The sequence below is a fragment of the Haloferax sp. Q22 genome (genome assembly GCF_001482285.1).
Classification (GTDB): domain Archaea; phylum Halobacteriota; class Halobacteria; order Halobacteriales; family Haloferacaceae; genus Haloferax.
The window spans coordinates 1-41,468 of the sequence record NZ_LOEP01000020.1 but is presented as its reverse complement, the minus strand read 5'-3'; the positions used below and the strand labels follow the sequence as shown (position 1 = coordinate 41,468).

Sequence of the window (41,468 nt, the reverse complement as noted above, 5' to 3'; positions counted from 1 at the left end):
AAGGATCATCTTGCAGGGTCGCTGAGCTCATTCCACCTCAGCATTCACCCTGCTCTTTGGTGTGCTAATCGTTCTATGACACCCTCAGAACAGGGCTGCGACTGGCAGGGAATCCTACGACGACCTGACCCCTCTTGGAAGGAATCCACTCACCGAAGAAGCATTCCGTACGCAAGATTCGGAGGCAGTCGGTGAGTCGACAGCCGACGTTGGACTCGATTATTCACCGCCACGGTGGGAGCCGCCACAGTGGGACGCCGATCGCTTTGGCATGGACGATTTCGATCTGGGGTTCGACGAGTCCAAGGAATCAGCGTTCGAGGCTGGTGAACAGGCAGAATCCAGTTTTGGAGCGTTCGATTGGGAGGGTAGTGTATCGATTGAGGATCCGGCAGTGGAACCAGGGTTCGGTGAGGAGATGTTCGGGCTGGATGGATTCGCGGAATCACACGAAGGAGTGGTAGGTCTGCCCCGCTTGAATACCAGAAATAATTCGAGCCCCTTGTTTCCTGATGGGGAAGGCTTCTTTTCAGATGGAGATCTCGAGGAGGACTGGTCGTTGTTTTAGACCGCTTGACCAGTCGCCTCTTTCCGTCGTCGATAGTAGAAACACCAATTATTTTATCAATCGTCCAGAATAGGCTGTTCTGAGAGATCATTGTCCCCGTCATGCACTTTTCAAGCCCTATACTGTCTGAATTCGACCGAAACAGGCTAGCCCTCTACGAGTCGAAGCAGACCATCCCCAACTGCTGGAATTTGTCGTGGCCGAGTACGATCAAGATGTGATGGTGATTATTTCGAATTCAAGGGTTTCACCACCTCGTCAAGCACAATTATTCCAGATAACTGTGTCTTGAAGTTCGTCGGGAGCATTTTCACCGGCAGAGAACTGCCCGACGGGCTTTTTGCCAAATCTAAGCCCGTTTCATCACTCTCTGCACCTCCAGAATCATCCAAAGGAAGGCTAGGGTACACCGGTGCAAACGCCGCTGGCTCTCTCCGGCCGAGGGGCCATCAAACGACGACTTCCTCTAGCCGGTATATCAGAATTCACTCACTGGATGAGAGTGCGATCCGCGGTGGAGTTTGTCGCCCCCGAGAGGGACGAGGGGGCTGTCGTAGGCACCCACTCAACAACCATGTCATCCGAACACGAGCAACAGCAATCACGACTCCCTAGCGAGCACACTGAGCAACCGAGCGAAGAACCGTGGGCAGATCTCGAACTGACTCTCCCTCACGGCAGAAGTCCAACTGGCATCGTCTCATTTGTCGAGTGCGCACTCGTCGAACTCACTCACGAAGACGTCGGAGCCGAGTTCGTCTCGACGAGTGTAGCGGGCATGAAGCGGACACAGTTCATCGCCGTCGACGACGTCGGCGAGCGATTCCAGAAGCGGTATTTCGACGAGCGTCTCGGCTGGCACGAAACGACAGTCTGCCGTGAAGCGACTCGTGAGGAGTTGGTCAACCGACTCTCACGGTCGTCCTTGGATCGAACCAGTGAGATGCCGAACACTGACCCAGATACGTTCCGCGTGAAGCCCGTTCATCAGTTCTGAGTCCCCACGATTTAACCAACACAGAACCGCAGTCTTCCGCAGTGTTGGTTAACGATATGGCAGCGAGTAGTTTGTCCGCGCCTGAGAGGCCGAGGCGCGTCAATACGCGCCGACGTGATTCCCATGCCCGGTACAGACGCACTCGACGATGCATCAGCCGACCACGAACGGTTTGAAGCGGAACTCGTTGCACAGGATCAAGATGCCGCCCGCGTCTCAGTAGCGGATATTGACGAGAGGAGAGCCCATTCTCTGGTCAATGACCTCGTCGACGACGACGTCGTCACCCCCATCCCCGACGAACGGGTCCTCGTCCACGAGCCAAGCGACGAGGCATTCGACTCGATACTCCAACTCGCAGTCTTCCATCGAGGCTGGACCGCCGCTCGCGACACCGACGAGGGAGGAAAGTGATGCAACAGACACTTGCTGGCTGTGCCTTCTGCGATGCGGTTCCCGGTACAGACGTGGGGAAGGCACATACCTGGGGAAAAGACGAACGAGTCACACACCCGATCTGCGTCGACTGCGCGATCCAGTCGAGTCTCGATCCCGACGAGCGTGACCATTACGCCTGCGACGGGTGCGGGCTCGTCGTCGATGCGCTTGCAGCCCTCACCCGGTTCCGTGTCGAGCTCGGCCACCTGGAAGGTCCACTACAGCTGTGTGCGAGATGTAGTCCCCATGGGCCCGCAACGTACTGGACGCGTGACCTCGAGGGACACCTCGTCACACCGCCGGCAGAGTGACCCAAAACACTCTTTACTGATTCGCTGTAAACTGTAATCAAGAACGGCCCATGTCACGCACCTCAAATCGCGCCGACGGCGACATCGTCCGTGACTTCCTCTCGGTCGCGGACTTGCTGGAGGAGCCACAGCTAGCTCAGCTGTACGCGTATCTCGCCCAGGAGGGGGAGGCGACCGTCCAGGATGTGATGGAGGACCTCAACCTCGCCCAGGGAACGGCCTACAGCTACGTGAACCGGCTCGTCGATACCGGCGTCGTCGAAGTTACACAGGACGAGCAGCCCCGGCAGTACGCCGCCCGCGCAATCGACCTGACCGTGACGACGACTGCCGGCGACCACGAGTACACGATCACGCCGGCGCTCATCGACGCGGTCGGCCGCCGGGAGACGAACGCAGATATCGACACCTACATCGACCGTCACGGCGTCGCCGAACTCGCGACAGCGCTCACCTATGCGGTCGCCCGCGAACGCGGCGAGGTGACCCACCGACTGATGGCGGAGGACCTCGACATATCCCCGCTGGCCGCGGAGATGATTCTGCAAGCACTCCGGCCCGTCGTCCACGAGCACTACGATATCGAGGAGGCTGGCGCAGGGCTCGGTGAGTTGGACATCGACGACGGCACTGACGACACGTGAGCCGGCTCCACATCGCCGACACCGGCCTGTTCGTCGCGATGGGCCAGCCCTCGAACAGTCGCTACCGGGCTGTTCGGCGATTCGCCCGCCGAAACGACGTCACCTTCGTCCTCCCCGAACGGGTGTACGAGGAGCTGACCGTCGACGACCCCGACATCGAAGCCCCGCCTGTCGACGACGCAATCGACGAGGGGTGGGCGACGGTTGCAGCGCCGCTCGAGTTCTCCGAGCCGATCGTCTCGCGAGCCATGGACGGAGTCCAGCGGTACATCGCGAACGCCGACGACCGGCCCGCCGACGACGTCGAGCGAGCGGACGCCGCACTCGCGGCCCTGGCTGCCCAGCAGCTAAGTGCAGGGGTGGTGACTGAGGTCTACATCTACACGACGGATATCGCGGCAGGCGAGGGGGCCGAAACTGTGCTCGCGAGCGAGGGTTACGGGGACTCGGTGACGTTCGTGAACGGGTTCCGGTTCATCGAAGACCTGGTTTCGAATCGTAGCTGAGGGATAGAACAGAAGAAGACGCGTCTTACGAGATTTGTGACCGCTCAACATCCCCGTATGAGCGATCAAACCTCGCCCTCATAGCGTCACCTCGTACTCGTCAGCGAGTTCCTGGAAGTCCTCCCACTCGGGAAGTCGGGACGTCCGCTGGGCACCGCTGGTGTCGAGATACGTGTAGAGGTCGTCGACGACGTCGTCGACGCCGTACTTGATGGCTTGGGACCGGAGTTCGTCGCGATCGATGTCGACGTGACTGAGCAGGAGCAGGCAGTATGACTGCGTTCGTGGGCCGGAATCAATCACGAGCATATGGCAGCACAACATCTCCGGGGAGAGATCGCCTGTCGTCTCCGAATAGAGGTAGTACCGACGGTCACGTGCCAACAGCGGGAGGCCGTATCGCTGAAACTGGTCTGGGCCTGTCGGAATGAAGTGTTCGTCGGCGATCTCAGTCGTCGTCTGTACAAGGAACTCATCAAGCGATTCCCACAGAATCGAGTACGTGTCGGTCTGTGCTTCGACAGTCTGGCGGTGGACGTGATGGGCAAGCTCACGAGCGAATACGCTCAGCGGTTCGAAGCCATCGTTCAGTGCGTACGCCCCGTCGTCGGTTTGGTAGACGAGTCCGCGATGCTGAAGCGGGGCAAGTGTACGGTGGACGGTGCTTCGGTGGACGTCGGCGCGGCGTGCGAGTTCGGTCGCGATCCGCGGGGTATCGAGGAAGTAGCACACACGGAGAGCAGACCCTGACAACAGCTCCGGCCAGTCGATGTGTGAATACTGTTGCGTGAGGCCCGTGAGTAACTCGAGGGCCTTTGCGTCCGACAGTCGAATCCGCTTTGTTTTCCCCTGTCGACGTGTCTCGACGAGGCCAGCCGTTTCGAGCCGCTCGACGAGTTCTGACGTGTAGCTGAGACTCCGATCGAGATTCGTTGCAAGGTCAGAGACCGTTTGCTCACCATGGAGGGCAGTAAGGGCGCGAACCTCACCTTCTGTGAGCATACTGTTGCATACTAGCGAACCAATATATAAATTACTTCGGGGTTTTGCAACACAGACCCGGTTCTGTCGAGACGTAGGCATAACGGATGAAAGCCCTCGGCCGCTCGGCATCCCGCGATCACCGAACCGAGATTGGCACAGAACACCTTGTGGTAGATTTTAAGTTTCTGATATTCGACTGTTCACAGAACAGCGATGCCTGATACATATTTGGTCCACTCGAATCGGCAGAACGAGCCGGATGTCGACTTCTCTCGATTGTTCAATGAGCTCGGTGTCGTGGCCACATATGGGCCTGAAGAATACGGTGAACAACTCCGTTCGCTTGACGCTGGTGACCACATTCTCTTGTACGATCAGCCCTCCGGACAGTACATTGCTGCAGGGACGGTCACCGAACCATGGGACGAGTCAGCGATCACAGATCCCGACCGGAAGGTCGTCCCCAGCGATGAAAGCACGGAGTATCACGTCTCGGTTGACTGGGAGCGATGGTACAATCCGACCGAAGGCTATGATAGAGGGACGGTCAATCGCGCTTTAGACTATCCCACGAGTTACGCACCGCCCCGCACAGTGAGTTCAGCAGATGGCCCGGACGACGACGATCTTGACCGGGTGTACACTGCCATCGTTCAGAACGAGATTCTGGGTCCGTCACTGACTGCTGAGCAACGAGCGATTCTTGAGCAGTGGCGAGATGTCGTGCAAACGATACCATCAGGTGCTGAATTTGACCTAGAAGGACACAACCGGACGGATGTGATCCCCAAACGCGCAGACAAGTTCATTGCAAACCCCACGCCTGAGCGTTTCAAAGCGATGTGGAATCAGATGCATTCCGCCATCCAGGGAGGGCAAGCGACCCAGATTCTGAATAAGTGGAGTGGATCTATCGATGATCTCGCGAGTCTTATCGAGGAGATACGCAATGCCGACCAGTACAACGATAAATGGGAGGATTCTCTAGGCGGAAGGACGACCGTCCGAGAACTCTTCGGCTCTCTCCACATTGACGACCACCCAATACTGAACGCTGCATCGACGAACGGGCTTACGTTCTTCGGCTATGAGGATCCCCGTTCGTACGCCGAAGGGGAGCAGTATTTCACCGAATTCCTCGCAACGTACGAACGGATCGTCGGCTACGCGACGAGGGACGCAGACCACGGTGTTACCGTCCCGATTCGATTTGAAGTTGACCAGCTGTTCAATATCATCGATAAAGTCGATGATCAGAGTATCGAAGACGAACCGTCTGATGCAGCAATTGAACTGTATGAGAGAATTCTCGACATAAAACAGCGACCAACAGATGGAGAGTCGTCGGTCTACTGGGTGACGCAGACGAACCGTGACGAGATTGAGAACGAATATCTCGAGGCGTCTGTCGACGATGTCTGGCACCACGACCTCACCGTACTCGATGTCGGTGACACGATGATTCACTATCACCGCCCGGAGATCATCGGATATTCAACCGTCACCTCAGAAGTATCTGAAATCGAACAAAACGGAGAGAGCCGCTATCGTGTCGACGTTGACTTCGAACAGTTCGACGAACCGCAGTCGATCGACGAGGTACGCGACTACTTGATGCGTGACGACGTCCGCGGCGAGAAATACTACCCCCTCGACAGCAACGGCAAGGTCACGCAGACCTATCTAAGTCGTTTGACCGACGCTGCAGCTGAGCATCTCCTTGGGGGCATGACTGGTCCGGACTACTACTGGATTACGGCGAACCCCGATATCTGGTCAGTCGACAGTATCGCACACGGTGGTGAGATATTTTACACTGCCACCAACTCGAACGGGAACAAGCGGCGTATCGTCGGCGCATTCGAATCCGTATCGCCGGGCGACCGGGTCGTCTTCTACGAGTCGAATCCTGTGAAGGCCATCGTTGCCGAAGGCACGATCGTCGAGGGATTGCACGAAGAGACGAAAGAGGAGTATGGCGGGGCAATCGATGGAATCACGATTCAGTACGATCGGCGAGTGGAACCGATTACATGGGAGCAGCTCACCGACCTTCCTGACCTCGAAGAAGCCTCTCCGATCCGAAATCGGGCCCAAGGGAGCCTGTTCGAACTCTCTCCGCACGAGTACGAGACTATCTTAGCACTTGAGGAGTTGGCACCCATCGACCGACCGGATTCGTCGACCCGATACTTCTGGGTGAACGAGGAAATGTTCCGCCATGAAGATGGTGCCACTGCATTCTATGCGACGATTGGTCCCTCCGGATCTCCACGGCTAAATCTCGAGGCGTACAAGCTCGCCCGACCGGGTGACAAGGTGCTCCTCTATCAGGTGGCGCCGACCAGGGCGATCGTCGCACAAGCCCACGTCTCCGAAGGCCTCCACGAAGAGTACTCAGAAGAGCACGGCAGAGAGATCGAAGGCATTACGATCGAATGGGACTCGGCCCTCGATGGGGCAACATGGGAGCAAGTCGTTGACGACCGTCAACTGGCAAAAAGCGAGATTATCCAGAGTAAAAACAATTCGATAATCACGGAACTCACCGAAGCGGAGTACGATCGAATCCTCGAACTCGGGACACAGGTCACGTTCGACGATCACACCGACGATATAGCGGCGCTCTCAGAGGGCGTTACTGTCGACTCGGGGCCACTGTACTTCCCCGAGCAGGAGTGGGATACCATCGAGTCGCGCGTTCAGCGCGCTCTTGAGAGCGGGAATCACGTCCTGTTCTTCGGTCCACCGGGGACAGGGAAGACGAAGCTAGCACGGCAGGTGTGTGAGGCGACCGTCGGCGAGAGTGACTACGAGATAGTGACTGCGTCCGCTGACTGGTCGACGTTCGACACCGTCGGTGGTTATCAGACGACCGCTGAGAACACGCTCGAATTCCAGCCCGGTGTCGTGCTCGATCGCTTCCAGGCCGATACTGATGGGACACCTGCAAACGAGTGGCTGATCATCGACGAACTCAATCGCGCGGACATCGACAAGGCGTTCGGCTCGCTATTCTCCGCGCTCACTGGCGAGAGTGTCACCCTTCCATTCGACGGCTCCAATGGCGACCCGATTGAGATCCTTGACTCTTCGAGGACAGACACGACCGTCCGTCCGAGTCGATTCTACATCCCGGACGATTGGCGAATGCTCGCAACGATGAACACGCTCGATAAGACGTCGCTGTATGAGATGAGCTATGCATTCATGCGACGCTGGGCATTTATCCCTATTGGGATTCCCACCCTCCCAACACCCGAGGAGGAAACTGCCGACGGTGAGTCGAAGCTTGCACAGCTCGTCGGGGAATACGTCGCTGTCTGGTCGGCTGGTGGGGACGTGCCCGAAGCTGAGCAACACTTTGAGCCGGTCGGTCGGCTCTGGTATGCCGTCAACAAACAACGTGCGATCGGACCGGCCATCATCGAGGATATCTATACGTACGTCGCTTCGACGCCGACAGTCGAGGATGCGGATTACGTCTCACCCATCATCATGTACGTGTTCCCCCAGTTGGAAGGGCTGCGACGGGGCGAACTCGAAGATGTCCTCGACGAGCTCGACGCGATCGTGGCCGATGACCAGAACGAACTCTGGCCGACTGCCAGCGATTTCTTCCAGGTCGACCTGGAGTCAGGGAGTGAGTAGGATGCCGAAAACATCGAGTCAGGCGCTCCTCGCGGACATTGCTAATGACTTCCACACGTACCTTAGGAAAGGCGTTCGATTCGACCGCGTCATCGACACTGCCCACCCGGACCTCGACGTCGATGATATTGAGACACTGCTACGGATTCACTTCGTCCTCACGGACACTGGTGACACCGACGAGGCCGTCGGTGTACTCGACTTCATGCGGACGTTAGAGGACCGTATCCGACAGATGAAAACGACCGTCTCAGCGACCTCGGTTGAACAGCGAGGTGAGATTCGTGGCCGGATCGACTGGCCGGGAACGACAAAGCGACGGGCACGAGCTGGCCGCTTCGACGAACCACTTTTCGTCTGCCGGCAGTCCGAAGAACGCTACGACGTCGACGAGAACCTCGTCCTGAAGCGACTACTGCGAATCGTCCACGAGATCGTCCATACCGACTTGCAACCGGCTGTCGAGAATCCAGATGGCTACGAGTGGCTGTCAGAGTGGGTCAAACCAACTGATGCCGCGATCCGGAGTCCGGAGTCCGCAGCGGCCAAGCTCAACCGAATCTATGAACGGAATATCTACCTCCAGCGTATCGAAGAAGCCGATAAGGACGTGACCGACCGGACAATCGAATCGGTGAAGCGGTCCCGGTCGGCGTTCTACCGTGATGCCGCCATCCTCTTGGATCGCTATCGCCGCCTGATGAACCAAGAACTCGACAGTGACGAGGCTCACGACATCTTGTCTCATACGGTCATCGCACCGGAGGAAACGGAGACCCTCTTTGAACTCTACTGGATCTTCCGTATCCTCGACGCATATGATGCCGTCGAGTACAGAGTACTGACGCACTGGCGTAACGATCCCTCGACTGTCGCGACGTGGGAACAAGACGGGTCGCGGTTTGTGATCTCGCATGACGCGACTGGTGAGTCCCTTACGTTTCGAGAGTCGTTAGATCCAGATGCGGCGGAGCCGGATGGGTATCTCTTCCGGCTGAACCAAGTACTTACGCGGTGGAAGTCGCTCTCGCAAGACCTTCTCGATTACAGCGGGAGCGATGCACTCTGGGGTGGTCGCCCAGATATCCTGCTCGAACGCTATGATCGGGACGAGACGGGTGAGTTCGAACTTGCACATGTGTTCGTCGGCGAGGTGAAGTACACACAAAATATCGGCTACGTTGCGACAGGACTGCGTGAATTACTGGAGTATATGGCGTTCGTCAAGCGCTCTCAGACGGGGGCATACGTCGAAGCTCCGGAAGACGTGCTTGACTCTGTCTCGGTGCGTGGACTCCTGTTTACAGACGATTTGGGTCAGGAGGCACAGTCACCGGATGAGATCAAGATTATCCAGTACTCTGACTCGGTCGGTCAAGTACTGTAATTCACTTTGAGATCGGGCACGACGATACTGGCTCTCTGTCTATGCAGCTGGAACATCCCGTATTAACCAACACAAATAGCTAATATGGAATAATGTTGGTTAATCTGGGGAACAGTTCACAAGTCGGAGTTATTGGCGAATGAACGTCTATCTGCGCCAGAAGGCTTGAGACCTATCTCGAGGCACCGACGAAAGAATGACCAACTGAATCTGGACTGGGGCCGGCGTCCCATACGATCTCTGAGAACCCCTTTCGCGTGTCGGCCAACAGTGTTTGTTTCGGGACGACCGCCGGCTGGCCTCTGGAGAAATTGGAACGTTGACCGAGAGTATCATCTCCGAAAGCCCTCGGCCGCTCGGCATCCCGCGACCCACGCTGCGCTCCTCGTGCCTGCGGTGCTTGCGGGGCCGGGGGACGACCGAGACGGCCTCGCCCTTTCTGAGTCCGCCAGGATGTCGGCTGGGTTACTGAGCGTCGAGAGTGGTTGAACGGTGGTTCTCTATGGCCCGCCCCGCTCGCCGCTGCCGCCCTCCGCGTCGCTCGCGACCGACCATTCCGGGCATGCGGGCGCTCTCCGCACCGCCCGCGTCCGTTCCGGGCTAAAATGAATCTGGTCTCGACGCCAGCGGGTAACCGCGGGGGGTTGCGCGGCGTGGCTGCTCACCCCCCACGCTTACTCCGCTGGACGCTCGCTCCGGGCGGGTCGGCGCGCGGTGCTGGGTGGGTGGCCTCCCTATGGCGCGCTCTCGCTCGCGCCCCAGGGGGCGCTCGCGAAGGCGCGAGCGAGAGCGCGCAGATGGTTCTGTCGGTCGGTGTCGTCGAAGAACCGCGATGTAGTAGCATCGCGGTGTCGGGCGCTGAGCGCCTTCAGGAGCTGAACTCCAATGTCGAGTAAGAACGTCTTTGGTAATGAGGTTTCGGTCGATGAACAGGCATTCGAAAAAGCGGACAAATCGGCGGTTGACGAAGATGGCTTCGAGGTCGTCGATGAGACGCCTGAGTTCCAGGCGACGGTGCAGATGGAGGTGCAGGCAAAAGTCGATGCGAACCACCCGGACGGGATGGTCGACACCAGTGACGAGCGGATCTACGGTGCGACCCTCGAACAGGAAGAGCGCATTCGTGCGCGAGAGGCTGAGCTGGAGCGAATCAGTGCCCAAGCAGAGCTGGGGACGCAGGAAGGTCGGGAGAAGCGGACGCGAGACATCGCGGCGAAGCGGAGCGCTGAGCGGCGTGCTAAGTTCCAGAAGCGGGCGGCGAGCGTGAACCCGATGGCTGACCCGGAACGAGGTGATCCTCGTGCAGAACTCACGCAGGAGCAGTTGGCGGCGGTGAACAAGCAGTCGATGCGGCTGGCAAAGAAACTGGATGGCTGGTCGCGAGCGGCGATTGGTCGGCGGCTGGGTGAAGCCGTCGTCGGTGGGAAAGACCTGATGAGCGCGGTTGTCGGGGTGTTTGAGGAGTTGCAGACGGCGCCGGGGCAGGTGGTTCCCATCGGAAAGCTCGAGGACGTCAATCGCAAAGAGGTGAGCATCGAAGGTACTGTGACCCAGCTGTGGGAAAGCGACTCGCCGGCAATTCAGCAAGTTGGACTCATCGAGGACGAAAGCGGGCGAACGAAGGTGACTGTCTGGGAGAAATCGAATCAACCTTGGATCGAGGAGGGTGAGACGGTTCGCATTCACGGAGCGGCGAAGAACTGGTACAATGGACGCGTCTCCGTGGCTCTGACTGGGTGGAGCACCGTTCACTTCCCTGAGCGCGGTCGGTGGTGGGAATAGCCGGTCGTCGCGGTCTTCTTTTTTTGCTCCGTGCCGGACCGACCCAGGCCCCACCTCCCCACCCTCCGCTCCGTGCTCGCTGCGCTGCGCGCGCAGCCACGACCTCGCTTCGGAAGCCAACCGGTACCCGATCGTCTGCTGACCAACCAGGCCGAGGTTTATGCTCCCACCGGAACCTCTGCATCATATGATCGGAGCGGGTATGACATGACACAGGACAAGCGACCGACGGAGCGAATGCTGGACGAGATCGACGACGGGAACTACGTTATCCCGCACTTCCAGCGTGGCTTCGAGTGGGACCCAGGGATGGTCTCTGACCTCTTCGCCTCCGTCCTCGACGAGTACTACACTGGGACACTGCTCCTCTGGGATTTGGAATACTACAACGGGAGCGGCGAGATGTGGGACGTCGTCGAGGGCGTCCCGGAAGACCGGCTTGCCGACAGCCCGAACTACGCCATTCTCGACGGCCAACAGCGGCTCTCGTCGATCTACTACGCTCTTCACTCACCGGCGATGACCTTCCCCAGCCGGAAGTCGTACTACTACTTCTTCCTCGATATGGACGCGTGTCTTCGGGAAGAGTACGACGGGGCCGTCGAGTACGAGTACCGACTCAATCCTCGTGACACGGCAGATTTCAAGAAGCGGCTTCCCGACCTGCTGCCCGAGCAGGGCCTGTTCCCGCTCTGCCTACTCCGGGACGCCGAGTTCCGGAACTCGGAAACCTTCGAGGAATGTCTCACGGAGTACCACGACCGGCGGAGCGAGCCAAGACACCCGGTCAACGAGATGAGTCAGATGAACCTCTACCGGGAGTTCAACGGTATCTTCGATCGTATTCTGAACTACCGCTTCTCCGTCGAAATCCTCGACACGGCAAAGCTAGAGGAAGTTTGCGAAATTTTCACACGGATCAACAAGAAGGGCATGACGCTGTCGACATTCGACCTGATGAACGCATTCCTCTACCCGGAGGGCATCGCCCTCCGCAAGGAGTGGGACGAGCTCACGGGCCATGACCAGCTGAAGGCCGTCGACAACTCGATGAGCACGAACGTGCTGAAGACCATTGCGCTGCGCCAGCGCGAGTATTGCTCCTCGAAGTACATTTATCAGCTCATCCCCGGCACCGAAGTCGAACGTCGGGACACCCCAGGAGACAGTCGCGTTGAGGTGCCCGTAGAGACCGTCGGCGAGTTCCGTCAGTTGTGGGACACCGCAATCGAGTACAGCGAGGCCGCCCGCCAGCGAATCATCAATACCGGCACGCACGACTTCGGCGCCATCAAGAACGGATTCATTCCGAACACTACCATCCTGTCAGTACTGGCCGCGCTCCTCTGGGAGTACGACGAACGGTTCACCGAGACGCTCGAGGAACCGGCGTTCAACGATCGCCTCGTCCGATGGTACTGGTCGGCGGCCCTCTCACGGGACTACAGTGGCTCCTCTGATACCATCATGTCGCAGGACTACCGCGAAATGCGCGCCTGGTTCGCGGACGACAGCGATTTGCCCGAACGTATCCGAACGGTGGACGAGGACTTTGTCTCGAACGCCCTCGACCTCCAGAGCGTCACGCAGGGTGGCCGATATAAGGCCATTCTCGGGCTGTTTGGCCTCAACAACCCCAAGGACTTCCACACAGGCCGGCGGCTGGGGACGTACAATGCGTCGCAGATAGACGACCACCACATCTTCCCGAAGAACGTGGAGGGGCTGTCGCTCCCGGGCGAGCGCAAGCACTCGATTCTCAATCGGGCGCTCATCCTCGACGAGACCAATCGTACGGAGATCAGTAACCGAAAACCGAGCGACTACCTCCGCGACATCGAGGCGACAGCGGACGAGTCGGTCGAAGAACGGCTCGCCGAGCACCTCATCCCTGCGGATGGCGTGGATGCACTCTGGAACGACGATTTCGATAGTTTCATCCAGGCGCGAGAGCGGGCGGTGCTGGACGAAGTACGGAGACGGCTCGGCATCTCGGAGACCTGACGGAGTACGCAACTAACCAGCGCTCAGTACGAAGCCAGGGACTGTTACAGGCCGGTCGCCGAAGCTCCCCAATTGGTTCAGCAGACATCCACACACCGCCATGTCCGCGGCTGTTTATTTCCCCCTGAGAGGGGTGCGGGGTGCAGACAAGATACCTCGCGAACTACCAATGGCGACGAGAGACATCTACCAGAACGGATTCGACGAGGACGTACCAAACGACGGAACCACGCCGTGTCCCGAGTGTAAGGGCGAAGTGAGGATGAACAGCGTTGAAACCATCTGTGAGGACTGTGGACTCGTTATTGACGAACAACGAATCGACCGCGGTCCGGAATGGAGAACTCACGATCAGGACCAGCGAAAGCGAACGGGCGCTCCACTGACTGCGGCGCGTCACGACCGAGGGTTGTCGACGGAGATCGGTCGCAGGAAAGATGCGAACGGGAACGAACTCAATGGACGAAAGCGCCAGCGACTGTCCCGAATGCGCCGGGAACAGAATCGTGGTCGGTTCCAGTCGAAAGCCGAGCGAAACCTCGCACACGGGCTGGGTGAAGTACGAAGAATCGCCAGTGCCCTCGAGTTTACAGATTCGGTCCGTGACCAGGCGTGTCAGCTATTCCGGAGCGCTCAGAACGAAGACCTGCTTCGAGGCCGATCAATCGAGGCAATTGCGGCAGCAAGCGTCCACGGGGCCTGTCGCTGTAACGGCCACACACGGTTACTCGACGACATCGTCGACACAGCACGCGTCGAACAATCGAGAGTCGCGAATGCGTACAAGACGCTGAATACAGAACTTGGGCTCCCGACCCAGCCGGTTCGCCCGAGTGAATTCATCCCCCGTCTCGCGTCAGATCTTGGCATTTCAGACGCCATCCGGCGTCGAGCAGTGGCACTCTCGAAGCACCACCAAGAAACCACTATTTCAAACGGGTGTCGTCCGAGTGGTGTCGCGGCGGCCTGCATATACAAAGCTGCACAGGAACACGGAAGGTCACTCACACAGCAGAGAGTTGCGGATGCTGCAGGGATGTCAGCTGTAACAGTTCGTGCGAGAAGAGACGAACTCAACGCGGCGTGAGCCGGCTTGCAACGGCATCAACTTCATACGCTGAGAGATGAGTTACTCAACCATGACGCTCACAGAGACGGTCGATTATCTCGCCGAGGAGTTAGATCTGGAACGGAGTCAACACGTCCGACAGGTCGGAAAGGCAGTCGCAAGACTACGTGATTAACAACACTGGCCCTGCCTTCCCAGTAACTCAACACAGCACCCATTCGCATATATTTGAAGAATCCAAAGATATATTGAGAGTAGCCGCCTACAGATAGGTATGACCGAGTTCGATCCGGCCCCCACGTCCGACGATACTCAGCGCCGGTGGCAGACGGGGACAGACACGTTTGGTCGCGTCTACGACGTTGTCCTCGGCGTTACCTCTCCAACTGCCTACACCGATATCGCTGAGCTTGCGGACTGCTCTCCGAATGCCGCGAAAAAGCACCTCGATCGCTTGGCTGAGATGGGCATCGCTCGAGCCGAGAGAGACAGCCGCCCGGCGACATACGAACGTAACGAGGGGTATCTCGAATGGCAGGACGCCAGTCGAATCGCAACCGAGCTCTCTATCGAAGCGATCATCGACCGCGTGGAGGCGCTTGAAGCCCAGCGAACGGAATACGAAGCGCAGTTCGAGACGACAGACCCAACGGCTGTCAACGTGTTTGATCACGATAGTCACGAAACCATCCACGATCGGATGACCGCCATCAGCGAGTGGCAGGGCGTGATTCGGGATATCAGGCTGTACGAACTTGCTCGCCAGCTCTCCCAGAACGACGGGCATCTGATTCCGGCCTAAATGAGCCAGCCACCGGAGGATTCGGACCCCCACTCGACAGGCCCACCGGATCGACAAACACTGCGTCTGCTGGAGCGACACCTGTCGTCGGATTCGCTCATCGCCGAGACTGCGTTCGACCCGGATTCATACGAACCTCGACTGCTTCGTGGACTGCTCGACGCTGGACGATATCCTGACACAGTAACAGCAGCCCGTCTCGATATCCGATGGTTCACGACTGGTGATTTCTCAGTCCACTACGTCGAAGAGCACGAGGACGGGAAACGCTGGGAATGTCGCTGGGACCGGCACCCGAACGCGCACAACACACGGTTGCACTTCCACAAGCCACCGTCTGCTACCGAAATTACCGACCTCGAACTCCCGTCGCTCCATCCACTCGAAGTATACTCCACCATCCTCAGGGCGATAGAGCAACGCATAGAGACACTATGGTCGTCATAGTGATTTCGTGAAGAAGGGGAGCATGAGTTCAAATACCATTACGAGGGAAGCCATTCACAAGAGATGACGAACCACTACTCTGATTTTGAGGAACTACGACCACTTGGTGAAGCGACTCGCGTTCCCGACGACGAGCTTTCTGGACGAGGGAACGCTGGGCGATCAGAGGGACAGCGAAGAGAGGGGCCGGATTCGTATCCAGATCGAACGAAATCGACACGGAGCGAATGTTCCTCGTGCAGTTCGTCGATTCCTGCGAACCGTACCAAGTGTCGGTTCTGCCTCTCAAACCATCTCGATGGAGCTAGCGACGATAGTCGCGCCCCGGATACTGAATGGACACTACTCCACGTCGTCCATCTGCTCGTCGAGGCGTCGACGTTCTACGCCGCCGTCGCGAAGGGTGCTGCTGCAGCCACGCTCCTCCCGAAGGCTGACAGAGATCCAGTAGTTGACGACTGCCAGCTGCTCTACGACCTCAATGCAGAGCCCGCCGCACAGCTAACCGATCAGTGGCCCTCGCTCCCCCCAGCGGTACAGGTAACATCAGAGAGCGGCGCACAGGTGCTCGCGGCGGCGCGGGAGCGGACGACATGGACAGACACGACGCAGTCGCCTCACGACGGTGAGCACGCGACGTTCCTCTACGACGAAACCGGGAGTGGGATTCGTGATGAGACTCGCCTTGCGACCCTCCTCACGGACGCAGACGACGGTGTCTGGCTCGTGCCAGCGATTGCGGTCCAACAATCCGTCGAAGAAATCAGTAGCGAGAGCCCACGACGCGAGAGTTCGAACAGGAAACAGCTCGTGTGTCGGGACTGCGGTGAGGAGACTGCGCATCGATTCCTGAAATTCGAAGCCGTCCCTGACGACGAGTGGGCCGAACAGTCCATGTGGGAGTGTCAGTGGTGCGGAACACCCCGATACGGGCCGGATCCGAAAGCAGATTAGTAACCAACGCCACCTGCGCATTGGGCTGTTGTTGGGTAACTGCCAGCAGCGAGTCAAAGCGTTCCAGAAGACCGGTGTCGAGCACGAACAGGGCCGAGCAGTTTTCCCGCGATACGACCAAGAGCTACTATGCCCTTTACCGCAAGCTGGCGGACGCTCCTTGACGAGTGTGACGCACTCGCTGCGGATGCGACACTCATCACGCCACTGTCGGAAACGCGGTTCCACCTCACCGACATTCAGGAGTACCGCATCGTCATCGAGTTCGGCGATTCAGGTAACGCACAGCCGCTCCACCGCGAGCAGTTCGAAACCCTGGCCGAGCGCATTACCGACGCTGGCGGCACCTTCGATCTCCAACGCCTGCCCCCGGACGCGGAGCCGTACGCGGCCGTGCTCAGTCTCCATCCCCGCTACGAGATCAACAACCGAGCAGGCACGCTCACCGAAACCGACGAGCCGACGACCTCCCAGCTCATCACCGGGGCATCCGGTCAGTCACCTGATGACCAAGACGATGCGGCAGACCGCACGGAACCCGATCTTCCCATCTATGCCGACATGCTCCTCTTGATCGACGCGCTCGAACGCCACGACCCAACGGCGCTCGAGGACGGTGAGACGCCGGCGCTCATCAACCTCTATACGCTACTCTCGGACGTCCAGCGAAACGCCGGCGACCTCCGACAGGACGTGCGTGAGGTGCTCCTTGGGCGACTCCACCACGACCAGCCGGTCCACGGCCAATACGGGTCGGTCCAGCGGACAAGCCGCCGCAATCGCTCGCTGAAAGACGACGACGAGGTCATCGGCGTGCTCGAAACGGCGGGGATTCCTCGCGAGCGCATCATGGCCGTCGATCGCAAGAAAGTCGACGAAGCCCTGGACGTGACCGATCTCCCAGAGACTGAGGTCTACGAGATCGAAGAAAGCGAGTATGTGCGCAAGGCCGACGTCGACGTAGAGCGCAAGGAAACACGGCTGCAAGGGCTGAAGGACCAGCTCGCGCTGAGCGACGATCCCGACGCCGAGGAACTCCGCCAGGAAGTCGACGAACTCGAACAGCGCATCGAGGAGTTGACCGAGTTCAAACCCGGCACCGAGGTCGGGTCGCGGTCATAACGACAGTGGCCGAATCGGACTTCAACTTCTCCTTAACCAACGCTGGTGTCTTTCCCCGCGTCGTTGGTTAAGAACACACCACCGTTGCCAGTAAGCACCCCTCGTTACGGAAGTTCGAGAAGAAAGCCACGTCCTTCTGATGTCACAAGTGAAAATTCGCACGCAAGCGCATCTATGGAATGCACTGTGGGACGCCAATCCACCGAGCATTCTCACTTAGAAGCAGGTGTTGTATCGGACGAGGCAGCAACTGTTTCAACCAATTCGACCATATCATAGACGTGAATGCCGGTTTTGAACCAGAGTACTCGGTCGGCCGTCCGTCCGAAGTCCTCATTTGCACAATCCAGTCGCTCTGAGACAGCCAGTATGAAGTTGTCAGCCTCCACCTGCCGGATCTTCGCTAGCTTTGACTCTAAATACTCGGGCGTCCAGAAGCCAACGATCTCGAGGATCGCCCGCCGACCATCGGGGTGTTCGACTGCGAAGTCGGGGATCATCACCTCGGCCCCGAGGTCGAAGACATCGTCCTCACGTACGAGCTCCCACTCGGTATTCGCTCGCGCCCATTTCTGGGCGAGCGTCCGCTCAACATCGCTATCGAACTGATCGCCAGCACTGTAATGCGAATCAAGGGTCTCGGTGTGGTCAAGTCTGAACTGCCGCGTCTCGTCTATCGTCTCATCAGTGAGGATCTCGGCAGTCAGCTCCCACCGGTCACAGAGAGGTAACGCCGGCAGGAAGTTTGCCATGCGAATCCCGTACTTCTGTGATTTCGAGAAGAGTGACGCTGGTCCATCCAGCACGGCCTCATACCCTGTGGCCTGGTCCGTACTCGGAACGCGCTCGCCGTCGCCGTCGATCGGATAGATGCGGTGCATCAGGCCGAACAGCTTCATGTAGCTGAACACCGTCCCGAAGTGATCCCAGACGCGAATCCGCATCTCAGTCGCATCGTAGAGGACTGCCTGAGCCAGCGCGAGATTGTACCGGGTCAGCAGCCAGTCTACGGTGAGGTCGGTGTGTTCGTATTCCTCGGCACTGTTTCCGGTCAAATTCGTCGTCGACGGCGACGCATCACTGGCGTACTGCTCGGCCGTCCGCGTGCCGATTCGAACGAGCCGCTTGTTGTCCTCGAGATCGGCGTACATCCCACGATAGCAGTCTTCGAGCGAGATCCCCAGTTCGTCGGCCACTGCACTGTACACCTCCAATTTCTGCGTGTCCTCTCCAAGGGTGGGCTGGCGGACAATCGGGTATCGCTCGTTGGCTTTCTCGAACAACCGCTGGCGGATCGTATGCGGGTCAACCGGAGCAACGACCTCGAACTCACACTCGTCTTTCAGGAGTTTCGCGAATCCTTGGACGATCTTGTAGTCGGTATTCGCGACAGTCAGCTCGTCAATCTCGGCTTCGAGGTCGCCTTTCGGCTCATTGAGGTGGGCTTCGAACAGTTGGAGGAGTTCCCGTGCCGTCTCACGATAGCGCGCTTCAGATGGATCGATGAACAGCGGTGTAATCGTCTCGTCGGTCGTGCGTGACCGCGCGAGGTTTGCGGTCAGCATTACGCATTCACCCCCTCTCGACGGCGTTGGGAGACGTACGTCTCCATCGTGTCCGCAGCAATAATCTCGTACAGACGTGCTGGCAGACGGTCGTCCGTCGGCCGGAGGATTCGTCCGAGCCGCTGAGCGTACTGGCGTTTCGAGGCGCTTCCCGAGAGGATGATGCCGACGTTCGCCGCCGGGACGTCAATCCCTTCGTCGAGAACTTGGGAGGTCGCGAGCATCGAATACTCGCCCGTGCGGAACCGTTCCAGGATCTCGGTGCGTTCGTCGGTCTTGGTCTGATGGGTGATGCAGGGGACGATGAACTCCTGGGAGATCTCGTAGGCGAAGTCGTTGTTCGCAGTGAAGATGATGGCGCGGTCGTCGTGATGGCGTTTGATGAGCGTGTCGAGCGTGTCGAGTTTCTTCGTCGCCGTCCGGGCGAGTCGCTCGGCCCGTTGTTTGGCGATGAGCGCCCGCCGTCCCTGCGGGTCGTAGGACGTGCGCTTGAGGAACTCTGCGTAGCCGCGTTCCTTCCAGAGCTCGAAGTCGTGGCTGTCGACGTAGTCACGATAGATCTGATACTCCTCGTCATACGTCTCGCGTTCGTCGGCTGTGAGGTCGACCGACATGTGAATCGTCTCGTACTCGCTGAGATACTCGCCGGCGAGTTCGTCGACGTGCTCCCGATAGACGACCGGCCCGAGAAGGTCCTCGAGGAGTTCGTGCTTGCCATCGGGTCGCTCGTAGGTCGCTGTGAGGCCGAGGCGATACGGCGCGATCATCATCTCGGGGATCTGCTGGTAGGTCGGAGCTGGCAAGTGGTGTTCCTCGTCGACGACGAGGAGGCCGAACTGGTCGCCGTACTCGTTGACGTAGCGATAGGCGCTGTCGTAGGTCGTGACCGTTATCGCGGTGACCTCGTGGCTGCCGCCGCCGAGAACGCCGATTGGCTGTGCGAGCTGGTCGCCGAAGGCGTTGGTGAGCGTGGCGTGCCACTGGTTCATCAGGTCAATCGTCGGCGTTACGACCAGCGCACTGACGCCGGCGTTGGCGATGGCCTGCAGCCCGAGGAACGTCTTCCCGCTGCCCGTGGGGAGCACGACACTCCCCCGGCGGCCGTGGTCGACCCACGCGTCGAGGGCGGCCTGCTGGTAGTCGCGCGGTTCGATGTGGAGCGCTGGCGTGAGATCGAGGGCAGGATACGCCCGTGCGGCGTCTTCGAGAGCGTGGGCGAAGCCGTCCTGCAGCGTAGATTGCTCGTTTCCGTCTGTCCAAGCACCCGCCCATTCGAGGAGAGGTCGATACCGATACGCCTGGGCGCGGTACTCGTCGACGCGGTCGTCCCACTCCGCATACGGAGTGTCATCGGAGGCATCATGGAGCAGGAGGGTTCCGTCGTCGAATTCGAGTCGCATTCAGTATCAAGATGGATGAGTTCGGACGGATTCAATCTGTGGATTGGCCGGGGGTCGGTGAGACGTGGCGCTTTCTGTCTCTGGAGAGGGTGGTTCGAGGACGGACACACGGCTCTCAGCGGTCGAGCCAGTACTGCCAGTCTGCGATCGCCTGTTTCGTGTCACTGCTGGCGTCAACGGGCTCTAATTGTTCCAGCGGCACGCCAAGTGTTCTGTCCATCCACTCCACCGTTACGAACATCTGGCTGAGCGTTGGCTCAGTCGGGGACATTTCGATAACGCGTACCGTTTCGCCCACATTCAGGGGTGATTCCGCTCGCTCGATGACACACCGTGCTTCGAAGGGAAAGTCCATCGTGTCGCCCAGATACGCGTGCCAGCCCATCGCCTGCTCTTCAGCACTGTACGTATCGACGATAATCCGCATCTCGATGCGTTCGTCTCGTTCTTCGTCTCTCTCGACTCGTGGCATACCCATCAGTACGCACTCTGTTCGTAAGATACGCTGGACAGCCGGATCCACCCATCGACCAATCGTAAGCTTGCTCGATTGTGACCGCAGAAGTCCTGGACTGAGTCGCCGGACAAGATTAACCAACAAGGCGTGTCAAAGCCGTTCATTGTTGGTTAATTCGATGGGGCGGAGATGTGTGATGACGTGGAGAGGCCTCTCACGGCGTGAAACCAGCTGATAGAGGCTACCTATTCTCGTGTGCCCAGGACGTGTGACATCAGCCAGTCGGCATTGAATGTCGTCGGTCCAATAGCGCACTTCGCTATGGAAATTCGTAGCCACAGTTCGGACAGAAATTTTCGTCGCCATCCAGCAGAGAGAAGCATTCGACGCAGATACGGTTGCTCGGAGCGGTTGCGATATCCTCCAGAAAGTCCATCGCGGTCTGTGACGCAGCACCCGGCCGATAGCCGTCAGCATAGCCCGGCAGTGTCGAAGCCCATTGGACAATCCCCTCATCATCGACGACCGCGACGTTCCCAGCGATGTCGAGTTTCCCGTAGCGTTTGAACGCCGCTGACGGTGTCTGGTCGATGGTCTGGTTCAGAGCACGGTTGCGTTTGAGGTCGCGCTCGTAGACCTCCTCGGGCGTCGGGTATCGTACGTCGCCGGGGAAATCCGTGATCGGCCCGTGCTGCTCGTCGATCCGGTCGATCTCGACTGCGATGCCGTGCTCGTCGTGCAGCGTTCGCAAGAGCCGGAGCGCGTGGTCGTGCCACTCGCGGATGTCCGCATCAGCGTAGTAGCGGAGGATCAAGTGTCTGACTCCGTCTCTTCTGCGGCCGCGATGCGGTCCGAGAGGCTTTCAGCGAACCACTCGTTAGCGAGTTCGCTCGCACGATTGACCATCTCTTGATGGCTCATCCCCTCGGTTTTGAAGGATTTGTAGACGCGCCATTGTTCCGCGCCTGGATCAAAGACGATTACGTGCGTCTTGGCTTCCATATTCAGCAGGAACGCTTCGATCGTGCCGGGGGATGAGCCTGGAAAACCCATGGCTCCGCGAATTTTTGGGTTGTCGCTCTCACCAATCTGCTTCACGATGCCGTCGGTAATGGGGTGGCTCGGAAGCGACGAGAGAAACGATGGGGAGGATTCTGAATCATCGGTCATAGCTGACGATTCGCGCAGAGAAACCTTGAATCCGTGGACTCGATTGCACCATCACAGCGTGTCATAGAATTCTCCCCGTCCACTTCGAAGTGACCGACGTGAGGGATATAGAGGATATCTGTAACAGAATGCTATCGCATTCAGTCCGAACAAGTGGGGTTTGGATTGGACTCGGCGAACTGACCGTTTGGATTCTCAGTGAATAACCAGACATGGAGTCCATAGTGTCTGGGCTGGTCTGAATAATGGCCCTCCATCGGTCCACGGAAGGTTCGCCGGTCATCACCAGCAAAAAGTGCTGGAGGTTCCTCGACATCACTCGTGGGGACGAACCATTCAGCACCCCTCAGCTCGTACTGGTCGGTGTCTGTTTGTTCATAGAGGAGCACGTTTGGCATATCGTAGGAAACCTGGGGAACATCTTCTTTCACGAATGGGGTACCCAGCCCCTCGATACAGGTGCCGATGTTTCGATAGCCATCGTTCATCGCCTTCTCGTGGTCCTTGTATTTCTCCAGTTTGAGCTTCGCGTCGTTGACCCCCGCACCCGAGCCGCTCTGTCCGGAGCCACCGTCAGTCGTGCCATCCAGTTGGCCGAGACACCCTGCCCCAAAGACGAGAAGTGGTACCGACGCAGAGAGGAGGTCTCGTCTGTTCATAACTAGCTCTTCCCCGCTCTGGACATAAAGCTCCCCGAGAGTGAAAGAGACGTTTGAACGAAATCCGACTCTCTGACTATGAGTGATCCCACGAAAAATAGCTCGATAGATGTACAAAGCTATCTAACAGCCAATCCGCTGAAGGTCGGGGTGCAATCAATTCGTTGGGGGCGATTCTATGATATGTACCCATCATACTGTGCCTCATCCCCTTCGCTGTAACCAAAGAAACGTATCCATCCTCCTTCGATAACGAATCGATCTGTGCTGGGTGACTCAATCGTGATCCTCGTCAGGCTATAGATGCTCTGGTAAACTACCCCCACCTTACTCCCTCGGCGCAGACGCGCCTCGGTCCTTGAGTGTGGGGCTTTGATGTGGACTCCCAGCAATCAGTCGCCAGCAATCTGCTGGTGACTCTTACCGTTCAACGTCCCACCATTCACACGCACGTCTACTGGTGCGTCTCCGCTCCCCGACGTGGGCGAGGACCGGAGTCTGTGTGTTCGCTTCCGGACATACCGTAGCCCGATGTTCTTCGCGCCGTTGTAGTCCGCGTTCACCTCGTACCCGCACTTCTGGCAACAGAAGTGTTCCCCGTGACGGTTGTCCTCGTGCGTGAACCCACAGTCCGTCCGAGAACAGCGTTGGGACGTGTGGTTCGGCTCAACCTGCTCCACAGAGACACCCTGCTCGGGGGCCTTGTACTTGACGTACTCGGACAGACGTCGAAACGCCCAAACGTGGTGCCACTTTGCCTGCGGAAGCCGCTCTCGAATGTCGGTCAACTCCTCGAACACGATTACGTCGCAGTCGTGTTCGACGGCTTCCGTGACGAGTTCGTTGGCGACTCTGTGGATGTACTGTTTCCGCCACGCTTCTTCGCGCTTTCCGAGCCGTAGGAGCGCGTTGTGCGCGGCTTGCGTCCCGCGCTGTTGCATCTCACCGCGTCGCTTCTCGAACTCGCGGCACCAATGGTCGTAGTCGTCTCCCTGCCAGAACGTGCCGGTCGAGGAGACGGCGAGCGAGTTGACGCCGAGGTCGATACCGAGGACCGTTTGGTCGGGGTGCCCGATATCTGCCGGAACCTCGTCGTCGTCGCCGTCTATCCGCCGAGTCGAGATTTGAATGTAGAACTCGTCGTCCACCGCATCGTATCGAACCGTACTCTCGCGGAACTCGTAATCCTCGGAGAGTACGTGCCGCTCGTAGGGCGTCGGGCTGTCTGCCGGAAGAACGAACGACGGTTCGACCCGCCCCTCAACAGTCGCCAGCGACACCTTGTTGCGGGAGAATGTCGCGCTCCGTGCGTCGTAGTCCATCGTTTCGGCGGTGAACGTGGGGCAAGAGACTCGCTGTCCCTTCTTCCATCGTTCGATAACGCCTTTGATGGCTTCGACGGCGCGTTTGATGGCGGCTTGGACGAGTTGTGCCTGTAGGTCCGTCTCCTCTCGAAGGTCGGCGTAGAGCGCGTCCCGCACCTGCCGTTTGTTGGTCTTGCACTCGGTGTATGAGGTATCGGACCAACAGTAGTCGGCGGTTCGGTTCGCGCAGTACAGGTATTGCTCGGCGGTTCGGTGGAGTACGTCACGTTGCTCGTCGGAAAGGTCGAGTTTCACGACGGCGGTTCGACGCACGTCCATACTTCAGAGAGTACCCGGCGGTACTTGTAGGTCCGGGAGTCAGTCGGTCGTAGTATCCCGGTTGTGTCGTACCATGTCGGTTTCCTCTCCGACCTACTCGCTCCCTTCGCTCGCTCCTTGAGGTCGGAGGCTCCACCTTGAATTACGCTGACGACCCGGCGATGTTTTTCTGCGCCAGAAGTCGGCGGAGGCGTACATCATGGACCCACGAGACACACCAGGATACCGACTGCATCGCGCACTCAGCAACCTCAACAGCATCGACATCGAGCAACTGGACTCACCCGACCGAGAGCGAATCGTTGAGGCCACCACGCTTCTGGAACAAGTAGGACTGCTCACTCGGCCAGGTGCTTCGGAGAAAGCAAACACCAAGGCCGAATCCTGAGGAAAGGGTCGGTTGAGCAGCACCGATTTAGCCTCTCTCTCGATCGGTTCTGTTGGAATCCTCTGACTTTGTCGACAGCATTATTTTCTCGGCTACAGCAGTAGTGACAGTGTCCCTCCATACGAGACGCCGACTACTTGCGGCCATCGGGGTCGCCGGTGGCGCCGCCCTCGCCGGCTGCTCAACCGAGCGGTTCGGCGGAGGCTGGCCCCGAACTACTGAGACGACAACCGACCCACTTCCCGGTGAGGAACGCGGATGGGCGCAGTTCGGACGCACGCCCGGTCATGCGGGGTTCGCCCCCGAGGTCCGGGTCGATGACCCCGACCCGGTCTGGTCGGTCAGCTTCGAGGGTGGCCTGACCTCCCCGGCCGTGGTCGAGGATCGAGTGTTCGTTCACGCCGGGCCGGCCCCGGAGTCGGGCGAATCTGGCACGGTGCTCGCCCTCGACGGGGGCGGCGAAGAACGCTGGCGGCGGACGCTGCCGGGTGGAGGCGGCGGGTCATCTGGGTGTCCCCCGGTCGTCCACCGTGGCTCTGTGTACGTCGGTGGCCTAGATGGGGTGTACGCGCTCGACGCCCGCGACGGGAGTCCACGGTGGAGTCGGGAAACTTCCGGATCGGTGAACGAGGGAGTCCTCGGCCGCGATGGTCGGGTATTCGCCTCTACGGGCGAGACGCTGCTGGCGCTCGACACGCGCGGCCAAGAGGGCTGGACCTACACCACCGGCGACGACCGGTTCTCGACGGCCGTCCCCGCGGCTGGCAGCGGCTACGTCCTCTACACGACACGGGTGCTTGGGAGCGTCGTCGCGATCCAGCCCGGCACTGTTGGGGACCCGCTGACGGAGTGGCGGTACGCACCCGGAGAGACCGACTTCGAGACCCCAACCGTGGTCAATGGCGACGCATACATCCCTGGCGACCGGCTCCACGCACTGTCGGCCGCGACCGGGAAAGTTCGCTGGACGGCCCCCGTACGATCAACAGCCGGCGTCTCGACCGACGGGGACCGGCTCTACCTCCCGACCGATGACGGGGCGCTGGTGGCGCTCGACACCGCGGATGGCACCGAGCGCTGGCGTGTCTCCCTTGCCTCCGAGGAGGGCATCTTCCTCCGGACGCGCCCGCTCGTGACCGAACGGTCTGTCATCGTCACTACTGAGAAGCCGGGAGTTGATGAGTCGGCGAACACGTTCGCCGTCGACCGTCGGAACGGGGAGGTCCGCTGGCGACGCGAACAACCCGGGAACATCGGCTACGACGCGGTCGCAGCGGGCGGACGGCTCTACATTCCGGTCCTTTGGGACTTCACCCTCGACAGAGAGAGCGGCGGGACACTAGTGGCACTGGCCAACTGAGCCGGGTCTCGCAACAGCGAGTCCGTCAGCATCGCACACGAGCTTTGTCTGGATCGAAACGTCAGGAGAAATGGTGATTCCGACGCGTTCAGGGGATGGACGTGCCAAGTTCGCTTCGCTGCTCTTCGACAGCAACGAGGAAAGCAAAGAGCTAGAGAGCGCTCGCAGTGCTGGAAGGAGTACAATATGTGGAAGGCACAAGTGTGACATTCCCGACACGAGCGCTCTATTCAGCACCGCCTCAACGAACGGTCATCAAAGGTCTATTTCAACAGAGCTTCGCAGTCGGTTTTGTTCCCCCAGAAGGGGTGCGGGGGCAGGAAAATGCCCTCGAAGACCATTGGTGTTCGGTTAAGCTCAAACCGACGGTTCTGAGGGGTTTGAGAATCGGTCGATTCCACCGCGTACGCCCGACTCAGGCAGACTTGAACCATACAGAATATTACTGAGGGTATTAACCGAACACGGATGCCTCGAAGACTAACAATGGCAACACTCCAAGCAGCGACGACGTCAACCGGCGCGACCGTAACCGATGCACAGGCAGTCCGCCAGCTCTGCGAAGCACATTGCTTCGGGACCCTGAATTGGGAAGTAGACGAAGAAGGAGAGCTCATCATCTGGGGCTACGACGCCTTCGAGATCTACGAAACTCGTGAGGGTGGACTTCCGGACTACGAAGGTGGTCTCGTCACTCACGAGTTCCTCCGAAAGCTGGCCAACTATCTCGAACCCGGTGAAGAACTCGACATCCAGACCGCGGGGTACACGAAATGCCGGTTCCCGGTACTGGCAAAGCGATACGTGGTTCGCGACGGTGAGGTCCTCCACGCGGACCTCAGCACTCTCAATCCGATAGAGGAGTAGCTGAAAATCAATCTCCCCGCGAGATGCGAAGATCCTGTTTTTCGAGGGCTGAATGACTGAGCCCTCAGGGCTTCGTGATTCAATGTCTGAACAACCATCGAACGATCCGTTTGAGGAGTGTGAGCTGAGCCCAGACGCGATTCTTGGCACTCACACCTTCGAAGACGTACTATTCACAGACGAGACGGAAACACCCGTGAATGTGTTGAACGGTGAGACGCCAGCACATTCGCAAGCAAGCGTCGACGAAGCTCGAGCCTTCGCCGCCGGAATCGACAGTGACACACCGCACATCGCACTCCCGGCGTCAGTCGAAGCACAGGTCGAAACAGCAAGCAAGCCGTACACAGCTGCTGCCTTCTTCCACTTCAAGGCGACCGGGTCGCTCAAGCGACATCGTGCATACCACGCCGCCTATAACTCGGATACGTTCTCAGTTGAGTTCGAGGCCGACTACGAGAGCGGAGACCTGACGATCAGCGTCGAGGAGGAGGACCGCCAGTCGGAGTTCGAGAACGTCTAGCCAGCATCGTCAGTACTATTTTTTGAGCGCCGGCGATGGGTGCCGGCGCATCACGTAGCGAGGCAGTGTGCAGTCGCGTGCGTCGGCAGACGAAGGTGAAAACCGATGCACATGGTCATTTACGCACTGGTAGAGGCATCGACACAGAACGACGCGTTGGCCACTGGGAAGACGGTGTTCGACTACTATGTGTCCTTCGACGAGGAGAACACGACGGTTGCGGGCAAGGCTCGATGGGGTGAGTTACCGACCGCAGCCCCCGTTGACTCGGACGATGGGCAGGACCTACTCGACCAAGGGTGGGAAGCGACGAAAGAAGAGTTCGAGCGCAATCTCGAACGCGTAAAGGAAGCCATCAACGAACTCTCCGACGAGGAAATCATGCGCGATGAGAACCTCTCTCGGCACGCGTTCCACCAAGTCGGTGCGTACGACGGGCCGTCGGTGTTCCTGTACGACCAGCACGCGACCGGCATCCGGCATCGCGGACAGCTGGATCGACTCCTCGAAGAGAGTGAAGACCTCTGGATCGTCCCCGCCGACGTCCACTTCTAACCGATGCCCCGAATCACCAACTGGACACGGGAGAGTCGAACGCCGTCGCTCGTGTATCGAAACACCGAGACTGGAGCCCGAGCGGTTCTCCATCGTGCACCGGACTCCTACCGGTACAAGTGGCGGACAGCAATCCTCGTCGACGGCTACCCGGTCTGGTCACGTGGCTTCGAGACGAAGCAGGCGACAGTCTTTCGGGACGCTCTTCGAGACAGACCACTCCCCGAGTTGAGCTGCCCTGAGTGCCCGAACGACGACGTTCTCGTCGGTGAGAAGGCAGCTGACGGGGCGAAGGTACAGCGCTGGTTCGACTGTCCCGATTGTGGCTACGAAGCTCGCTCGGAGGTCGTCTACGACGCTGAACGCTGAGGTCACTGAACGTCCAGCGGGGGTGTTTTTCTGGGGCAGGAAGGGGTGGCCCGAGTCACACGGCCAGATCCACAAATGAGTCTGGATGTCATCGACCGCCACTGCGAAGCACTGTTCGAGTTCCTCTGGTGTCCCGTCTGTGGGCACGAGGTGTTCAGCCACATCCCCTTCGAGGGGGTGTTCTGCAAGCACTGCAACACGCAGGTTGAACTCCAAGAATCACATGAGGACCGTGGCTACGAAGAGGCCGTCCTCGCCTGCTTCGATACCGACACGACCTGGAATCTCCACGTCGACGAAAAACATCGTCGTGACCTGCCTGACGGGTCGTCGAGGGTGAAAATTTTCGGCGCACCAGGTGCCTACGAGGTCGACTGGTGGAGTCCAGCACCCGGAGAGGACTGGGAACCGGTCGAGCGCGGTGAGTTCGACGACATCGAAGAACCTGCTGAGGTGTCTCACCTCGCGTAGGCACTCCCGAAGAATCCACTCGGTAGTCGATCGAGTGGTTCGTTGTAGAGTAGTCGCCTATGCTGTCTCGCCCTCGAGTCGATCAATCAGTCCGTCGCGGAACAGCTGTCGCGTTCCGTCGGGGCCGGTGATGGTCAGCACCGTCTCCTCGTACGGTGGCGACACTGTGAGCTCGTACTCGGCAAACGCACAACACTGCAACTCTGCCGAGATGAATTGCGCAGCTGCGATGAGCGCCTCGTCAGCTCCGTCGAACCGAATTGTCACGCCGTTTTCGCACTCCTCAAACCCGAGATAGGTGGTGATGAGACGCGACCGAACCTTCTCACTTCGCTCTCGCTCCTGTTCGTCGGTGAGCGTACATGCAACCTCTCGTGACGAGTCGTTTTGGCTCATGACACACAATTACTTTGAACACGGCAGTGTTTATACTGTCAAGTCCGAATCATTGGACCAAGTGCGGCGAACGAAAGCTATGGCAGAAACACCAGATTCGTCACCTGACGTCCCAGAGATACAGAACACAGAGACTACTTGCTACTGCCCGTTGGGCGGCGTGATGGATCTGCTCAGTCGGCGGTACGCGATGCAGGTGATCTGCGTCGTCGGCGCGATCGGCCCAGCGAGATATGGCGCAATCGCGGAGACCTTCGGCGAGGTGAGCAGTTCGACACTATCCACCCGTCTCGATGACCTCGTCGAGGCAGGGCTGCTCTCTCGAGAACAGTATGCAGAGATTCCACCCCGCGTCGAATACGAGCTCACCGAGAAAGGTGACGAACTTCGTGAGCGACTCGATCCACTCCTCGAATGGGCAGAGACACAGGACGACTGCAGCTAAGGCCTACCGCGAGCGACGAAACCACTTCGCGAGTCCGGCACTCGTTGTCATCTCGACGATGCCGAAGACAACGGCAGGAAGTGTAGCTGCAGTGGGAAAGCCCGCACCAACGAGGAGGGCGGCTGCGACAGCGAAGTCGCGCATTCCAATCGATAGCGTTGCGGCGATGCGTTCGCCCCGCGTGAAGTTCCAGCTGACGAGCCAGCCAGCAACGTAGCCACTACAGTTGAGAACGACCGCAGCGGCCGCGACGAGGAGAAGGACGCTCCCGCCGTCGCGAACGAGTGAGGCGTTCGCCGCCGCGACGATGCCGATAATGAGGATCACCATGAGCCCCGACACGGATGGATAGAGCTCGTCGTATCGGCCGATGCGGTCGGGCCACCGATACCGGGCCGCAACAGCGAGACTCATCGGGATGACCACCGCGAGCAACAGCTGTTCGACGATAAGCACCGGCTCAACTGTGACTGATTCTCCCAGGAATACGGTGACGACGCCCGGGACGATCACGAGCGTACCGAGGCCGACGACGACGAGAACTACCGTCGAGAGCGCGGTATCGCCGCCGCTGAGTTCGGTCATCGTCGGCGTCACAAGCTCGGGCGTCACCGCGCCGAGGACCACGAAGCCGGCTGTGAGCGCAGGACTGAGACCAAGTATCCGGGCGATGGCAAACGCGAGCAGCGGCATCCCGGTCTGGACGACGAGAATCACGAGCAGCGCTCGTCCACGGAGCTGTCGGAATCGTTCGGGCGCGAGCGTCAGCGAAACTGCGCCAATCATGATGGCGAGAATCGGCGTCGACAGCGGCGTGAGGACGGCCACTGACGGAACGACTAGCCCGACGACAACCGAGAGCAGCACCCAGAGCAGTAGATACTCGTCGACGAGAGCCGCAGCACGAGTCACGACGCTATCCGACATCAATGAAGGCAGTTCGCCCATCCGTGGTTTGGTCGTTTGTATTCTGCATTGCGACTGGATTCCTGAAATGGGCAGTAGTTACAGACTGCCGGCCGAGAGAGTTATGCGACGTTGAGGGGGAGTCTCGTCGGATGCTACCAGCAGCGTCTCTTGAGCAAGCTGGCCCCACTCATGGAGACTGACAAAGATACTCGGTTACTGGTGTTGCGTTACCCATAATGCGTGTTCAGGTAGTCGACGATGTCGTCGCTTTCGTACATCGTGACGCCGCGCTGGTGGTCCACGAGGAACGGAATCTGGTCCTGACCGCCGAGGGTGACGAGTTCGTCGTGCGTCTGGTCGTTCCGCGTCTCGCCCGCAGCGGTTCGCGGATTGTGGATGACGTACGAGACGCCGAGATCGGTCAGCGCCTCGCGAACCGTCTGCGAATACCCACAGCCCTCTGCCTGATAGAGTTCGAGCATTTTGTATAGGAAGTGATCAGGCTTCTGCCGGGAGTCGGTCATCGATCGCCTCGACGATGAGGTCCAGGTCGAGGTCAGCCCCGTGTACCTCTTTGTCCCAGATCGTCTCGTCATCGGCGGTCACGACGAAGACGCCACCGTGGCCAGGGGTGAGTGTGACCCCGTCCAGATCCTGGCCGAACTCGGTCAGCAGCCGCGTCTGGGTTTCAATCGCAGGCTCGAGCAATCCACACGGAACACAGTATTCGATGTCGACGGTGGTCATACCTACTCACGACTCGGGCTGCAATCGCCGTAAAGCTAAGACAAGGGTTTCCTTACCCGGTTAGCGCGAGCTAACCCGGCTCACCTCAGTCAGCGGTCGTGACCGAGTCTCCACTCATCGACGCTCCGTCGCGGTCCAGCGCCCAGCCGAGAACGCCGCCGTACACGAGATGCAGGACGAGCGTGGCAACCGCGATCTTCGGCGTGATCGCCGTTCCGAATAGTCCCCAGCCGAGGAACGGCAGGAACGTGACCTGCATCAGGACCCAGAGCCCGATGCCGAGCGCGAGGCCCTTCCCAATCGTCACGGGCCGTGCAATTCGTGCGAGAAGCGCGCCGAAGACGCCACCATAGCCGAGATGGAGGCCCACAGCGAGTACCATCAGTAGCGGTTTCGAGAGGCCGCTTCCGAAGAGGTGGGCGACCACCGCTTTTGGAATTGGCTGGGGCATCGGAGAGTTCCCGGAGATCAGCGCGAGGAGCATGAGGATGGACATCGCGATCGTCGCGACGACACCGTAGCCAAACCCCGCTCGGAGTCTATGTTGTGTCACACTCGAAGAGACCGTAAGCGACCAAATAAGGCTAAGACAAGCCCTGCCTGACGAACTCAACAATCCGCACTGAGTGAGCGCGACCTAACCAGGTCTGCGATCAACGGAGTGCCAGATGGCGTCGAAATCAGTCACCAAGACAAGGAGTCCCATCGCTCCGAAGAGGACGCCAAGGTTCTTCCAGTCGGGCCCAACGTACAGAATCGCGACGAGCATCACCGGAACCAGGGAAACAGCCGCGACTCGTTCCCCAATGCCGACGAGGAGGAGTACCACCGCTGCCACTTCGATGAATCCGGCGACGACGACCATCAGTGCAGGAGCAGGCATGCCGATGGCGTCGAAAAACGAGACTGAACTCCCGTAGGTAACGACCTTACTCAGCGCCGGTTTCGCGACGAGCGCGACGAGGACGAGCCGAAGCCCGGTGTGAACCCACTCCGGGACTGACTGCCGTACCGACTCGATACGATCGACGGATGCGCTTTCCATAGTTGGCAGTGTCCCAGAACCCGAATAAGCGTCAGCGAAGCTCGCACTGAGGAGGTACTGTTTCCTGATTGGCTTAGGGAAACGTACCTACTCTGGTATGGTGACTTAGTAACATAGTAATAATAGGTCCACATTCACTATCGCGAGTAACGAATGAGTAGAGCCATCGAAGACGAAGAGTGCGTTGCGTCGTGGTGTGCTGACGACGACTGGTGTACGGTGACGTGTACAGCCCACCTCATCGGGAAGAAGTGGCATCCGGTCATCGTCCACCGGCTGCTTGCACACGGCCCGCTCGGGTTCAATGCGCTCAAAGACGAAATCGAGTCGATCTCCAGTACCGTGCTTTCGAGCAGTCTTGAGGATCTGGAAGACAATGGTCTCGTGAATCGAGCGATCGTGAGCGAGAAACCGTTCCGGGTGGAGTACTCCCTGACCGATCAAGGTGCCTCACTTGAACCCGTCATCAAAGCGATGGATGCCTGGGGCGAAGACTATCTCCAAGAGACGTCGTGTACCTGATCTCGGTCTCCTTGTGCTGAGTTCGGTATAGGTCTGCACTCGACGATTCAGCGACCGCAGAGAGAGGTTTGTCGCCCCCAGAGGGGTGCGGGGGTGCTCGAACGAGCAACCCGCGAACAGACCTATGAGTGGATTCACGAACTCAAACTCGCTCGAACAGTCACGGGCCTCGGGTAACGCCGATGTCGTCTATGTCGGCTACCGTCGTCGAGGCCGCACCATCGTCGAGAAACAGCCTGACCAGGAACAGCTCACACTCGATCGAAGTCTCGAGTTGGCGAATCACAGTCCGAGCGGATTCAGCTGGGGATACGCTGGCAGCGGGCCAGCCCAGCTCGCGCTCGCGCTCCTCCTCGACTACACTGACGACAAGGACGTCGCCCTCGAGGAGTACATGGAATTCAAGACCAAGGTCGTGAGCCAGCTGGAGTGTACAGAACCAGACGGCTGCTGGCGACTCACCGGGCGTGAGATCGATGCAGCCCTTCGTGAGACAGTCGACGAACCAGTCGCACCATCCGTCAACTAACGTTCAGAGAGCAATCCATGCCAGAACACACACAGCAGTCCCGTACGAACGCAGAATCGACCGACAACAGTGCGCAACAGACTCCTACTGAGTACGTCGAGCGAAGCGATGTCGGGGTCTCCCTCACCGTGAAGCTCACTCGCGGCACTGGCACCCGCGATCAGGATAAGGTCACAGCGAAAGTGAAGGCGAAAACGCTCGAAGACGCCCGTGAGGACATGGAGACGCTTCGGGAGTACATCCACGACCTCGCCGAGGACGCTCGCCAGATCCAACCAGGAGACGACGAGTAGCGGGCGGGTGCTGTTTTTCGTCGCCTCAGGAGGCGTGGAGGCGACCAGGAGTGAGCGATACAGAAGAGCACGATCCAGATTCGAGCGAACTGTCCCCAGAACAGCGTCTCGACCCACCGAATACGCGACTTATCAACGCCGGCATCGCGACGATCAACGACATGGAGACGCTGCGAGCGTGCGTCGCCTACGAGAACACCCACCAGCAACGCGTCCAGATCCTTCGCCGGCTCGATGACCGAGCCAGCGAGCTTCGGTCAGAAGATACCTGAATGGACGCTCGCGGGCTGTTTGTCGACGCCACCATGGGTGGAGGCTTCGAACTAGATGAGCGACCGACCCGAGATTGAGATTCAGCGACAGACTGCGTTCGGTGAGAACGGCCAGCTCGAACTGGCCGAGACGAGCGTCGAGACCTCGCTCGAGGACTTCGGTGCAGACGTCGATCATCGCGACCGAGACTCGCGGCTCGATCGCCCCGAGGCTAGTGAGTTCGGCGTCGACGACCGGCCAGAAGTAGCGCAGTCCTCAACAGGAGATCAGTCGACGCTCTTCGCGGATACTGACGCCGACCAACAGACGCTCACCGGTGACGAGGCAGCGATGCAGTGCCTTTTCGGGGATTAACCAACACGCAGCCCCAGTTTCTACTTTCGTTGGTTAATACTAGCGAGGTCTATCTTGCCCCAGAGAGCCCTGCGGGGCGACGGAGTCCCGCAGGAGACTCCTCATGGCCATTCACGACAGCGCAGACCCAGTTAGCAACAGTTCTACTGAGACACACTCTGACGCCCGGCAAGCGGCGTACGTGGCGTTCCTCCATCGGGTTCCGTTTGCGATCGATGCGCTGACCCTCGGCTTCCTCCCTGGGTTTCGCGAGGATTGCACGTATCAGCAGTTGCAATTCGATACCCTCGAGTGCCCGGTCGGAATGCTCGATAACGATTTTCGAAATCCCGATCTTGATCGGTACGTCAATCGGGCGCTCGAGTACGAGCCCGACGTGGGTATCATCGGTGACGCCTACGACGCTGCAGAAGCACAGTCGTACGTCGCTAAGATTCGAGAAGTCCAGAAGAGACTGCCCGAAACGGAGTTCATTATCGTCCCAAAATGCCGGGCCGCCATCGAGGCAATTCCCGACGATATCGTGCTCGGCTACTCGCGAGGGTATGCGGACAGACTTGCACACGAGTTCTCCGACCCCGTCGATTGGCGGGGCCGTCGCGTCCACATCCTTGGTGGCAGTCCACCCAAGCAACTCGAAGTCGTGGAGCAGCTCACCCAACCAACGCTGACGGGTGACCCGCCGGCCGACATCGTCGGCCTCGACTGGAATGGTCTACATCGCGGCGCGCAGTTCGGCGAGTTCTGGACGGCCGACGGCTGGGACGACAGTGGTCGCGACGCCGACCACGTCACGGTCCGGAAGACGGTCCGGCATAGTCTCAGCCGGCTCAAAGAATTCTGGCAGGACCACGGCGTCTGGCCCGATTCGACACCCCAGGCGGACGAGACCGAACTCACCTATTCCAGGCCCACGCCAGGCGATATCGAGAGCGCGGCGTGTACCGAGTGCCGCGCCAACGTGTGGACGACCGATCGTGGCCCGTACGTCGCCGAGTACGACACGGGAGCGGTCTGTGGGTACTGCTGCTATGAGTGCTACTTCTCGCACCGGCATCGGAACAACCTTGAGGAGATTGCCGGCGATCGGAGCGTCTACATCCCGCCGGCGTGACGCAGCGTCCTGTTTTTCGCGCCCTCCGGAGAGGACGAGGGCGTGCTGGATCAGGCCCTCCAAGATGGTGATTTCCGTGAGCCAACAACAGCAGTCGAACGACGTCTCGATCGATGCAATTCCAGTCGACGTAGCGAACAGCCAATCAACCGGGGTCGAACCAGAAGATGTCCCCGAGGAAATCCGGTCGATTACGCAAGCGCTCGCATCCGAGCAGCCACCGACGAATCCGCTCGTCGCGCTGAAGGCCGCCCGCTGGTGGTATATCCACGGGAAGGGCGGCACTGATCCGGTGTTTCAGTGGGCCATCGAGTGGACGCGGCACCTCGCGACCGACAGGCCCAGCGACGTCGACCAGTTCGACGAGTTCCTCGACTACCTCGTCACAGTCGGCTTCGCTGATGCGAAACAAGCCCTCCGCTAACCGCCGTCACGAGTTTTTTATGCGCCGTCAGGGGTGCGGCGCGGGCTGAATTGAAGCGATCGCAGTAAGGCGAATTTCAGAACATCATGGCTACGACTAGTGACTCGTCGGCCTCCTTCGAGGAGACCGACACACGAACAGACGAAATGCACAGTACGATTGAAGCATGGATCGACGAACTCGTTGGCGACGTTGATGCGGCGCAGGCCAGCGATGAGTTCCAGGGGTGGCTCGACGTCCAGAGTCGGTTCCATGACTACTCCCATCGCAACACGCTGCTCATCAAACTCCAGTGTCCCGAGGCGACGAAGGTGGCTGGCTTCAACACTTGGCGGAATGAGTTCGACCGGCACGTCCAGGAGGGCGAACAGGCGATCTGGATCTGGGCACCGATCATCACGAAGCAGTGCCCGGAGTGCGAGAACTCGCCGAGCTACCACGAGCAATGTGACTGTGAGTACGACGAGACACCACCCGAAGAGTGGTCGAAAGGGCTCGTGGGATTCAAACCGGCCGCTGTCTTCGACGTCTCTCAGACCGAGGGAGAACCGCTTCCCGAGCTAGAAACGGAGGCGACAGGTGACGCTGAGGGCCTCGTACCCGCACTCACAGAGGCAGCGGATGAGCTCGGCGTGACGGTTCGCATCGTCGACGCTGACGAGTGGGAGCACGGCGACGCAAAGGGCGTCTGCAAACAGCGAGATATCCATGATTTCACGCCGATCGTGGAGGCGAAAGCACGGACGAACCAGGCCGACCTCGCAGTTACGCTAATTCACGAGTTCGCGCACGCGCTGCTCCATTTCGACGTCGATGACAAGGCCGAACGGTCAAAGCGCGAAGTCGAAGCGGAAGCCGTCGCGTACATCGTCGGTCGGTATTGCGGCCTTGAAACGAGCGGCCCAGCGTTCTATCTCGCCGCGTGGCAGGATGACGAACCAGAGTCGATCCAAGATCGTTTCGGACGGATTAGCAGCACCGCAGAGGAGATCATCGACGTGATCGATGGGTAGGTCAGTGTAGCGCGTCGATGAACAGCTCTCCACGTCGCCGTGAGTTTCTATTGCGCCGCGGAAGGGTGGCGGCGCGCGTGATCGTGCGTCGACCGGGATAGAACGAATCCATGACTGAACAGTACCTCACGACAGTTCTCGACGAAGCCCGCCAGACAATCGAGAGCCATCCGCAAGTCGGCTATGGAACCGAACATCCACTCCACGAACACCTGCGTTTCGCGGTACTCCGGCTGCTGGAGAACGAGGCTGAAGACACCCATACGGGCGAATCACGTGTTCCAGGGATCACGGTCGGGTACGGGAACGATGCGGCGATGTTCGATCACTGGAGAGACGAGGTTGAGTGGTGGACCGACATCGAACCGCAAGAGCACTGTACTCGGTTTCGCATCTTCTACAGAGGAACTAAGGCAAGTGTCTCGGGGCTCAACCCCGAGAGTGGAGCCGACACGAGTCTTTACTTTCACCCTCCGTAGCATGAGCTTATGAACGAGGACGACACATCAGAATTCGTGTAGAAGATGACCGACGAACAGGCACTCATCAAGACGCTGGACTTCCAACTCGACATCCGGAGTGACAACGAGAGCCTGCTCCATGATGCTTGTCTCGAATCGCGCTCGGTGTACAACGAAACCATCCGACTCGCCAAAGAAGATGAGGACTGGGACGCGATTCCCGACCGTATGGCCGACGACGCCAACCTCGTGAAGAACACGACGCAGCGTGTCGTCGCCAAAGCCCTCGGCGCGATGGAGAACTACTACGAGTATGACGACTTTGGCCAACCCAGTCACACCAAGGACGGTGCATACCCGCTTCGTGCGAACTACGAGGAGGGGTACAACCTGTCGCTCACCGACGACAGTAACGTGGCATTCCGCATCAGCGCGAAACCGTACAAGCACGTCACGGGCGTCCTCAAAGGGAGTGATGGTCATCTCGATATTCTTACGACTGCACTCGAAAGCGGCCAGTGGGAAATTGGGACGGCGGAAGCCCTGTTCCACAACGACAACCCCGAGTTGCACGTCACCGTCACTAACACTGAGCAGACCGTTCGAAACAAGCAGGACTCGCAGACGGTCGTCGGCGTGGACGTAAACGAGGACAACGTGGCGTTGACCGCACTCTCCGAGAGCGGTGTCGAAGATACGTTGGTCATTGACTTCCCCGAAATCAAGTTCGAGCGCCACCGCTACTTCACGATGCGCAAGCGCGTCCAGAACGCGGGGAAGGACAGCATCCACGATACGCTGGACGGGCGCGAAGAACGGTTTGTCCGCGACCGACTCCACAAGGTATCTCGGCACATCGTGGAGTGGAGCCGTCAGTTCGAGAAGCCGTGCATCGTCTTTGAAGACCTCAAAGAGATGCGCGACAGTATCGACTACGGCACGCGGATGAACCGACGCTTGCACCACCTCCCGTTCCGCGCCCTCCAGTTCTATACGTCGTACAAGGCGTCATTCGAGGGCATCCCGACTGGCTGGATTAACCCTGAATACACCAGCCAGCAGTGTCCGCTATGTGGGCACACGGAGCGAGCGAACCGTAACAAGAAGCGGTTCAAGTGCAAAGACTGTGCGCACCAAGACCACAGCGACCGAGGTGCAAGCGTCAACATCGCCGTGAAAGGCACCAAGAAGCATCAAGATTGGAATGTGTCTGCTCTCAACAGCCTTCCCACAGTAAGGAAGGTGCGACGGCAGGCATCGGGGGCCGTGGACGCCCCGACCGTGACCCACCCGACCGTTCGAGGCTCCTCTGCCGATGGTCAGATGGGAGTGTCCGACTAACCCACGGGAAGCCTCGGGACGTGACCCTGAGGCCGTTCACGATGTCGATGTCGCCGCTGAGACGTGTACATGTCTCGACTGGCAGCGACGCGAACCTGAAGGGGGCTGTAAACATATGCGCCGCGTCGATATCGAAATCGATGCAGGGAACGTTCCCCGACCAGACGGACGCCTCCCTCGCACAGAATCGGAACAGCAGCCAAATTCGACACTGTAGGCTGTCAGCAGCCACCTAGACCTAATCTTATTCTTAATATTAAGAATGGGCTAGACCAAGCCCTGGGAAGCTAGCTAACGGAACTCTCATCCACGGTGAATTCTGCAGTCATAAGTACCGACTCGAGGCGCGCGATTTCATCGGCACACTCCAACTCGCCGATCCATCGATCGGGGAGTGCATCTGCTCCGAATCGAGCTCCCGCGATAGCTCCCGTAACTGCACCGACGGTGTCGGTGTCATCTCCCATATTTACAGCAGCGACGATGGCATCCTCCGCCGTGTCCGCTGTAAGTCCGTGATACAGTGATGTTTGCAGCGTATCGACCACGTAGCCGCTTGCACTGAGCGTGTGGGGATTGATACCGTCCGGAACCGAGCGTAACGCTGTGAGGAGTTCTTCGGGGGCATCGGCTTCGATATGGTCGAGAGCGTCTCTGAGAGGGGTTGGTCGCTGGGTAAGTAACCCTGCCAAAGTGAGATTGAGCACGATACAGCCATACGTGCAGCGCGGATCCGCGTGCGTGATCGCTGAAGACGTCGCACTCACACGTGCAAGGTCACTCCACTCGTCCCGAAAGGCGATCGAATACGGCGCACAGCGCATTACGCTCCCATTCCCAGCATTGCTCCCTTCGGCGCGGGACTCCCACACCTGCTGGCCAGCATCACGCCAGGAAGCTCCGTGTTTGATGTTCTGGAGGGCATCGCTGGTCATCAGGCCAATGTCGAACGGACCACTGTCGTACCAGGCGACAAAACGCTCAGTGATCTCGTCCGGCCTGAACGCGTGATGGTCGGCGAGGCTTCGGGCAATACAGAGCGCCATTTCGGTATCGTCAGTAATGGTCCCTGCAGGCTGATTGTGCGTCCCGTGACCCAGCATCTCGGTAACCGTTCCGTGCGTCTGCGAAATCTGGTGTGAGGAACGGAATTCGATGGGCCGTCCGAGGGCGTCGCCACAAGCAAGTCCAAGAAGAACACCGGCTTCAGCATCTATTGACGACATATCCCTCTCTTTGAGAGTCGGTGATAAAACTATTAATCAGTGACAGCAGTGGTATGAGCAGTCGCTATGGAGAATACGTATGCTGATATTCGAAAAAAGCAGCATCTCGATATTACAGTCAAGGTTGTGACGTGCAGACCGGGTTCAGGTTCTCGACGCGCCTTCGAGATGACTGTCGAGGACGTTGATGGGACCTCATTTTCATTTACAGTATGGGCGAAAAGCTCGAATGGGCGGGACTACCCCTGGCAGGAGGGTCACTGGTATCGGCTTCACTCTGCATACGGCGAGGTGTGGCCAGCTGGCCGAGAGCTGCATGGGACGGGCAAACTCGAGATTGAACACAAAGGCGTTCGCCCGACCGACCGCCGTGCGAAGCTTCTCTATCTGACTGATACGCACCTGGGGAAGCAAACAGGCGGTCACAAAAACAATTCCTGGAAGATCGACACCGTCGCTGGATTCAACGCTGCGATTGATCTCGCGATCGAGCATCGTGTCGATGCCGTTGTTCACACTGGCGACGTCTTCCATAACAATACCAGGAACGGGATTCCGAGTTCGATCGAAGAAGCATGCCATGATGGTCTCACTGAGTTGGCGAACGCCGAGATTCCGTTCTACTTCATCTACGGCAACCATGCGCGGAAGAAGGGGCGCGTGTGTCTCGAACAGTTCTGTGATGCAGGATTAGCTACCCATCTTCGCTCCCGTCCCGCCGTGATCGGTGATGCTGTCGCACTCTATGGAGTCGACTATCAGAAATCGTGGGACCACGGTCAGCTAGGCTTTGAGCGTCCACCAAGCGGGGTCGCGACTCTCCTCTGTATGCATCAGTCGGTTGCACCGCTTACGGGAAGTCCGAATCCTGATTGCCACTTACAGGAAGTACTCGAAGAGAGCACGATTTCGATTGACGGGCTTGCTCTCGGGCATCTTCATACGAACGCTGAGAAAACCCTGAATGGCTGCTCTGCATTTTGTGGTGGGGCAACAGAACGACTGACCAGCGACCTTGAGCCAAGTGTAGAAACCATCACTGTCGAGCGGGGAGAGATCCGCCGTCAACGTCATGTCTTGTGACCCCCAGTGTGAAGCTTAATCTTAAGAATAAGATTAATATCGTGCAGCACTAGGTTTCCCACAGAATCCTCGAGGCAGTCTGAGTTCTCTCATTAGAATATCCACCAGCCATTGGGAGCGTGTCATAGAAAGCCTCCCAAGGGAGGCCGCAGGGTTTGGAAACTGTGTCCACCAGCTCCAACGCCCTGCAAGACGTAGCT

The 41,468-nt window shown here is 58.9% G+C and carries 49 protein-coding genes and 1 pseudogene; 35 read left to right on the top strand and 15 right to left on the bottom strand.

Going from position 1 to position 41,468, the window contains the following annotated elements; all coding sequences use genetic code 11:
• The first annotated feature begins 271 nt into the window (after positions 1-271).
• The 6 genes from AM590_RS09035 to AM590_RS09020 all read left to right on the top strand — a co-directional run bounded on the left by AM590_RS09035 (position 272) and on the right by AM590_RS09020 (position 3,464).
• Positions 272-568, top strand: a complete 297-nt coding sequence (locus AM590_RS09035) for a hypothetical protein (protein ID WP_058827194.1) — start codon at positions 272-274, stop codon at positions 566-568.
• Positions 569-1,142: 574 nt separating this feature from the next.
• Positions 1,143-1,565 (top strand): hypothetical protein, encoded by a 423-nt coding sequence (locus AM590_RS19895; protein WP_082677704.1) that lies wholly within the window; start codon positions 1,143-1,145, stop codon positions 1,563-1,565.
• Positions 1,566-1,688: 123 nt separating this feature from the next.
• Positions 1,689-1,979 carry a hypothetical protein gene (locus AM590_RS20820; RefSeq protein WP_058827193.1) on the top strand — a complete coding sequence of 97 codons (291 nt, stop codon included), beginning with the start codon at positions 1,689-1,691 and terminating at the stop codon, positions 1,977-1,979.
• Positions 1,979-2,314 (top strand): hypothetical protein, encoded by a 336-nt coding sequence (locus tag AM590_RS19885; RefSeq protein ID WP_082677701.1) that lies wholly within the window; start codon positions 1,979-1,981, stop codon positions 2,312-2,314. Before AM590_RS20820 ends, AM590_RS19885 begins: the two co-directional genes overlap by 1 nt.
• 50 nt (positions 2,315-2,364) lie before the next feature.
• Complete coding sequence (locus AM590_RS09025) at positions 2,365-2,958, top strand: helix-turn-helix domain-containing protein (RefSeq protein WP_058827192.1); 594 nt, start codon at positions 2,365-2,367, stop codon at positions 2,956-2,958.
• Positions 2,955-3,464 (top strand): hypothetical protein, encoded by a 510-nt coding sequence (locus tag AM590_RS09020; protein WP_058827191.1) that lies wholly within the window; start codon positions 2,955-2,957, stop codon positions 3,462-3,464. The genes AM590_RS09025 and AM590_RS09020 overlap by 4 nt, the downstream gene beginning before the upstream one ends.
• A 78-nt stretch (positions 3,465-3,542) precedes the next feature.
• On the opposite strand, the gene AM590_RS09015 is transcribed toward AM590_RS09020, so the two are convergent.
• Positions 3,543-4,466, bottom strand: coding sequence for a helix-turn-helix domain-containing protein (locus tag AM590_RS09015; RefSeq protein WP_058827190.1), 924 nt, complete (start codon positions 4,464-4,466; stop codon positions 3,543-3,545).
• A 195-nt stretch (positions 4,467-4,661) separates the two neighbouring features.
• On the opposite strand from AM590_RS09015, the gene AM590_RS09010 reads away from it, so the two are divergent.
• The 9 genes from AM590_RS09010 to AM590_RS08980 all read left to right on the top strand — a co-directional run bounded on the left by AM590_RS09010 (position 4,662) and on the right by AM590_RS08980 (position 17,666).
• The gene (locus AM590_RS09010; RefSeq protein ID WP_058827189.1) at positions 4,662-8,099 is read left to right on the top strand and encodes an EVE domain-containing protein; all 3,438 of its coding nucleotides are present in this window, start codon (positions 4,662-4,664) and stop codon (positions 8,097-8,099) included.
• A gap of 1 nt (position 8,100) precedes the next feature.
• Complete coding sequence (locus AM590_RS09005) at positions 8,101-9,486, top strand: hypothetical protein (protein WP_058827188.1); 1,386 nt, start codon at positions 8,101-8,103, stop codon at positions 9,484-9,486.
• Positions 9,487-10,371: 885 nt separating this feature from the next.
• Positions 10,372-11,268: a DNA-binding protein gene (locus tag AM590_RS09000; protein ID WP_058827187.1), complete on the top strand. Its 897-nt coding sequence runs from the start codon at positions 10,372-10,374 to the stop codon at positions 11,266-11,268.
• Between the two features lie 30 nt (positions 11,269-11,298).
• Complete coding sequence (locus AM590_RS08995) at positions 11,299-13,272, top strand: DUF262 domain-containing protein (RefSeq protein WP_172795783.1); 1,974 nt, start codon at positions 11,299-11,301, stop codon at positions 13,270-13,272.
• A 169-nt stretch (positions 13,273-13,441) separates the two neighbouring features.
• Entirely contained in the window at positions 13,442-14,359 is a 918-nt protein-coding gene (locus AM590_RS19870; RefSeq protein WP_082677700.1) for a transcription initiation factor IIB family protein, read from the top strand.
• A 256-nt stretch (positions 14,360-14,615) separates the two neighbouring features.
• On the top strand, positions 14,616-15,143 hold the full coding sequence (locus AM590_RS08990; protein ID WP_058827185.1) for a winged helix-turn-helix domain-containing protein: 528 nt from the start codon (positions 14,616-14,618) through the stop codon (positions 15,141-15,143).
• Entirely contained in the window at positions 15,144-15,590 is a 447-nt protein-coding gene (locus AM590_RS21370; protein ID WP_082677699.1) for a hypothetical protein, read from the top strand. It abuts the gene before it with no gap.
• Positions 15,591-15,653: 63 nt separating this feature from the next.
• Positions 15,654-16,544 carry a hypothetical protein gene (locus tag AM590_RS08985; RefSeq protein ID WP_058827184.1) on the top strand — a complete coding sequence of 297 codons (891 nt, stop codon included), beginning with the start codon at positions 15,654-15,656 and terminating at the stop codon, positions 16,542-16,544.
• A gap of 129 nt (positions 16,545-16,673) precedes the next feature.
• Entirely contained in the window at positions 16,674-17,666 is a 993-nt protein-coding gene (locus tag AM590_RS08980; RefSeq protein ID WP_058827183.1) for a hypothetical protein, read from the top strand.
• A gap of 212 nt (positions 17,667-17,878) precedes the next feature.
• On the opposite strand, the gene AM590_RS08975 is transcribed toward AM590_RS08980, so the two are convergent.
• The 7 genes from AM590_RS08975 to AM590_RS08945 all read right to left on the bottom strand — a co-directional run bounded on the left by AM590_RS08975 (position 17,879) and on the right by AM590_RS08945 (position 24,560).
• Positions 17,879-19,231 carry a DUF790 family protein gene (locus tag AM590_RS08975; protein WP_058827182.1) on the bottom strand — a complete coding sequence of 451 codons (1,353 nt, stop codon included), beginning with the start codon at positions 19,229-19,231 and terminating at the stop codon, positions 17,879-17,881.
• Positions 19,231-20,631, bottom strand: coding sequence for a DEAD/DEAH box helicase (locus tag AM590_RS08970; protein ID WP_058827181.1), 1,401 nt, complete (start codon positions 20,629-20,631; stop codon positions 19,231-19,233). Before AM590_RS08970 ends, AM590_RS08975 begins: the two co-directional genes overlap by 1 nt.
• A gap of 115 nt (positions 20,632-20,746) precedes the next feature.
• The gene (locus tag AM590_RS08965) at positions 20,747-21,103 is read right to left on the bottom strand and encodes a calcium-binding protein (RefSeq protein WP_058827180.1); all 357 of its coding nucleotides are present in this window, start codon (positions 21,101-21,103) and stop codon (positions 20,747-20,749) included.
• A gap of 304 nt (positions 21,104-21,407) precedes the next feature.
• The gene (locus AM590_RS08960) at positions 21,408-21,902 is read right to left on the bottom strand and encodes a zinc ribbon domain-containing protein (RefSeq protein WP_058827179.1); all 495 of its coding nucleotides are present in this window, start codon (positions 21,900-21,902) and stop codon (positions 21,408-21,410) included.
• Positions 21,899-22,258: a hypothetical protein gene (locus AM590_RS08955; protein WP_058827178.1), complete on the bottom strand. Its 360-nt coding sequence runs from the start codon at positions 22,256-22,258 to the stop codon at positions 21,899-21,901. The genes AM590_RS08960 and AM590_RS08955 overlap by 4 nt, the downstream gene beginning before the upstream one ends.
• Before the next feature lie 140 nt (positions 22,259-22,398).
• Positions 22,399-22,917: a hypothetical protein gene (locus AM590_RS08950; protein ID WP_058827177.1), complete on the bottom strand. Its 519-nt coding sequence runs from the start codon at positions 22,915-22,917 to the stop codon at positions 22,399-22,401.
• A gap of 392 nt (positions 22,918-23,309) precedes the next feature.
• Entirely contained in the window at positions 23,310-24,560 is a 1,251-nt protein-coding gene (locus AM590_RS08945; RefSeq protein ID WP_058827176.1) for an RNA-guided endonuclease TnpB family protein, read from the bottom strand.
• A 199-nt stretch (positions 24,561-24,759) separates the two neighbouring features.
• Here AM590_RS08945 and AM590_RS19860 point away from each other — a divergent pair, with 199 nt between their 5' ends.
• The 7 genes from AM590_RS19860 to AM590_RS08915 all read left to right on the top strand — a co-directional run bounded on the left by AM590_RS19860 (position 24,760) and on the right by AM590_RS08915 (position 29,093).
• Positions 24,760-24,948, top strand: coding sequence for a hypothetical protein (locus AM590_RS19860; RefSeq protein WP_082677698.1), 189 nt, complete (start codon positions 24,760-24,762; stop codon positions 24,946-24,948).
• 109 nt (positions 24,949-25,057) lie between these two features.
• Positions 25,058-26,308, top strand: a complete 1,251-nt coding sequence (locus AM590_RS08940) for a PQQ-binding-like beta-propeller repeat protein (protein ID WP_058827175.1) — start codon at positions 25,058-25,060, stop codon at positions 26,306-26,308.
• 486 nt (positions 26,309-26,794) lie between these two features.
• Positions 26,795-27,175 (top strand): hypothetical protein, encoded by a 381-nt coding sequence (locus AM590_RS08935; protein ID WP_058827174.1) that lies wholly within the window; start codon positions 26,795-26,797, stop codon positions 27,173-27,175.
• An 82-nt stretch (positions 27,176-27,257) separates the two neighbouring features.
• Positions 27,258-27,698: a hypothetical protein gene (locus tag AM590_RS08930; protein ID WP_058827197.1), complete on the top strand. Its 441-nt coding sequence runs from the start codon at positions 27,258-27,260 to the stop codon at positions 27,696-27,698.
• Between the two features lie 105 nt (positions 27,699-27,803).
• Entirely contained in the window at positions 27,804-28,253 is a 450-nt protein-coding gene (locus AM590_RS08925) for a hypothetical protein (protein WP_058827173.1), read from the top strand.
• A gap of 3 nt (positions 28,254-28,256) precedes the next feature.
• Positions 28,257-28,622 (top strand): hypothetical protein, encoded by a 366-nt coding sequence (locus tag AM590_RS08920; protein WP_058827172.1) that lies wholly within the window; start codon positions 28,257-28,259, stop codon positions 28,620-28,622.
• Positions 28,623-28,697: 75 nt separating this feature from the next.
• Positions 28,698-29,093, top strand: a complete 396-nt coding sequence (locus AM590_RS08915) for a hypothetical protein (RefSeq protein ID WP_058827171.1) — start codon at positions 28,698-28,700, stop codon at positions 29,091-29,093.
• Positions 29,094-29,150: 57 nt separating this feature from the next.
• Here the strand turns inward: AM590_RS08915 and AM590_RS08910 are convergent, their stop codons facing one another.
• Complete coding sequence (locus AM590_RS08910; protein ID WP_058827170.1) at positions 29,151-29,489, bottom strand: hypothetical protein; 339 nt, start codon at positions 29,487-29,489, stop codon at positions 29,151-29,153.
• Positions 29,490-29,568: 79 nt separating this feature from the next.
• Here AM590_RS08910 and AM590_RS08905 point away from each other — a divergent pair, with 79 nt between their 5' ends.
• Positions 29,569-29,934, top strand: coding sequence for a helix-turn-helix domain-containing protein (locus AM590_RS08905; protein WP_172795782.1), 366 nt, complete (start codon positions 29,569-29,571; stop codon positions 29,932-29,934).
• 3 nt (positions 29,935-29,937) lie between these two features.
• Here AM590_RS08905 and AM590_RS08900 read toward each other — a convergent pair whose 3' ends face one another.
• The 5 genes from AM590_RS08900 to AM590_RS08880 form a co-directional block, all read right to left on the bottom strand.
• Positions 29,938-30,861 carry a bile acid:sodium symporter family protein gene (locus AM590_RS08900; RefSeq protein ID WP_082677697.1) on the bottom strand — a complete coding sequence of 308 codons (924 nt, stop codon included), beginning with the start codon at positions 30,859-30,861 and terminating at the stop codon, positions 29,938-29,940.
• Between the two features lie 209 nt (positions 30,862-31,070).
• Positions 31,071-31,325, bottom strand: a complete 255-nt coding sequence (locus AM590_RS08895) for a glutathione S-transferase N-terminal domain-containing protein (RefSeq protein WP_058827167.1) — start codon at positions 31,323-31,325, stop codon at positions 31,071-31,073.
• Positions 31,326-31,341: 16 nt separating this feature from the next.
• The gene (locus AM590_RS08890) at positions 31,342-31,590 is read right to left on the bottom strand and encodes a SelT/SelW/SelH family protein (RefSeq protein WP_058827166.1); all 249 of its coding nucleotides are present in this window, start codon (positions 31,588-31,590) and stop codon (positions 31,342-31,344) included.
• Between the two features lie 85 nt (positions 31,591-31,675).
• Positions 31,676-32,143 carry a DUF6789 family protein gene (locus tag AM590_RS08885; RefSeq protein ID WP_216635675.1) on the bottom strand — a complete coding sequence of 156 codons (468 nt, stop codon included), beginning with the start codon at positions 32,141-32,143 and terminating at the stop codon, positions 31,676-31,678.
• Positions 32,144-32,227: 84 nt separating this feature from the next.
• A complete protein-coding gene (locus tag AM590_RS08880) occupies positions 32,228-32,635 on the bottom strand; it encodes a DoxX family protein (protein WP_058827165.1) in 408 nt (135 codons plus the stop codon).
• Between the two features lie 153 nt (positions 32,636-32,788).
• Here AM590_RS08880 and AM590_RS08875 point away from each other — a divergent pair, with 153 nt between their 5' ends.
• From AM590_RS08875 to AM590_RS21110, 11 genes and pseudogenes are all read left to right on the top strand, one after another.
• Complete coding sequence (locus AM590_RS08875) at positions 32,789-33,157, top strand: helix-turn-helix domain-containing protein (protein WP_058827164.1); 369 nt, start codon at positions 32,789-32,791, stop codon at positions 33,155-33,157.
• Between the two features lie 124 nt (positions 33,158-33,281).
• Positions 33,282-33,686 (top strand): DUF6166 domain-containing protein, encoded by a 405-nt coding sequence (locus AM590_RS08870; RefSeq protein ID WP_058827163.1) that lies wholly within the window; start codon positions 33,282-33,284, stop codon positions 33,684-33,686.
• A gap of 17 nt (positions 33,687-33,703) precedes the next feature.
• Positions 33,704-33,979 (top strand): hypothetical protein, encoded by a 276-nt coding sequence (locus AM590_RS08865; RefSeq protein WP_058827162.1) that lies wholly within the window; start codon positions 33,704-33,706, stop codon positions 33,977-33,979.
• Positions 33,980-34,029: 50 nt separating this feature from the next.
• Complete coding sequence (locus AM590_RS08860; protein ID WP_058827161.1) at positions 34,030-34,251, top strand: hypothetical protein; 222 nt, start codon at positions 34,030-34,032, stop codon at positions 34,249-34,251.
• 55 nt (positions 34,252-34,306) lie between these two features.
• Complete coding sequence (locus tag AM590_RS08855) at positions 34,307-34,606, top strand: hypothetical protein (protein ID WP_058827160.1); 300 nt, start codon at positions 34,307-34,309, stop codon at positions 34,604-34,606.
• A gap of 103 nt (positions 34,607-34,709) precedes the next feature.
• A complete protein-coding gene (locus tag AM590_RS08850) occupies positions 34,710-35,720 on the top strand; it encodes a DUF6610 family protein (RefSeq protein WP_058827159.1) in 1,011 nt (336 codons plus the stop codon).
• Between the two features lie 76 nt (positions 35,721-35,796).
• Positions 35,797-36,144, top strand: a complete 348-nt coding sequence (locus tag AM590_RS08845) for a hypothetical protein (RefSeq protein WP_058827195.1) — start codon at positions 35,797-35,799, stop codon at positions 36,142-36,144.
• Positions 36,145-36,230: 86 nt separating this feature from the next.
• Entirely contained in the window at positions 36,231-37,157 is a 927-nt protein-coding gene (locus tag AM590_RS08840) for an ArdC-like ssDNA-binding domain-containing protein (protein ID WP_058827158.1), read from the top strand.
• 110 nt (positions 37,158-37,267) lie between these two features.
• Positions 37,268-37,636, top strand: coding sequence for a hypothetical protein (locus AM590_RS19855; protein WP_216635674.1), 369 nt, complete (start codon positions 37,268-37,270; stop codon positions 37,634-37,636).
• A gap of 45 nt (positions 37,637-37,681) precedes the next feature.
• Entirely contained in the window at positions 37,682-38,959 is a 1,278-nt protein-coding gene (locus tag AM590_RS08830) for an RNA-guided endonuclease TnpB family protein (protein WP_058827156.1), read from the top strand.
• Between the two features lie 37 nt (positions 38,960-38,996).
• Positions 38,997-39,176: pseudogene (locus AM590_RS21110) on the top strand (hypothetical protein); the annotation flags it as partial.
• Positions 39,177-39,246: 70 nt separating this feature from the next.
• Here AM590_RS21110 and AM590_RS08825 read toward each other — a convergent pair.
• On the bottom strand, positions 39,247-40,185 hold the full coding sequence (locus AM590_RS08825) for an ADP-ribosylglycohydrolase family protein (RefSeq protein WP_058827155.1): 939 nt from the start codon (positions 40,183-40,185) through the stop codon (positions 39,247-39,249).
• Positions 40,186-40,251: 66 nt separating this feature from the next.
• Here AM590_RS08825 and AM590_RS19845 point away from each other — a divergent pair, with 66 nt between their 5' ends.
• The gene (locus AM590_RS19845; RefSeq protein WP_253805910.1) at positions 40,252-41,268 is read left to right on the top strand and encodes a metallophosphoesterase; all 1,017 of its coding nucleotides are present in this window, start codon (positions 40,252-40,254) and stop codon (positions 41,266-41,268) included.
• Positions 41,269-41,468 lie beyond the last annotated feature (200 nt).

Coding starts and splice junctions, on each gene's coding strand:
- AM590_RS09035 (WP_058827194.1), top strand. CDS start 272: ATGGACGATTTCGATCTGGGGTTCGACGAGTCCAAGGAATCAGCGTTC.
- AM590_RS19895 (WP_082677704.1), top strand. CDS start 1,143: ATGTCATCCGAACACGAGCAACAGCAATCACGACTCCCTAGCGAGCAC.
- AM590_RS20820 (WP_058827193.1), top strand. CDS start 1,689: ATGCCCGGTACAGACGCACTCGACGATGCATCAGCCGACCACGAACGG.
- AM590_RS19885 (WP_082677701.1), top strand. CDS start 1,979: ATGCAACAGACACTTGCTGGCTGTGCCTTCTGCGATGCGGTTCCCGGT.
- AM590_RS09025 (WP_058827192.1), top strand. CDS start 2,365: ATGTCACGCACCTCAAATCGCGCCGACGGCGACATCGTCCGTGACTTC.
- AM590_RS09015 (WP_058827190.1), bottom strand. CDS start 4,466: ATGCTCACAGAAGGTGAGGTTCGCGCCCTTACTGCCCTCCATGGTGAG.
- AM590_RS09010 (WP_058827189.1), top strand. CDS start 4,662: ATGCCTGATACATATTTGGTCCACTCGAATCGGCAGAACGAGCCGGAT.
- AM590_RS09005 (WP_058827188.1), top strand. CDS start 8,101: ATGCCGAAAACATCGAGTCAGGCGCTCCTCGCGGACATTGCTAATGAC.
- AM590_RS09000 (WP_058827187.1), top strand. CDS start 10,372: ATGTCGAGTAAGAACGTCTTTGGTAATGAGGTTTCGGTCGATGAACAG.
- AM590_RS19870 (WP_082677700.1), top strand. CDS start 13,442: ATGGCGACGAGAGACATCTACCAGAACGGATTCGACGAGGACGTACCA.
- AM590_RS08990 (WP_058827185.1), top strand. CDS start 14,616: ATGACCGAGTTCGATCCGGCCCCCACGTCCGACGATACTCAGCGCCGG.
- AM590_RS21370 (WP_082677699.1), top strand. CDS start 15,144: ATGAGCCAGCCACCGGAGGATTCGGACCCCCACTCGACAGGCCCACCG.
- AM590_RS08985 (WP_058827184.1), top strand. CDS start 15,654: ATGACGAACCACTACTCTGATTTTGAGGAACTACGACCACTTGGTGAA.
- AM590_RS08980 (WP_058827183.1), top strand. CDS start 16,674: ATGCCCTTTACCGCAAGCTGGCGGACGCTCCTTGACGAGTGTGACGCA.
- AM590_RS08975 (WP_058827182.1), bottom strand. CDS start 19,231: ATGCTGACCGCAAACCTCGCGCGGTCACGCACGACCGACGAGACGATT.
- AM590_RS08970 (WP_058827181.1), bottom strand. CDS start 20,631: ATGCGACTCGAATTCGACGACGGAACCCTCCTGCTCCATGATGCCTCC.
- AM590_RS08965 (WP_058827180.1), bottom strand. CDS start 21,103: ATGCCACGAGTCGAGAGAGACGAAGAACGAGACGAACGCATCGAGATG.
- AM590_RS08955 (WP_058827178.1), bottom strand. CDS start 22,258: ATGACCGATGATTCAGAATCCTCCCCATCGTTTCTCTCGTCGCTTCCG.
- AM590_RS08950 (WP_058827177.1), bottom strand. CDS start 22,917: ATGAACAGACGAGACCTCCTCTCTGCGTCGGTACCACTTCTCGTCTTT.
- AM590_RS08945 (WP_058827176.1), bottom strand. CDS start 24,560: ATGGACGTGCGTCGAACCGCCGTCGTGAAACTCGACCTTTCCGACGAG.
- AM590_RS19860 (WP_082677698.1), top strand. CDS start 24,760: ATGGACCCACGAGACACACCAGGATACCGACTGCATCGCGCACTCAGC.
- AM590_RS08935 (WP_058827174.1), top strand. CDS start 26,795: ATGGCAACACTCCAAGCAGCGACGACGTCAACCGGCGCGACCGTAACC.
- AM590_RS08930 (WP_058827197.1), top strand. CDS start 27,258: ATGTCTGAACAACCATCGAACGATCCGTTTGAGGAGTGTGAGCTGAGC.
- AM590_RS08925 (WP_058827173.1), top strand. CDS start 27,804: ATGCACATGGTCATTTACGCACTGGTAGAGGCATCGACACAGAACGAC.
- AM590_RS08920 (WP_058827172.1), top strand. CDS start 28,257: ATGCCCCGAATCACCAACTGGACACGGGAGAGTCGAACGCCGTCGCTC.
- AM590_RS08915 (WP_058827171.1), top strand. CDS start 28,698: ATGAGTCTGGATGTCATCGACCGCCACTGCGAAGCACTGTTCGAGTTC.
- AM590_RS08910 (WP_058827170.1), bottom strand. CDS start 29,489: ATGAGCCAAAACGACTCGTCACGAGAGGTTGCATGTACGCTCACCGAC.
- AM590_RS08905 (WP_172795782.1), top strand. CDS start 29,569: ATGGCAGAAACACCAGATTCGTCACCTGACGTCCCAGAGATACAGAAC.
- AM590_RS08900 (WP_082677697.1), bottom strand. CDS start 30,861: ATGTCGGATAGCGTCGTGACTCGTGCTGCGGCTCTCGTCGACGAGTAT.
- AM590_RS08895 (WP_058827167.1), bottom strand. CDS start 31,325: ATGCTCGAACTCTATCAGGCAGAGGGCTGTGGGTATTCGCAGACGGTT.
- AM590_RS08890 (WP_058827166.1), bottom strand. CDS start 31,590: ATGACCACCGTCGACATCGAATACTGTGTTCCGTGTGGATTGCTCGAG.
- AM590_RS08880 (WP_058827165.1), bottom strand. CDS start 32,635: ATGGAAAGCGCATCCGTCGATCGTATCGAGTCGGTACGGCAGTCAGTC.
- AM590_RS08875 (WP_058827164.1), top strand. CDS start 32,789: ATGAGTAGAGCCATCGAAGACGAAGAGTGCGTTGCGTCGTGGTGTGCT.
- AM590_RS08870 (WP_058827163.1), top strand. CDS start 33,282: ATGAGTGGATTCACGAACTCAAACTCGCTCGAACAGTCACGGGCCTCG.
- AM590_RS08865 (WP_058827162.1), top strand. CDS start 33,704: ATGCCAGAACACACACAGCAGTCCCGTACGAACGCAGAATCGACCGAC.
- AM590_RS08855 (WP_058827160.1), top strand. CDS start 34,307: ATGAGCGACCGACCCGAGATTGAGATTCAGCGACAGACTGCGTTCGGT.
- AM590_RS08850 (WP_058827159.1), top strand. CDS start 34,710: ATGGCCATTCACGACAGCGCAGACCCAGTTAGCAACAGTTCTACTGAG.
- AM590_RS08840 (WP_058827158.1), top strand. CDS start 36,231: ATGGCTACGACTAGTGACTCGTCGGCCTCCTTCGAGGAGACCGACACA.
- AM590_RS19855 (WP_216635674.1), top strand. CDS start 37,268: ATGACTGAACAGTACCTCACGACAGTTCTCGACGAAGCCCGCCAGACA.
- AM590_RS08830 (WP_058827156.1), top strand. CDS start 37,682: ATGACCGACGAACAGGCACTCATCAAGACGCTGGACTTCCAACTCGAC.
- AM590_RS08825 (WP_058827155.1), bottom strand. CDS start 40,185: ATGTCGTCAATAGATGCTGAAGCCGGTGTTCTTCTTGGACTTGCTTGT.
- AM590_RS19845 (WP_253805910.1), top strand. CDS start 40,252: ATGGAGAATACGTATGCTGATATTCGAAAAAAGCAGCATCTCGATATT.